This is a genomic window from Methylocystis sp. Sn-Cys, from assembly GCF_016745395.1.
Lineage (GTDB): Bacteria > Pseudomonadota > Alphaproteobacteria > Rhizobiales > Beijerinckiaceae > Methylocystis > Methylocystis iwaonis.
On the sequence record NZ_JAERVJ010000013.1, the window covers coordinates 1 to 41,773 of the forward strand.

A 41,773-nucleotide genomic window follows, 5' to 3' on the forward strand; every position below is an offset into this window, starting at 1 on the left:
GACTTCAATCCGATCGAGAAGGCCTTCTCCAAACTCAAAGCTCTGCTCCGCAAAGCCGCGGAGCGGACCGTCGACGCCCTATGGAACAGGATCGGCGCATTGCTGAAGGAGTTTTCCCCCGCTGAATGCGCAAATTTCTTCCCCGCCGCTGGATATGAGCCGGTTTAAGACGAATCCGCTCTAGCCGCCGCTTCACCCATTAGCGCCGGTGGGTTCGTGTCGATGCCGCCGAAGGTCGCACATTACGTCTTCGCTGATCAAGAGACGATCGTCCAAATTACTGCGCAGGGGCCGTGGGCCATTGATTACCTCGACCCGAAGGATGACCTTCGCCTGAACATAGCTCCCAGAGAAGAGCATGGGTCCGTCCGGCGATAACCAAGGCGGCGAAACACTCCACCGTTATGGGGCGGGCGGTGACCCTAGCGCTGAGTCTGGCCCGCAGCCGCCGTGAGGAGGCCTCTCATGATCCGCAAGGCGAAAGCAGTTTGGCAAGGTGCCGGTCGGGCTGGCAGCGGCAATCTCACAACCGACTCCGGCGCGCTCGCACAAACGCCTTATTCTTTCGGGACTCGCTTCGAGAATGAGAGAGGCGCCAATCCAGAGGAACTGATTGCCGCCGCCCATGCAGGGTGTTTCACAATGGCGCTGGCCTTCCTGTTGCAGAATGCGGGCTTCACGCCCACGGAACTTGCGACCGAGGCCGCAGTGACGCTTGATCCCGAAGGCCAAGGTTTTCGCATTATTAGGCGGTCGGCGCTGACGCTCCGCGCGCAGGTGCCGCAGCTAGACGAAGCAACTTTCGCTCGATTGGCATCCGAGGCCGAGAGGAGTTGCCCGGTGTCCAAAGTCCTAAATGCAGCCATCACGCTGGACGCCAAACTGATTTGACAGCAGCCTAGACGCGAACGCCGCCGTGCACGGCATAGCGCGCGGCGGGGCGAGCGCGAAGGCCGCCTTCGTCCTGGACCGCCTCGCATGCGCCGACAAGACGCCCGGGCTCGCCTAGGCATTTCCCACGCCTATGTATCCCGCCAACTATCTGTCGCGAGGTCCGCATGGCTAGAGGAAGACGAGCGCGGGCGGTTGGCTTCAATCAGTCGCGTTGGAAGTGGGCGACGTGGAGGAAGCATTGGCGTTCTACAGTCGGATTTTCGACTTCGAGCTTCGCGGCAAGAGCGAAGGCATGGCCTTTATCGACCTTGGCGACCAGTTTCTCGCCCTTCAAAAGGGGCGCCGCCAGCCCGCAGACGATAATCGCCATCTGGGTCTCGTCGTCGACGACAAGGAGGCAGTCCGGAAAGCGTTGGCCGAGGCCGGCGTCGAAATATTGCCTGGGCCTTTCTTCGACTTTCTAGATCCTTGGGGCAATCGCATCAAGATTGTCGCCTACGAAAACGTCCAATTCTCCAAGGCGCCAAACGTCTTGCGGGGCATGAATCTGGCGCATTTGTCGAAGAACCCACAGGCGCTCCACGAACTCGCCGAGAAGGGGATGTCGCCATGAAAAACGGCTTGGCCAGCTAGCGGCGGGGTCTGAGCCAGGTGCGTCGGCGCCTCGGCCCATGCCAAGTCGATGGTCGCCTGCCCCCTGATTGCCTTCAGCGGCGGACCGTGTCCCTCAACATGTTGCCGTCGATGTTGCGAGAGAGGTCGAACTGCAATGTGATCAGAGTGAATCCCAGCGTACTCGTCGATGTCAGTTCATTAATGCCAGGGACAGCAGCAAACTGATGCTCTAGCGGCTGCGCGACAGAGGAGGCCATGGTCTCAGGATCTGCGCCCGGCAGGCTGGCGGATACGGAGAGCGTCGGAAACTCCACCTCGGGCATGGCCGCGACCGGCAGAAGATCGTACCCGACCGCACCCGCTGCGAGCAGCGCCACCATAAGAAGAAATGTGGCGACTGGCCGCGCGATAAAAGGCGCCGAGAGATTCATCAACGTTCCGCGGCGGCCTCGACCGGGATGCGCGCCGGCGTCTCGCCGATCGCCTGCGAAACGACCACTTTCACGCCGAGGCCGCCGTCAACAAGTCACTGAACGAGGAAACCGACCGCATCCTGGTGCTGATCGCGCGAGGATCACCCTCTCCGCAGTGACAATGCTAACCGAGAACTCAGCAGCTCAAATCGCGCGTTTGAAGTCTGCCAGTGGCAGAGTAAAGCTAAAGATCGCTCCGCCTTCCGGATTCGTCTCCGCCCATAAGCGGCCGTGGTGGGCTTCGATGATCGATCGGGAAATTGAGAGACCGACCCCCATTCCGTTGCCTTTGTCGTTCTGAAGGGTTCGAACAGAGTTTCTTGGATTTGCGCCGACAGGCCCGATCCTGTGTCGCACACATCTGTTCGGACCATGCTTGCATCTGTCGTTGATATCGCCAGAGTGAGCTTCCGCTTCGGGGGCCTCGCTCATTGCCTCGATCGCGTTGCGAACCAGATTGACTAGAACCTGCTGGATCTGGATTTTATCGGCAAGCACTCGGTCGTCTGGGGCGTCCAGGCGGAAACTGGCTTCGACGCCAGTAAGCCCCGCTGCCGAAACGGCGTCATAAGCGTCTCTAACCAGTTCGTGCATGCTTTGGAGGCTAACGTGCGGTTCGCCACGCATTGCAAAAGCCCTCATGCCACTGACAACCTGCCCCGCGCGCGCCACTTGCTCCGTGGCCTTATCCAAGGCGTCCACGATGTGGGGGCCTTGAAAAGCGATCGTCCTAGAAGCCGCTGCGCTGCGCTGAGATAAGCTGCGATCGCGGTGAGCGGCTGGTTGATTTCATGCGAAAGCGCCGCCGCCATTCCGCCCATTGCATCCAACCGATCGGCACGCAACTTCCGCATTCTTGCCTCCGTTTCCACCTTCTCGGTCAAGTTGTGCACCACAATCACGAAGAGACGCTGGTCGCGGTCAGCGGTTTCCGTTACGGCGTGACGTGCCCCTGAACTTTCATCCAGCAATAATTAGAGTCGGAGCGTTTGATACGCCCGAGGGCGCGGATGTAGCAACAGGCGATCGGCGGAGCTGGTCGGGGTTGCGCAGCCGATCGCCTGTTGCGGCGAGATTGGCCGCATAGTCCGCTGGCGTCGCGTAGCCGAGCGAAGAATGCGGGCGTAAATGATTATAGTCGCTGACCCACGCGCCGATCTTCGCCCGCGCGTGGTCGAGGCCGAAAAATAGCGTTTCATTCAGAAGCTCGTCGCGCATGCGGCCGTTGAAGCTCTCGCAAAAGCCGTTTTGCATCGGCTTGCCCGGCGCGATGTAGCGCCATTCGATCCCGCCTTCGCTTGCCCAGGACAGGATGGCGTTCGAGGTGAACTCCGTCCCGTTGTCGGAAACGATCATGCCCGGCTTGTCGCGCCGCCGGATCCGCGCGGACAGCTCACGGGCGACGCGCTTGCCCGAGATCGACGTATCGGGGATCGCCGCCAGACATTCGCGCGTGACGGTCGTCGACGATGTTGAGGATGCGAAAGCGCCGGCCGCAGGCAAACTGGTCATGCACGAAGTCCAGAGACCAGCGCGCATTCGGCTTCGCCTCGACGAGGATCGGCGCCCGCGTCCGGCGCGGCGTCGGGAGCGGCGCTTGCGCACCGTGAGCCCTTCCTCGCGATAGAGCCTGTAGATGCGGTTCTTGCCGGAGCGCTCGCCTTGCTGACGCAGCAGGACGAACAGCCGCCGGTAGCCGAAGCGGCGGCGCGCGTTGGCGAGTTCTCGAAGCCTTTCGCGCAGAGCCGTATCGGCCTGACGCTTCGGGGCATAGCGGACCTTCGTGCGGTCGACGGCGACGATGCAGCAGGCCCGACGCTCCGACAGGCCCATCACGGCCCGAAGATGCGCGACGGCTTCGCGCCTGACGACGGGCCCTACCATTTTGTTCCCAGAAGCTCCCGGAGCGCCGCCGCCTCGAGCATCTGATCCGCCAGGAGCTTCTTCAGCTTTGCATTCTCCTCCTCCAGCGCCTTCAGCCGTTTCGCTTCCGAAACGTCCATGCCCCCGAATTTTGCCTTCCAATTGTAGAGCGTCGCTTCCGAAACCCCGTGTTTGCGCGCCAGATCCGCGACCTTCGCGCCCGCCTCCTGCTCCCGCCAAATCCCGATAATCTGCTCTTCCGTGAACCGCTTCTTCTTCATCTCGCCCGTCCTGCATTGGGCCGGACTCTAATCCAAGCTGGAGGAGTTTTTCAGGGGCAGGTCAGGCGCACTCGAGAGGAAACACGAGGCCGTCCTTGCGGCGCCCCTGTGTCTCATGGACCACCGCGCCGGCGCCTTGTCCCATGTCCTGCGGACAATCGCCCAGGGGGACGAAACGGCATTGTTGGGGAGACAGAACGCCGACGTTCTCGCCAATGAGATCGAAGGACGCGTAACCAAACATTCGTGTCACAGCGGGATTCACGGAGAGTATGTTTCCCGAAGCGTCCGTCGCGATTATGCCATCGCAGACGCCTCCGATCGTTGCGCGCAGCCGCGCCTCGCTCTCTCGCTGTCCCTGTTCGATCCGCTGCCGAGAAAAGCTTTTCGACGCCTTCCAGCCATCGCCCTCCTTGGTGAGAGCGAAGTCGTGGGTGGCGATGACGTCGAAAATCTCGCTCATGCTCCGTTTCTCGAGCGAGTAGGTGCAAAGGGCGAGGATGCGTTTCGAGCCGACGATGCGATCTATGGCGGCCTCGTAGCGGACGAAGTCCGCCCAATCATCGCGCGCAAGCGAGAAGGTGCTCGCAGTGACGCGCATGCCGTCAAATCCGCGATCGAGCGCTGCAACCAATTTGCCCGCCACTTTTTCCAAGGCCCTATCCCGGTCAAATCGTTCGCCGTACCAATCGCCAAAATCGACGATCTCAATCTGGCCCCTGGCCAAATATCCATCAAGCTGGCACATGCTCGCGCAAGGCGGCCTCTGCCTCGATGGCTCTCAGAGATTCTGACGTGATCCACACGCAAAATTCGTTTGCCGCCAGCCCGTGCGCGAGATAAGGCGCGACTGTCTCCAGAAGCTCGGCGTCAGTGTCGTATAGCAGGCAGAAATGCGTGCCCCACGGCGCCTCCCCTACTGCGCTGAGCCCAGTCTTCCGCGGCAGTTCTTGAACCGCATCCTGAGTCGAGAGGTCATTCATCCGCATAGCTGCGCTTACTCTGAAGCAACGCTCGTTACTCGCCATCCCCTTCGCCCCCGCGAAGAAGAAAGATCGGCGGAAATTAAAATCACTATATTAAATTCCCTTATCAATGCGACAGCCTGACGCGGAGATGGGCCTTTAGCGGGAAGGCAAGTGGCGTCAGAGGGCGTCCCGGAGGCGTAGTATCAATTCCGCTCGCCTCCCAGCAGAAACTTAGCTAGTCCAGACCTCAATTCGTCTGCCTGCGTGGGATTAATGAGGATCATAATCCCCTCGGCCGCCTTGGTGGCGTAAGCGGTAAAAAAATCAGCACACCGGAATGCTCGGCGCGGGACGGCGCGCCTCAAGCGCAAGCTTCGCACCGGTCACCCCCTCATTGCGAGTCGGACAGATTGTCGTCCGCGTCAAGAATGACGTTGCCGTCGGCGCATGGGGCCCAGCTATAGCGCTACAGTGGTTGCACCGTCCTCTTATCTAAGAGTTCAGAGAAAAGGCTTGATCGAGGTGCGCGATTAGATCGTCAACGTGCTCAATTCCGATCGACACGCGGATCAATGAGGGAGTAATGCCGATGTCTTTGCGCCCCTCCGCTGTGAGCCCAGAATGAACAGTTGTCGCAGGGTGACAGATTAAGGATTCAGTTCCCCCGAGGCTAACAGCCAGCTTGAAGAGCTCGAGCCGATTCAGGAAGGCGAATGCCGCATCCTGTCCGCCCGTAATTTCGAACGAGAAGGTCGAGCCGCCCGAACGTGATTGGCGTTCCATCAGAAGCCGAGTCGGGTGATCAGCTGGCAGCAAAGCAGGAAAATGGACGCACTCGACTTTAGGGTGTTCGGAAAGGAACTTGGCGACGACGGCGGCATTGCTTGCCGCCCGCTCCATTCGCAGGGACAGAGTTTCCATGGAGCGCGTCAGCATCCAGCAAGAGTGCGGATCAAGTTGCGTGCCGATCGCGCTGCGCATAGCGCGAATTGGCTTCGGAGAGTCTGTCGTTTTCCTCGCGAAGAGCCTCGCGTGTCGCATGCTCGTTTTCCGTCAGGTTGGAGGGGGTTCCGGTCAGTTTACGCAAGCCGTTCGTCAGCCCGTAGGGAAGATTGACGGCGGCTTCGACCCATTTCCAGCCTTCCTCAGCAATTTCGTCGGCGATGGTCCTGAGCTTTTCGGCGACGAGACGATCGAGGAGGGCGACATCCTGAAGCCATCCGCCGCGATCGTTCTCGAAAAGGTCGCGGAGCATGACGCCGCCAGCGGTCTCATACGCCGCCACGCCGACGAATACAGCGCGCTTGTCCGTGGCGCTCCACGCGGTCTCTGTGAGCGCTCTCCGGATACGCCAGGGCTCGTTCTGATACCCGTTGCGGACAGCGTCCCAGACTTGCTCCTGACGCGTGTGATCCTCGCAAACCGTAAAGGCCATGAGCTGCTCGAGAGTCATCTCGTCCGCCGCATAGATCGAGCCGTGCGTCCTGGTGCGGCTTGTCGCGCGCAATGGCCGTGATGCCCTGCACGAAATCGAAAATCGACTCTGGCGGGCGGCCCTCCTCAGTCAACACGGTGTCGATGATCTTGCTCGTCTCGGCTTTAGAGAAGCCACGCCGCCGCAAAAACTCGTTGCGGTCTTCGTCGGTCTTCGCCACGATACGCTCCCGCGCGGCCTTGACGCCGTTGACGAAAGGCGTCGGGGACGAGTTCGCGAAATTCAGTAGGGCGGGAGCCGCCTCATGCGCGAAACGAGACGCGGCGTATTTGCTATGGCGGATGGTGATTTCCTCGAAATTTTCCACGCCCCAGAGATTGCGATTTTGGCACACCGCCCGAAGATAGAAGCTCGCGATGCCGAGCGTCTTCGCTCCGACTTCCGAGTTCCAGCAATAAAAGCCGCGGAAATAGAGATCCGGCGAGCCGTCTCGCAGCCGGCCTGCTTCAATCGGATTTAAGTCATCCACGAGGAAGAGGAACACGTCGCGATCCGACGCATAGAGCGTCGTGGTGTCTCTCGTGATGTCCACACGCGGATTGTAGACGCCGGTCGACCAATCGAGCACGCCCGGGACTTTCCAGCGCGTGTCCCCCGTGCCATTGCCGGCGATGCGCTGCACCGCTTCGACGAGCTCGTGATCGAAAATGCGGCCATAGTCGGGGCCGGTCACGGCTCGCAGCTCCACGCGGCCATCATCCGTCTCCAGCGTCTTGATCTGCTCCGCGCGATGCGACGTCAGGCCGTATTGCAGATTGATGCCGGCAATCGCGGCGGGGAGCTGGCGCAGATAGGAGGCCGGCGCGCCGACCTGGCTCGCGAGCTGCCCAAAACTCCAATGCGTCGGAGCCACAGGCGCTTCGGCGCCAGGCAGGATGAGAGACAGGCGCTCGGGGTTCCCGCGATCCGCCTCGACATGGATCTGCGCGGTTTCAACAACGCGAGTGCGGCTTCGATCGGCGCGGCCACGCACAGCGCGCGCCAGCTCGCCAAGCGAGAGAAATCGCTCGTCGGCGGGCCGAGAGAACCACTCCGAAGAGACGCGGCCGATGCGCTCCCCGCGAGAAACGTCGACTTTGTAGCCGTTGGAGAATTCACGGTGGGGATCGAGAAGCTGAATGTTCATGGGATTACTCCATGACCGGGCCGCCGAAAGACTCTCTCTCGGCGCTCAACCCGTCACCGCCTCCCCTTCCTCCCTCTCACTCTCCAAAAAACGGTTGAGCCAATCGAACGTCATATCGCCTAGCGCAAGACGCGGCGCTGGCGGAATGTGAGTCGAACTCCAGCCTCGCTAATAGCCCTACGGGCCGCGAGCAGATAAGGAAGACTATGATCCGCCTGCTCCTTCGAGCCAACGCTATGCTTCTCGCCCTCTTCTCCGCCGCCGATGATCTCCGCGACGAACTGTTGAACCTCTTTCCTGGGGAGCCGTTAGCCGAGCTCAGTCGTTAACGTGACAACGCCCGCACGACTGAGGCGGTGCGTCGAGCAATACAACATAGTCAAGGAGCCCTCGCCAAGCGGTATGGCGTCAACCAGAAGACGATCGCCAAGTGGAAGCCGAGCCGACAAGACATCTGGCATCTCGACGAAGTGGTGGTCACGATCAACAGCGAAAAACGCTACCTCTGGCGCGCCGTCGATCAAGACGGATACGTGCTCGACGAAATCGTCCAGATCCGCCGCGATACGCGAGCCTCCAAACGGTTGTTGGAGCGGCTTTTGTGCAAGCAAGGTTATCCGCCCAAGCGCATGATCACCGACAAACTCGGCTCCTACGGAGCCGCCCGGCGCAAGATCATGCCGAAAGTAAAGCACTGCCAACACAAGGGGCTCAACAATCGCGCGGAAAACTCTGCAAATTCCGGATACGCTTCCGTCAAAACGTGAACGCTCTAGCTGTGTGAGTCTGCCTTTCTAGGGGCCGGGGACCGCATGCGTATCAAGTTCCGCTACCGCTTGCTTGACAAATCGGCCGATTGGCGGCGCGCAACCTATGTAGATGATCTTATGAGGGGCATCCGTATGCGCTCCATCAGGCGCATCTGGCGCTAAACTCGACGCTCGCAGAATGAGCAAGAGGACTCGTCACGCTCATCAGTTGGGCCGTGGGTGCGGCGGCGACGTCGTTCTGCCAGCGTTTACCATTGTTGGCCCTTTTTCAACTGTGATCATGCACCGCACTTCGAAGCCATGGCGCGACGGCACATATCCGCTATTGAAGCGTCGATAAATACGCCGCGATGTCGCGCGCTTGCTCCTCTGACACGCCCATATTTGGCATCGCGTTGCCCGGCACAATCGATTGCGGGTCGCGCACCCAGCGTGCAAGGTTCTCGGGCGTCTGGCGCAGCAGCCCGGCGATATAGACGCGCCGTCCCATGTGATCGAGCGGCGGACCGACAAGACCGTTGGCGCCGGCAATGCCGGGGATGAGGTGGCAGGAGCCGCAGCCGATTTTCGTTATGGCCTCCGCGCCTTTTTGCGGATCGCCTGTAGCGCCCGCCGCCCTGGCCGCACGTTCAAGCGCTTTCTCATCATTGCAACCGGAGAGGAGAACGATGCAGGTGGCGGCCGACAGGGCTGCGCCGCGTGCGCCTCGGCCCTGTTCCGCGTGACGGAGCCAAAGAAATAGCAGGCCGAGGATTGCGGCAAGATAGATGAAGCCGGCCGGGATCCACATGACGAGGCCGGCGATCTGCTGGTCCTCCAAGGGGGTTAGTCCATACCGGGCGGTAGCGCCGGCATGGACTGAATAGAGCGGGCGCGGCGCAATTGAAATCAACGCGCCTGGCAGCGCGGAGAGAAGCGCCGCGGTGGAGACAAACATCAGACGCCCTCCTCGAGAGAGCCGCGTCAACTCGCCGAAGGCGACGGCCCAAAACGCGCAGGCGCTAACTAAAAACGTCAGATGTTCGGCGATATGCGCTTCTTCGTGCTGGAGCGCAAAAGCATAGGGTCCCGGCAAATGCCAAAAGGCGAAGAGACCCATGAACCACAGCCAGATCGCCAGCGGTGAAATGAAAAGCGCGGCGAAGGGCGCTTTTCGCGCGCGCCTCCAGATCCGCGCCCATATCCGGCGCCTGCTGGGCGCAAGCGCGCGCATGACGATGATGTTGGGCTTGCCAAGAATGATAAGCGGAGCGCTCACCATCATCAGTGTCAGATGCTGCGTCATATGCGCGGAAAAAAGCGCGTCACTCAGACGATTGAAAGTGGCGCTCAAGGACACGCCCGTGATGGCGAGCGCGGCTAAGCAGGCGCCGACCGCCCGTACATTGAAATCGCGCGCCAGGCTGCGCGCGCTTATGCAAATCGCGCAGATCGACGCGAACGCCAGAACGCTTATCGGTAACCACCCATCCGGCCCCGCTGCTGCGCGGCCATGCGCCAAAGCCGCGTCAGGCGCCCCTGCGGCCAGCGTGACTGCCAGCATCAGCTTCCGCATGCTGGCACCCATATGATCGAGATGGTGGCAAAAAGAATCTGGAGCGCAAACCACACGCCGCCCCACACCCCCCAAATGGCGAGAAATCTTGTGCGACCCTGTCCGACATCGATCACACTTTCATGTCCGCCTTCCGCCTCTCCGCTTGTTCGACGCCAGACAGACAGTGCGACCAAAGACGCCACGACGGCGATCGCGAGGCAGAGGAGATTAAGCGCGATGACGACGGGCTCGACCCACTCCCAGCCCGGCGCCAGCGAGGATCTCGGCCGGTCCGATGGAAAGCAGGCATGACTTGCGAGGCCATAATTGACAAGGAGTTGCACGCTCCAGGCGAGCGGCGAGGCGAGCAAGGCTCCGAACAGCAACGCAAGCGAGGTGCGCGCGCGATGCGGCGCGGGCGGTTCCACGCCATAGATGGAGAGAAGGTCGTCTTTCGCCATCAGTCACTCCCGAGATAGGGCGTGATGTAAAAGGTGAAGAAGATCGTGAGCCAGACAAGATCCACGAAGTGCCAGTAGACAGCCGCGATCGAGATCGTCGCATGACGTTGCGCGTCGAAATAGCCAAGAAACGACCAAAGCAGCCCCGCAGCAAGCATCAGCAGTCCGACAACCACATGCGCCATGTGAAAGCCGGTCGTGACGTAAAAGCTCGACCCGTAGGACGTGTCGTGAATGCCGAAGGGCTTCTGCCGCCATTCGAGAATCTGAATAGCGACGAAAATGACGCCCAGTGTTGCGCCGCCTGCGAGTCCCAGCAACTGGCTGGCGCGCGCGCCGCGTTTGACGCTTTGCTCGGCCCACCAGACGAAGACGCTGCTCGCCAACAGGATGAGGGTGTTGAGACCGGCCAGTGTGACTTTTGGTCGTTCTGGAATCCAGTCCGACCCGTATTGGGCTGCGAAGTAGTAATAGATGAACAGCAAATACGCGAAGAGCGACGCCTCCGTCATAATGACGGTCATCATCCCCCACCAGCCGAAGGTCTTATGGCCAACGCTGCCGACGGGCAGTTTTCGGGCGCCGATGGCGACGTCAGACATGTTTTCTCTCCGCGATTTGGCCGAGTGAGCGCCGCGGCCAAAGCCAATAGAGAAGCAAAAGAAGCAGGACGGCGCCGCCGATGGCGACGATGCCCCAGGAGTGGAGCAGCGCGGCGGCGCCGATCGCGGTAGCCGCAAGCGCCGTCAGCAGCGGCGCGATTGAATCTTCCGGCATCTTCATGATGGCGTCCGGCTCTGCGTCAAGCGCAGTGGTCGTCAACATCTCCTTGCCGTCATCGAGGCGCAGCCCGCGTCCCATTGATGAACTGCCCGACGCTTCGTCAAGATGTTCCTCCCAGAGCGGATGCCGGCTGGCTACAGCCGGCATCACCTCAAAGTCGTAGGACGGCGGCGGCGATGGTACCGACCATTCCAGCGTGGGCCCTCCCCATGGGTCCGGTCCCGCGACAGCGCCGCGACTGCGACTGACGATCACATTGACGAGAAGCAGCAGGATGCCGAGCGCGAGGATAAAGGCGCCGATCGTCGTGACGAGATTGACGGCGCCCCAGCCAAAACCATCCGGGTACGTGTAGATGCGACGTGGCATGCCGGCGAGACCCGTCCAATGCATCGGCAGAAAGGCGATGTTGAAGCCGGCGAAAGTCGTCCAGAAACACCAGCGCCCGAGTCGTTCGTCGAGAAGTCGTCCGGTAATTTTCGGGAACCACACATGGATCCCTCCCATTACCGCCAGCACATTGATGCCGATAAGCACATAATGAATATGGGCAACCACGAAATAGGTGTCCGTAAGCTGCTGATCACTGGGAGCCGCCGCCGTCATGACACCCGAGACGCCGCCAATCACGAATGTGATGATAAAGCCGGCGAAGAAGAGAAACGCTGTCGACACCACTGGCCGCCCCGTCCAGATTGTTGCGATCCAGGCGAAGACCGCAACCGCGCTCGGCACTGTGATGACAAAGGACGCCGCGCTGAAAAACGACAGCGCGAGATAGGGTATGCCCGTCGCGAACATGTGGTGCAGCCAAACGCCAAAGCCCATCACCATAGTCGCGACAGTGGCGAGCACGACCACGGTGTAGCCAACCAGCGGGCGCCGGCAGAAAATCGGCAAGGCGTCGGACACAATGCCCATCGCCGGCAGCACGACCACATAGACCCAGGGATGCGCGAATATCCAAAAGAGATGTTGCCACAAAAGCGGCTGCCCACGCCCGGCCTGGTCGAAGAAATGCGTCTCGAATTGCCGGTCCGTCCAGAGCAGGAAGAACGCCAGACTGACGGCGGGCACTGAAAAGAGAATGCCGAAGGAGGTTGTCAACGTGCCCCAGGCGAGGATTGGGATGCGATTGATCGACATGCCCGGCGCTCGTGCGCGCAGGAAGGTCACGACGAAATTCGTAGCGCCGGCCGTTGAGGATATTCCGAACAGAATCATGCCGAGCGCGTAGAAGTCCATGTTCGGACCGGGATTATACTGCTTCAGCGCATACGGAACGTAATTGAACCAGCCGTCATTTGGACCATAGCCGATCGCAAACCCTGCATAGATGAAAAGGCCAGAGAGCAAATAGATCCAATAGGAGAACGCGTTGAGGCGCGGAAAGGCCATGTCGCGCGTGCCGAGGATGAGTGGAAAGAGAAAGACGCTGAAGCCCGACAGAACCGGCTGCGCATAGAGAAAGATCATGGTCAGGCCATGCATCGAGAAGAGCTGGTTGTATTGCTCGGGCGTAAGCAGCGACTTGTTCGGCCCGGCGAGCTGAATGCGCATGACCAGCGCTTCGATCCCGCCCAGCAACAGGAAAGCGAATGCCGTCACGATGTAGCGTTTGCCATATTCCTTGTGGTCGACCGTCGAGAGCCAGCCGAGCACGCCCGGTTCGCTTCTCCAGATCTCTTCGAGATCGCGCTGCTCCCGCTGATGCCGCGCAACTCCGTGGAGTTGGACGGGACGGTGATAGTCGGTAACCGCCATCGCAGCCCTCCTATTTCAGAGTCTCTAGGTAATCGCGGATGACGGACAGTTCTGGAGCTGAAAGCGCCAGCATTGGCATTTTGGCGCCGGGCTTGATCCTCTGCGGATCGGCGATCCAGCCGGAAAGATTGGCTGGCGTGTTGGGCAGCGTGTTCGCCGCGATTCCAGCGCGGCTCATGAGATGCGTGAGGTCGGGCCCGAGCATGCCCCAGGCGCGCGTTCCACGCACGGTGTGACAGGCGCCGCAACGCGCGACGAACAGCGCTTCGCCTGCGCTGTTCATGCTTGCCGCGGTCTGCAATTGCGCGTCCCGCCAGGAGCGGAATTGCTCAGGAGACTCGGCGACAATGACGATGCCCATATGAGCATGCTGCTTGCCGCAATATTCGGAGCACTGCCCCCGATAGACGCCGGGCGTATTCGCCTCGAACCAGGTCCTGTTGGTCTGGCCGGGAATGACGTCGATCTTGTCGCCGAGCGCGGGCGCCCAGAAGGAGTGAATGACGTCGGTCGATTCAACCTCGACGCGCACCGGCTCTCCGAGCGGGATGTGCGCCTCATTCGCGGTTTGAAAGGATTCGGAGGGAGCTTCAGTCCGATAGCGGTATTCCCACCACCACTGATGCGCAATCACTCGGATCGTCAAAGCCGGATCTCGAGGCGGCTTGTCGATCGCGGCCATGGTGTAGGCGTTCCACACCATGCCGCCGAGCAACGCCAGAGTGGAGATCGACACGCCGATGGTGATCCAGGACAAGTCTCCTGACGGCCGCAAGATCGGCTCGAACCGGGCGCCGGCGGCGTCGACCGTGGTCCTGCGCTTCAAGACGCCGACGACGGTCAGCGCTGTGACGACGACCACAACAACGATCGACAGGATCAGCATCGCCCAGGTCAATGACGCGATGACGCTCGCCTTGTCCCCGAAAGCTTGCAAGAAATTCATCGGCGGCGTCGGCGTATCGGCGGCTTGTGCGGCGAGGCCAATAGAAACGGCGAGAGCTGGGACAAGAGCGGGAAGTCGCGCAAGCATCATCGCCTCCCGCTCGGACTTTGGCCGAAACTGAAGCGCTCGGTATGGCTCCAGGGATTCGGCGACTGCGAGAATTCCGCCGGAAGTTGTTGCACCGTCCAGGCGTCGTGCGAGGCGGTTTTCCCCCATCCCGTCGTCGGCGATTTGCTGATACTCTGAATATAGGCTGTAAGGTCCCAGATGATGTTCTCGGGCAACATCGCGCCCCATGACGGCATGCCGTTGGGGCGTCCCTGATAAATGCTGAGATAGATGTTTGCGGGATCGTCTCCGTAGATGAAAAACCTGTTGCTCAGCGCTGGCCCCATGCCGCCGCCGCCGTTCGGCGCGTGACATCCCGAACAGTTGAATGAATCGAAGTAACTCATGCCGCGCTGGATGGCTTCCGGATCGCCCTCCACGGGATTTCTGACGTTGCCTTCAAGCGCCATCTTTCCAGGAAACAGATTAGATACGGGTGTCTGGCCGATGCCCGGGCCGACCGACGGATAAAGCCTGACGCCGGCATTGCCGCCCGACGCATCTTTCTGAGCAGGGACTGACGACGTTGCCGGCGCGTGGGGCGGACTGGTCTGGCCTTCATCATTCACTGGAGCTTGCTGAGCTGGCGGGGAAGGCTGCGCGTGCGGCTCCTGCGGCGCCGGCGCCCTCTGGTGCGATGTTTTTGGGCGCGCCAGCGCGTCGGGCCAGGCCGAGACAAGCAGGGGCAGGACAAGCAGGCCTATCGCCGCCAATGCCTTCGTCGGAGTCGCGGGCATCTGCCGAACCTCTCAGTCACCATCAACAAGCGGGACGCCATAGCTCTCCAGCAGCGCGTGGATGACGCCGCTCTTTCGACGGATGATGTCGTCGAGGCGGCGCTTCAACTTATCGTCGCCCTTGCGCACGCCCATCGAAATATCGAAGGCGAATTGTAGCGGCGCGTAGTCATCCGTCCTGGCTATCATGTCGATGTGTAGCGGCGCTGATGCGTGCTTCGCCTCATAGCCGGCAAACGGCCCCCAGACAGCCGCGACATCGAGAGTCCCGCTTTCTACAGCTTGGATCGGACGCAGCGCCGGCGAGGGCTCTCTGTAATCGCCAAAGATTGAATAGCCGACGACATTCGAAACCATGCCGCGCGCGCCGAGCACGTGAGCCGGCGGGGTGTTCATGCCGTCATCGCCGACGAGATGCACGCCGATCTTCAGGGTGCGAAGCCGATCATCCGCGAGCGACGTGACATCAAGTTCGCGATCCGCTCGCGAAACGAACACGTAAGCAGAACGGTAATAGCGCAGGGTCGTTTCGACTGCATCGTAATTTGTTGGCACGCCCATGACGAGATCGCAAGCGCCAGCCTTCAGCGTGTTGCGGATGAAGCCGCGTCTTTGCGCCCACCAGGTATAGGATAGAGTCTTGCCGAGTTCGCTTGCGACAAGCTCCGCAAGCTTGTTTTCAAAGCCGGTGCCTTTGGCGTCGGAAAATGGCAAATTATTGGGGTCGGCGCAGACTCGGAGGCTATCCTCGGCCCGCGCGCTGGACGGCGGAGAAGAGAGCGCCCCAATCGTCAGGCAGGTCGCGAGAACGCGAATTGGCTCCTCCTATTGTCGCGGCTGCTCGCCGAGCGAAAAGACCAGCAGTGTGCTTCCGCCAACCGTATACAGCGGCAAATCCTGCGTCGCACCGGTGAAGCCGAGCGCGCCGTTCCTTACCCGGGGGTCGACTTCCGCATTGGCGACGACACCTGGCCAGCCGCCGACGCCAGACATGATCGCGACATATTGAACCCCGTCATTTCCGAGATACGTCACGGGCTGCCCAATGAAGCCGGAGGGCCCCCGCATCTGCCACAGGACCTTCCCCGTTCGCGCGTCCAGCGCCTTGAACATTCGGTCCATGGTTCCATAGAAGACGACATCGCCGGCGGTCGCGAGCGCTCCTGTCCACACCGGGAATGTTTCTGTGATGGACCAGACTTTGCTTCGCTTGGCAGGATCCCACGCCATGAACTCCCCTCTGTACCCGCCGGGGCCTGCATACATGTCGACAATCGCTCCGACGAAGGGCGTCCCCGCGATGTAGCTGACTTCACTCGTCCGGAAGTTGGCGCAAAGATGCTGATGCGGCACGTAAAGCAGCTTCGTCTTCGGCGACCAGGCGGTCGGCTGCCAGTCCTTCGCCCCCGGCGGCGCCGGACAGATGTTCTCCACCGTCTTGCCGAGTGCCGGCTGCTTCGCCTCGACAGGCTTGATGCGTCCCGTATCGAGATCGACGCCCGCATAGACATTGACAGTGTCATAGGCGTCGGCGGAGAGGACTTCTCCAGAAGTGCGGTCAATGACATACATGTAGCCGTTGCGGCCGGGGTGGATCAGCGCCCTGCGTGACGCACTGCCAATATCGAGATCGACCAGCACATTCTCATTGATCTCGTCGTGGTCCCAAAGATCGTGCGGGCTTGCCTGATAAGCCCAGCTCGCCATGCCTGTGTCGGCGTTCCGCGCGAAGATCGTGCTGGTCCAAAGATTATCGCCCTCACGCTGATTGGCGTTCCAAGGCCCGGGATTGCCTGAGCCGTAATAAACGAGATTCAGATCGGGGTCGTATGATAACCATCCCCAGACCGTGCCGCCTCCCATGCGCCAGCGATCCGCAGGCCAGCTCTTCACGCCGAGATCCTTGCCCTTCATCCAGTCGTAAAACGGCTTGAAATCCGCGCCAATCAGCACATCGGCATCCGGCCCGGTCGAAAAGGCGCGCCACGCGATCCTGCCGTCGCTTTGATCGAGCGCCGTCAACCAGCCGCGCACACCCATTTCGCCGCCGCTGTTGCCGGCGAAAACTTTTCCTTTCACGGCGAGCGGAGCCATGGTGATTGTCTCGCCGAGATTGATGTCGCCGATTTTCGTGACCCAAAGCTCTTTGCCGCTCGACGCGTCGATCGCAACCACGTGATCGTCGAGCGTGTTCAGGAATATCTTGCCATTGTCGTAAGCAAGGCCGCGGCTCACCACATCGCAGCACGCAACGCCCTTTGCTGCTGGATCGGGCTTTGGCGCGTAGGACCATTTCAGTTCGCCACTGGTGGCGTCCAGCGCGTAAACCTGATTGGGGTTCGGCCCGTCGTAAGGCGAGACGACATACATCATGCCGTCAATAACGAGCGGCGCGGCCTCCTGGCCGCGATTTGCGCCGACGGAAAAGGACCAGGAAAGTTTAAGCTGCGAGACGTTATCAACCGTGATCTGATCGAGCGCGCTGTAGCGCGTATTCGCGTAATCTCGCGCCGCCATCGGCCAGTTTCTGGCGTCAGTGGCGAGATCGGCAAGCCTTTTGTTCGGCGGCGCCTGCTGCGCCGTCACTTGTGAGGCGCCTGCCGCGACCAGGCAAATAGCAAGCTGGAACGTCATCAAAAGGGATGGTTTTCGCATCCTTCAAACTCGCGCTGGAAACAACAGAGCCTCCTGGAGGGCGACAATCTAGTTAGGGTGGCGGCGCGCGACCAACAACCGTGGCCGAACGGTAAGCGGCGCGATGCAGGATCCGTTCGGCGAAGGTTTGCTTTCGCGCCCATCGAGGACGAGCGCGTTCAATACGGGAATGCCGCCACTCGCCTGAATTTATGCGGGCCCCATATTTCTGCGGCGTCTCGAGGATAAGGGATGAATGGAACGGCTACGCTGATGAAAGACTTTCCGAACATCAGTTATCTTTCGGCGGCGTCCTTCTGATATGGCGTCCGCCGCCAAACGATGCGTGATGGCGTTCTTCGGCGTCGCGTTATCCATAGTGCTCGCCTTTCTTTTGTTCGCCGCGTCTGGGCTCTACGATGTTGCGGCAAGCAGAATGCATTGGAAGTTGACACGCGAATTTTTGGCTTTTGGCCTGCGCAGAGCGGTTGCAACGCATAGTCGCAACATTTCAGCGCCCAAGCTCGACGACATGAACCTGATCGTGCTCGGCGCCGGTCATTTCGAGGATGGCTGCGCGCCCTGCCACGGCGCCCCTGGTCGACCGAGCAATCCAATTGCCGAGCGCATGCTCCCGAACCCTCCCCATCTTGGCGCCGTGGTCTCCAGCTGGAGTCCAGAGGAGCTATTCTGGATCGTGAAGCACGGACTGAAATACACCGGTATGCCGGCTTGGGCTGCGACGGCGCGGGACGATGATGTGTGGTCCGTGGTTGCGTTCCTGCGCAAGCTGCCCGAGACAAGTCCCGACCGATATCGTTTGCTGGCGACCGGCGGAACAGGCAGGTCAGATCAGATCATCGCTCTCGGCGCAGCGAGCCCTAAGAGCGAGGATCTCGCGAACTGCACGGGATGTCATGGGCGCACTGGCCTTGGCAGCGCGCTAGTCCCCCGTCTTGCTGGGCAACCTCAAGGCTATCTAGAGCAATCCCTGCACGACTTCACGTCGGGGCTCCGCCAGAGCGGCGTGATGCAGCCCATCGCGGCGACGCTCGATACCGAGACGCTGAAGGCGATCTGCGCCCACTTTTCGAAGCTTGAGCCGTCGCGCGCAAAGGTGCCGATGGCGGAAGACGGCGCAATCGGCCGGGGGCTCGAAATTGCAACGCGAGGCGTAGCAGAGACGAACGTCCCCGCCTGCCGCATTTGTCACAGTGAGACGGCTTCGCCGAACGTTCCGAGACTCGATGGCCAGTATGCCCTTTACATCGAAGAACAGCTCAAACTTTGGCGGAGGGGATTGCGGCGCCAGTCCGGCAACGCCACTGTCATGCGGATTATCGCCTCACGCTTGAGCGAGGCGCAAGCGAAAGACGTCGCCGCTTATTTCGAGAACGCGACGCGTTTCGAGCCGTCTTCGCCGCTGGCGAAGCGATAGCGACGCGTTGCCTCGAACAATGAGGCAAGCTTTTGGCTTTCGTATTGAGGAACGCGCCGACCCGCCATCCGTTGATCTAAAAGCCGATGCGCGTACTTCGGAGCGCCGCCGTCATGAGCAACACCGTTGGGGACTTCTTCGTCCATCGCCTCTACGAATGGGGAGTGCGGCGGATCTTCGGCTATCCGGGCGACGGCATCAATGGCGTGCTCGGCGCATTGCAACGCTCGTCTGAAAAAATCGAGTTCGTGCAAGTACGTCACGAGGAGATGGCGGCGTTTATGGCGTCCGCACATGCGAAGTTCACGGGGGAACTTGGCGTTTGCCTGTCGACCGGCGGCCCGGGCGCGTCGCATCTGATCACCGGGCTCTATGACGCGAAATGTGACCATATGCCTGTCCTCGCCATCGCCGGCCAGGCGCCGCGTACAGCTCGTGGCGCTCATTATCAGCAGGAGCTCAACCTCGATCGCATGTTCTCGGACGTCGCCGCTTTCGTGCAGGAAGCGGAGACGCCCTCGCAAGTGCGTATGCTCGTCGACCGCGCGATCCGCATCTCCAAGGCGCAGAGCGCCGTGTCGGTTATCGTTCTGCCGGCCGACTTGCAGGATTTCGATTATGAGGAGCCGCCACGCAAGCATGGCTCGGTGAAGACGGGGGTCGGCTATTCGCGTCCGACGATCCTTCCCGGCGACGATGACATCAGGCGCGCCGCCGATGTGCTGAACGCTGGCGACAAAGTGGCGATGCTGGTCGGCGCCGGCGCTCTACATGCGAGAGATGAAGTCTGCGCCGTCGCCGATCGTTTGCAGGCGGGCCTCGCAAAAGCGCTGCTGGGCAAGGCGGTGGCGCCTGACACGCTCCCCTGGGTGACAGGCTCGATCGGACTTCTCGGCACCAAGCCGAGCTACGACATGATGATGGAGTGCGATACCCTGTTGATGGTGGGCTCCGGATTTCCCTACTCGGAATTCCTGCCTCGCGAAGGGCGGGCGCGTGGCGTGCAGATCGATGTCGACGCATCGATGCTCAGCATGCGCTACCCAATGGAGGTGAACCTGCACGGCGACGCCGCCGCGACTCTCCGGGCGCTGATTCCGCATCTCGAGGATAGGAGCGATACGCGCTGGCGCGACAGGATCGCGAGCGGCGTCTCCGACTGGTGGACGCTTCTGGAGCAGCGCGCGTTTGCGCCGGCCAACCCGGTGAACCCGCAACGGGTCGTCTGGGAACTGTCGCCACAGCTTCCTGACGACGCCATCATCACATGCGACTCGGGCTCATGCGCCAACTGGTATGCGCGAGACATGAAAATCAGGGGCAAGATGATGTGTTCGCTATCCGGCGGTCTCGCCTCGATGGGGGCCGCTGTGCCTTACGCGATCGCAGCGAAATTCGCGCATCCCGCGCGGCCGGTCGTAGCGCTCGTCGGCGACGGCGCGATGCAAATGAATAACATGGCTGAGCTGATCACCGTCAGCAAATATTGGCGCGACTGGGCAAGTCCGAAATGGATATGCTGCGTTTTCAACAATGAGGACCTCAATCAGGTCACCTGGGAGCAGCGGGTGATGCAGGGGAATCCGAAATTCGAGGCGACGCAGAATATTCCGGATGTTCCTTATCACCGCTTCGCCGATTTGATCGGGCTGAAAGGGATTTTCGTTGACAACCCCGAATCCCTCGCGGAAGCGTGGCAGGAGGCCTTCTATTCCGAGCGGCCAGTCGTGCTCGAAGTTAAGACCGATCCCGAGGTGCCGCCGCTTCCCGCGCATATCTCCTTCGAGCAGGCGCGCAATTTCGCGGCGACGCTCTTCAAGGGCGATCCTGAGGAGGGCGCGCTCATCGCCGGCGCGGCAAGGCAGGTTCTCGCGCCCATCCTGCCCCGGGAGAAAGAATGAATACCGGACCGGTCGCTGCGTCGCTGGGCGCTCTTGTATTTGGCGCCGTTGGTGGAGTCGCGCTCCGGGTTGTCGCCGAGGCGGGGCGGAACGCCAGGAAATCCGACATCGCGGTCCATCCCGCACGGCTGACCCACAGCTCGGCCGCCCTGCTTGCCGTTTCTGTGCTCTCGGACAGCGCGCTCGGGCATTATCGCGGGAGCTTCGAGAATCCCGGCATGTTCGCGCCGTCGATCAGTTCGACGCTGACGCTCTACGCCGGCGCAGACGGGGCGATGAATGCGTCTGCGGCAAGACGCAGTTTCAGGCGAGGGTCCTTCGCGCTTTCGGTTGGCGTCGGCGTCATGGGGCTTGGATTCCATGTCTATAACGTCTTTCGCAGACCCGGCGGACTCACCTGGCTCAACCTGTTCTACGGAGCTCCTGTGGGGGCGCCGGCCGCGCTGGCCGTCAGCGGACTCGTGGGCCTCGCGGCGGAACGCATTTCCGAACAAAAGGCGCGCGAGCCGACGCTTTTCGGATTGTCCGCCGGGCGCGTTCTCGCGGCGCTAAGCGGTCTCGCCCTGGCGGGGACAGTGGTGGAGGCGGCGCTGTTTCACTTCCGGGGCGCGTTCCAGAACCCCTTCATGTGGGCGCCCGTCACATTGCCGCCCGTTGCGTCCGCTCTCATGGCGAAAGCAACTGTCGAGCGGCCGGCGCTAACGCATAGCTTCACGAGGGCGTGGCTGTGGATGACGGCCGCGCTGGGCTTCATCGGGGTTGGTTTTCACGCTTATGGCGTCTCGCGCGCCATGGGCGGATGGCGCAACTGGAGCCAGAACCTCATTGACGGCCCGCCATTGCCGGCGCCGCCGAGCTTTTCCGCTCTTGCGCTCACAGGGCTTGCGGCGCTGTCGCTGATCGAGACGGAAGCGAATGCCAGAGATCGCCAAACAGCATGATGTCGCATCGCCCTACGCGGGCTATGACGTCCTTGCGAAATGGAACACGCCGTCCTTCGACGATGTGACGCGCGACGCGCTGACTCGCCGACTGAACGAGACGCCGCCCCGACGCTTCTTGTCGCCGAAGGAGTTGTCGCTCCTCGAAGCGGTCGTCGTACGCGTCGCGCCGCCGCTGCCTGGATTAAGCCCTTCACTCATAGCCCTCTGGATCGACGACCGCCTGTCTCGAAATCTTGGCGAGGGCTTTCGCGGCGAGGAAGCGCTCCCTTGGTCGCAGATGTGGCGTTACGGCCTCGCCGCCATCGACGGCGAAGCGAGACGCCTATTTTCCGCGTCCTTCGTCGAACTGGACGGCGGCGGGAGGGACGCGACGCTCCGTGTGGTTCAGGCCGGCAATGTGAACCCTGAGCTTTGGCGCCGTGTTGGCGCTGAGAGCTTTTTTACGGACACGTTGCTGAAGACAGTCGCCGGTCTTGCTTACGCGCATCCTTCCGCCTGGAACGATATCGGCTTCGGCGGTCCGGCGAGCCCGCGTGGATATGTGCGCCTCGGCTTCGGTACGCGCGACCCCTGGGAGGCGAAGGAGCTGCGATGAACGAAGAAGCGCCGCGCGCAAAGCATGGGCGTGCGCCGGACGTTTTCGCACGGAGCGGCTGGATCCCAATGCGCGAATATGCCGAATCCGAGCCGGTCGACTTCGTGATCGTCGGCGCGGGGGCGGGCGGCGCCACGCTCGGCTGCCGTCTTGCTGAGAACGGCTTCTCCGTCGTCATCTTTGAGGCCGGGCCTTTCTGGCGACCGCTCGACGACTTCGTCTCCGACGAACTCTCGCAGCAGAATCTATATTGGGTCGACGATCGCATTACCGCGGGCGACGACCCGATCGCGCTTGGCGGCAATAATTCGGGACGTGGCGTCGGCGGCTCGACGGTTCACTACAGCATGATCGCTCTGCGCTTCCGCCCGGATTGGTTCAAGTCGCGCAGCCGCCTCGGCTATGGCTTCGACTGGCCGATCTCCTATGAAGAGATCGCGCCTTTTTACGAGGAGGCCGAGGAGGCGCTGAAGGTCGCTGGACCGGTGAATTACCCCTGGGGGCCGCCGCGCCGTCGCTATCCCTATCGACCGCATGAGGTGAACGCCGCGGGTCTCGTGCTTGCGCGCGGCGCTGAAAAGCTCGGCGTGCCATGGGCCGCGACTCCGTTGACGACTGTGTCGGCGCCGCGCGGCAAATCTCCGCCCTGTGTCTATCGCGGCTTCTGCAATTATGGCTGCTCCACCAACGCCAAGCAGAGCGCATTGACGGTATGGATTCCACGGGCGTTGAAAGCAGGGGCGGAGGTGCGTGATCTCGCCATGGTCGGGCGCATCGAAGTCGACGCGCACGGCCGGGCCACGGGCGTCACTTATTTTCGCGAAGGCGCGTGGCGTTTCCAGCGTGCGCGCAACGTGGCCGTTGCCGGTTATGCGATCGAAACGCCGCGACTGCTGCTCAATTCCGCTTGTCCGCTTTTCCCTGACGGCCTCGCCAACAGTTCGGGACTCGTCGGCACGCATCTGACCACGCATGCCGGCCCTGGCGCCTGGGCGACTTTCGATGAAGAAATCCGCTGGTACAAGGGGCCGCCCAACATGGCGGTGACGGAGCACTGGAACTATACGGACGACGGAAAGGATTTCGTCGGCGGCTACGCCTTCATGAGTCAGGGCCCGCTACCCATGGCCTGGGCGCAAACGCTCGCGACATCGCGCGGTCTGTGGGGCGAGGCGCTCCGCGACGAAATGCGGAAATACAATCATGTCGCCGGCTTTGTGCCTGTCGGCGAGACGGAGCCACGTCTACAGAACTGCGTTTCGCTCGCGGACGAGACCGACCAGTTTGGATTGAAGATTCCGAAGGTGACCTTCTCTTACTCGGAGAACGACAAGCGCTTGCAGCGGCATGCCGTGCGTTTCATGAGTGAAATGCTTGCCGCCGCTGGCGGTTATGACATCTGGACAAATTACAAGGACACGAGTCATCTGCTCGGCACATGCCGCATGGGCGACGACTCTCGCACAAGTGTTGTGAACAGCGACGGGCGCAGTTGGGACATACCGAATTTGTGGATATGCGACGGTTCGCTGTTTCCGACCTGCGGCGGCGTCAATCCGTCGCTCACCATCCAGGCGCTTGCCTGCCGCGCCGCGGACCGGATTTCACGCCTGGCGCCGTCAGGACAACTCAGCGGGTAAGGAAGTCTGGCCCGAGATCCTTGACCGAACGAGCGCCGAGTAGGCCCAGATCGCGGTCGATTTCCTCGCGAAATATGTCGATCGCTCGCGTCACGCCGTTTTGTCCCGCGGCAGCAAGACCGTAAAGAGTTGCGCGCCCGACGAGGGCCGCGTCGGCGCCGAGCGCGAGCGCCTTCAGCACATCGGTCCCGCGCCGAACGCCGCCATCGACGATAAGCGTGAGCCGTGCGCCAACGCGCCGCCGCGCCTCCTGAAGGACGTCCAACGCGGCGACGGTCCAGTCGAGCTGACGACCGCCGTGGTTCGACAAGATAACGCCGTCGGCCCCAATGGAGACGGCGCGCTGGACATCATCGGGATTGAGCAGTCCCTTAATTAAAAACATTCTCGGCCAAAGGTCCCGCAGCCGAGCGGCCTCGTCCCAGTCGAGGGCGTGGTCCATATTGGCCCTGATCCAGAAGGCGCTTTCGAAAAAGCCTCTGCGGTCCTTCGGTAGAAAGTCGAGCGCGTTGGCGAATGACGGCATGCCGCCAGACAGCGTCGTTGCAGCCCAGAGCGGATGCAAGGCCGCCTCGAGGATCGAGCCGAGCGAAAGGCGGCCGGGGTGGGCAAAGCGTCTCTGTTCCCACTCGCGATCGCCGTAAAACTGCGCGTCAATTGTCAGGACGAGCGCTTCACAATGGGCTCTTTCGGCACGGGCGACGAGCGTGTCGCGGATAGACCGCTCGCCGAACACGTAGAGCTGCCACCAATGTCTGAGATTGGGCACAGCCGCGACATCTTCCATGCGGTCGTTCGACATGGTGCTTTGAATAAAGGGAATACCGGCCTCGGCTGCTGCGCGCGCAAGGAGCACGTCCGCCTTATTCCGAAAAAGACCGTTCAATCCTGTGGGCGCGATAGCGAAAGGAAGCGGCATTGCGCGGTCGAAGAGCGAAATGCTTTGGTCGCGACTCGAAACATCGACAAGCGCGCGCGGCAGAAACCGATAGCTCGCAAAGGCTGCCAAGTTGCGTGCAAGAGTGGCCTCCTCCTCCGCGCCGCCTTCAAGATATTCCACCGCGAACGCCGGAAGGCGTCGATGCGCCATCGCGCGCAGATCGTCGATTGTGCGTGCGCGCTCCAAGCTTGGCCCGGCATAGAACCGGCGCGGTGGCGATCGGCCTTTTTCGGCAGGGGTGCGATCGAGTTTTGCGCCCGTCGAGCCCGCCTCGACCGGAGTTGTATACCCGCGCGAAACTGATGACCGCAAGGGAAACCGCATCGCCGTTATCCATCCGCAAAGAGTTCGGTCGGGAGGCCCCGGAACCCCGGCCGACAGCGAAAGACGCCTCCCGCCTGCGGCTCGGTGACGCCATGCGCAGCCGACGTAATATACAGCGTCGAATAGTCCACATCGCCGAAGGCGCACATGGTCGGCTGGCTGACCGGCAGCCGTATGTCGCGCTCCATCGTTCCGTCCGGCGCGAGGCGCGCGATGCGTCCACCGCCATAGAGCGCGCACCAGTAGAAGCCCTCGGTGTCTACCGCAGCCCCGTCCGGCTTTCCGTCGGAAGATCTGAATTGCGCGAAAATCCGCTGCCTTGAAAGGCCCGCGCTGTCGATGTCGAAATCGAAGACAGAGATCGTTCCTTTCTCGCTGTCGGAAAAATACATCGTGCGCCAATCGGGGCTCCAGGCGAGCCCGTTTGCAATCACCGCGCGCACCTGCTTATCCTGCAAGCCTTCTCCGTGCGAAAATGCGTAGAGCGCCGGGCCCGCGAGATTCGCAGAGTGTCCATCTGGCGCACATAAAGGGTCGTTCATCGCGCCGATCCAGAATCGTCCCCGCGCGTCGCACTTGCCGTCGTTGAAGCGAAGCGCCAGCGGGTTGTAGGGGGCGGAAGACAATGGCTCTAATGCCTGCGACGCTGGGTCGAACCGCGCAAGCCCGGTGCGTAAGGCGACGATGATCGTCCCATTTCGGCAGAGCGCGAAGGCGCCGATTTCCGCCGGCATTTCCCAGACTTCGTCGAAGTTGTCGGCGGGGTTGAAGCGGTGCAGCGCAGGCTCTTCGATATCGATCCAGTAGAGCGCCTGCTCTCTTTCGCACCAGGTTGGGCTTTCGCCTGTGCTGGCCCGCGCGTCGACAGCGAGTTCGACCGGCGGCGTCACATTTTCCTCCTGTCGCGCGATCGCGCACCGTTGCCGCGTCGCGAAGCGCCCCATAGAAGGCCAGCGACAAGCGCCAATCCCGCGAAGGCGGCGCCGCCGCGCAGATAGGCCGGATCGACCGCAACGACGCTATCCTTCGCCCGCCAGGCAAACCGGCCATGCGCGCCGTGGTCGCGATCATCCGGTCCGAGAAGCTCATCGGGATCTCCCGGACGCACTGGATCGCGAGAGATTTGTTTCTCGTATGCGTTATGCGCGAGGTAGCGGTCGAGCAGCCCCGGCGCAACCATGGCGCCGATGATCGACTCGATGGTCGGCGCGCCGAGCCACAATTCACGTCGCGCGCGTCCCGCGTGCACGGCCCCGACAATCTTTTCGGCGATCGCCTCCGGCTCGTAGACCGTGCCGATCGGCTGGTGGCGATAGGCCAGATGCATGTGCGACCAGTCGAACTGAGGCGTATCGACGCCCGGAAGCTGCGCCATTGTCAGACGAATGCCGCTACCGTCGTGGATGAGTTCGGCGCGCAAAGAATCGGTGAAGCCGCGTATTGCAAATTTGGCCGCACAATAGGCCGATTGCAGCGGGATGGCGCGATAGGCCAAAGCCGAGCCGATCTGGACGATGTGCCCCTCGTCGCGCGGGCGCATATGGCGCAACGCGGCGAGCGTGCCATGCACGACGCCGAGATAGGTCACTTCCGTGACGCGTCGGAACTCCTCGGGCGCGATGCTGTCGACGGGGCCGACGACCGTCTCCATCGCGTCATTGACCCACACATGGATGCGGCCCCATCTGGCGGTCACTGCCTCGGCCGCGGCGAAGACCTCGTCCGCTTTCGCCACGTCGGTCACCAATTCGAATGGTTCGCCGCCGGCCTGCTTCACGTCATGGAGCGCCCCATCGAGACCCTCGGGGCTTCTTGCGAGAAGCGCGACACGATAGCCACGCCTTGCGAATGCAACAGCAATGGCGCGTCCAATCCCCGCCGACGCCCCAGTGACGACGGCCACAGGCTTTTGACGCTCGTGCTCGGCTAGGGTCATTCGGCGGTCCCCTTTGCAGGAAAACCACTAAATTGACAACGCGACGGTGTTCGGCAACCGCCGGGAGATCAGCGACTGACCCCTTTTTCAGTTTCGTTCAGTCGCTGTTCCGATGAAGCCGACGGTCGGGCGCATAGGGAGCGAGCGGAACTGTGAGGCAGACGCTCTGCACCGGCAGCACTTCGCGCCCGTCCTTGATCAACTACTTGTATGCCTTGGTCCATCGCTTGAATTGCGAGGTGACTCAAGATTGCGGTCTCGCGACCATCAGCCAGATGGCCTGCTACGGCGAGCGATCGGTCAGAACGGCGCGCCCAAGAAGATCACGATCGACAAGTGCGGCGCCAACACCGCTGCAATCGAGAGCTACAACGCAGAGCACGAGGCGGACATCGAAATCCGGCGAAGGAAATATCTGAACAACATCGTCGAACAGGACCACCGAGCGATCAAGCGGGTGGCGCGGCCGGCGCTCGGGTTCAAATCCTTTCGCTCGGCCGCGGCGACGCTCGCCGGCGTCGAGCCCATGCACATGATCCGAAAGGGGCAGTTGCAAAAGACGGGCAAATTGTGCCCAGCAAAGCAGTTCTACGCACTCGCGGCGTAAGCCTCGAGAGGCCTGCTGCTCGCCGTTACTGCGACAGAACCATAACGGGCCTGGCCTTCCGGCAGGCGAGCGACAAAATGTCTTCAAGCGTTTCAACCGACTGGAAAGGTGCAGGGCTTCAGAGGGTCGCGGCCCCAACCATCCGGCAGTCAACGCGACGGGCGGCGACTTACCTCTTCTGGCGCCTTTAAAGAGCTGAACTGCCACAGCAGAAGCAGATCGTAAGTTATCTTGAGACCGCCGCATATGATGAGAGGAGCGCCAGCCCAAGGCGACGAAAATAGCCCTCCCGCGAGAGCGGGGCTAAGCGACGCCGCAAGGCTGCGGGGGACCGACGTGAAACTTGCCGCTGCGGTTCGTTCGTCTTCGCTGACCACTGCCATCACATATGACGAGCGCGCCGGAACGTCCATTTGCGAGAGCGCCGCCTGCAACAGCAAGAATCCGATCGTGACTCCGAGAGATTGAGACAGAGCCGCGGCGATAAGGCATAGGCTGGCCGGGATATGCGTAAAGACCATTGTGTTCACCAAGCCGAAACGCTTCGCAAGGCGTGACGCCACGGGATAGGAGAGCGAAGACAATATCCCTGACACGAAGAAGAAGGCGCTCGACGCCGAGAGCGACAGCCCCTTGTGAAAGAGCCAGAGCGCGAACAGCGACTGGACCAAGAAGCCTCCGGCAAAGGCGTCGAGGCTGAAAAGCGCAGCCAGCTTGTAGACGATTTTGCGCGATGGGCCGAGAACGGGGGCATGCTCAGCTCGGGGCGTGGACGGAGATAATGGAAGGCGGCTGTAAAGCAAGCCGCCTGCCAGGCCGAGCACGGCATAGGAAACGAACATCGCCCGGAGCCCCTCCAACTGCGACCATCCCATGCGCATCAGCAGATGGGGCGTTGCAGCCGCCAGTGCGCCCGCGGCGCCAGCCAATCCGCCAACGAGACTGTAACGCGCGAAAGCTTGCGTTCGGTCGGCATCCCCTGCTTCGCGTGCGAGAACGGCGTGCTCGACAGGCACGAAGAAACTTGCCGTGCTCGCCGAGGGGTTTACCGAACCCAAGAAGGCGACAAGGAGCAGGACAAGATAGGAGTGCGTCAATGAAAAGGCGACGCCGGTTAAGGTCATCAGCCCGGCGGTGAATATCAGCAGGTTGCGATGTTCATAACGGGCGCCCAGGACGCCGATTGTTAGAGTGAGCAGGGCAGAGCCGAACAGGGCCGTCCCGGCGAGCACGCCAATCTGGGACGAGGAATAGCCCAGCGCCGTCAGGTACACGGGCAGCAACACTGCGAAGAAACCGTCGCCGAAATCGCGGAGCCCGCGCGCCGCGACGAGTGACCGGAGCGGAGCCTTCATCGTCTCCTCGCAATGCTATCGCCATGTTGGCGCTTGCCCCGTATCCTCGAGATCGAAATCTCGCCCGGGAGGCGGGACGTCGGAGAAATAATAGGTCGTGTGCGCTGGGAAGACACGGTCAGCGTCGGGGAACGCCCGGTGGAAGATATCTCGCACTGCCTTGCGTATCGCTTCCTCGTTGGTCCCGTAGTGGAACGACAAGAGACGCAGAAGGTAATCGAAGAAACCGCGCCCCATGAAGCGGTCGTAAATCAAGCTGTAAAACTGGTCGATCGGGTGCACCTTGTCTGGCCGGCTGTCCATGTCGATGAACGGGTTCGGCAACCCCGCATTTTCGCGGGCGGCAAGATCGACCCACACGTCGAAATCGCGGTGAACGATCCGGCGCGGCGCGAGCTTCTCGTCGACTTCGAGCAGAAGATTTTGGGCGTGGGACTGTAGGAGAAGCCCGCACTCGTGCACGACCTTCGACCAGCATTCGATGATCGGCGCGATAATCTCATCGACGACAAAAGACGCGGGGTCGGCTTGATGATGGTCGATGAGCTGCACCAGCAAAGGCGCCTGTCCGGGGTCGCGCCGATCTCCCGCATAGAGCGCGAAGCAGGGTATGAGGAAATGTCCGCCGATCGGCGGGTAGGCCGTTGCTTCCCGTATGAGATAGCCCCACGCTTCTTCTCCGGCGCCAAAAATGACCCCCATGACCTCAGGCAGATAGGCAAACCTCGGCGAGTTTATGAATGCAAGCTCGCGCGTCGCGGCGACCGCGTTGTGGATGTCCTTGCGCCGGAGCTTTCGTTTGAAGCGGGAGATGTAGAAGGGATAATGGAGCTTGATGAAGTGCGCTGGAATGTTCTCGTCAGCATCCAGAACCAACACCGTTCGAGTCGAGGCCGTGGGGGCGACGTGAATCGCAGGCGCCCGCGGCAGGGTACGAATGTCGGCGAGCCCAGGAACCTCATCGCTTCCCCAAGTCTCAGGGTGGATGGGGAAAAGGACGCCTTCCTCTGTGAGATAGCGCCTCGAAAGGCCCGAATGACAATCCGCCTCATAGACCGAGACGCGTTCGGGAGGAACGAACACGACGACGAGATCGAATGAAGCCTGCTCGCTTTCAGGGCGATAGCAGGGCGCGGCTTCGGTTCGCGAGGCGAGGACGCTGTAGGTCTTCGCCCCTTCATCGACATATCTCTCCATGTAGAGGAGAGATCGCTCGCGCTTGACGTCGTCGAGCTTCACGGCAAGCCTCTATTCTGCGCGTCAGCTCCTCGGCGCTACATGCATGATGTCGAGCCCCGCTCTCAAGCCATGGGCCAGTTTCACAGCGTCGTCATTGGCCCAGAAATGGACGAAGAAGAGCCTGGGTTCGTCATCGAGCATATGGTTATGCAGCGCCGTCACCTCGATCCCGTTGGATTGCAGCGCTTTCAGGAGCGGTTCAACCTCCCTACCTTCCGCAACGAAATCCCCGCTGATCGCCGCTTTGCCGTCTCCGGTCGGCTCGAAGTTGATGGCGATAGCTGTCCCCATAGCTGGGTCGACCGCCATGCCGCCTGCCTTTATGCTGTCGGCCCTGGGGATGCTGAATTGATAAATGCCGCCGTTGTTTTTCCCTTGGGCGCCGAGCGCCTCATCCACTTGCGCCGTGTCGAACCCGAGCTTCGGAGGTTCGCCCGCAGGGCTGGCTGAGGGCTCGAAGGGAGTCTTGGTCGCCGCGAGCGCCTCGCGAACGATCCCGGCCAGCTTGGCGGGATCGCCATTCGCGTCGATATGCATGTAGTAGGTGGCGGGGCTCGCGCGCAGCAGGTGGTTATGCACGCCCGTCACTTTGACGTCGTTCGCCAGCAAGGCGCGCATGACCGGCGTCACCTCGGTTTCGGTGAGCACGAGGTCGCCCATCATCATGGTCGTACGGCCCGTGGGTTCGAATGCGATCCATCCGCCAAGCGCGAGGCCGGGTTTGATGACGACGCCATCGAGCGTGACGTGGAGATCGCTGCGCGGCAGGCCGTATTTATGCACCGTGCCGACGACCGCGGCCTTTTTGCCGATTGCAGAGTCGACTTGCGACCAATCCATTTCCGCGGAGAAAGCCGACGCGGGGATGAGTAGGCCGAGCGCCGCGACTGCCGTGAGCGCCTTTTTCATGGGTTTCTCCTTTTCGTTGATTGCCTAGATTGCCCCCGCGAGATACAGCCCCATCCCGCCTAAGCAGCAGGACGCGAGGGTTTGGAGCATTCCGATGCGAAACCGGAAGATCGCTATCGCGGCGCCAACCGAGAGAGCGAAGCTCCATGAATCCACGCTCCTCAGCACGGGCGCCTCAAACGACAGCCCGTAGCCATTCAGGGCGACGGTCCTGCGAAAGACCGTGTGGATCGCGAACCAGATGGCGAGGTTGAGGATAACACCCACCACGGCCGCTGTGATCGCGGCCAAAGCGCCCGAAAGCGCCTTGTTGGCGCGAACTCTTTCGATGTAGGGCGCGCCGAGGAATATCCAGAGGAAACAAGGAGCAAACGTCACCCAAGTGGCGAGCGAGCCGCCGAGTGCGCCGGCGAGCAATGGAGGTAAATCGCCCGGCGCGCGAAACGCCGCCATGAAGCCCACGAACTGCAACACCATGATGAGCGGGCCGGGCGTGGTTTCCGCCATGCCAAGCCCGTCGAGCATCTCCGCGGGCGTCAGCCAGCGATAGCTTTCGACAGCCTGCTGGGCGACATAGGCGAGGACCGCGTAAGCGCCGCCAAAAGTGACCACAGCCATTTTGCTGAAGAACACCGCGATTTGCGAAAAGACGCTTTCAGCGCCGCTGACGAATACGATCGCCGCGACAGGAACGAGCCAAAGCGCCAGCCAAATTGCGCTTACGCGCAGCGCGCGCTTCTTGGACGGCAGCGCGTGAGAGGGCGTGGCGTCGCCCAGAAGGCTTTCGCCATCCTCATGCGCCGAGCCATGCCCAGCGGCAGCGAAAGCAGGATTTCCGCGCGCCGCTTCGATGTAGCCGATCAGCGCCGCGGCAAGGATGATGAGCGGGAACGGCACGGCGAAGAAGAAAATGCCGACGAATGAAGCGGTGGCCAGAAGTCGCATCTGCAAGGTTTTGAGGCCGCGCCTGCCGATCCGAATAACCGCTTCGGCGACGACGGCGAGCACGGCAGCCTTCAACCCGAAGAACAGCCCCGCAACGATCCCGACATTCCCCCAGAGCGCGTAGACGATGCTGAGCGCCATGATCGAGATGACGCCGGGAAGGATGAACAGCCCGCCGGCGATCAAGCCGCCGAGGGTCCGGTGCATGAGCCAGCCGATGTAGGTGGCGAGCTGCTGACCCTCGGGACCAGGCAACAGCATGCAATAGTTGAGCGCGTGCAGGAAGCGGCTTTCCGGCACCCATTTCTTTTCCTCGACGATGATCCGGTGCATCACCGCAATCTGGCCCGCAGGTCCGCCGAAGCTCAGCAAAGCGACGCGCGCCCAAACGCGGAAGGCTTCACCTAGCGAAACGCCATGTTGGCTCGCAACGGTTTGGATATGCAGATTCACGGAGCTCTCCCTGACTTGGTCGCCGGCCAAGTGTGGGGTTCATCCGTCGCGTCTCTGCACCAACGATAAAAAGCGTCGTAAAGGGCCATCCCGGCTTCGAGCTGCTCGAGATCATCCGCGTACATGCGGGAGAGGCCGAGCGACGCCGCCAGCAGCCCTGCCGCCTCTGGGGCGAGACCAAGACGGGCCGTATCCGCGCCGCGAACGATCACGGCCAATCTTTGCAGCGGCTCTATCGCCAAGCCCCATTCCTCGATCATGGTGTCGAACGTGCAACGCTCGCCCCTATGACTCCAAAACACCCCCTCCATATCGAAGGCCGCGCCCCCGAAACGCTCCGCTACTGCCGTCACCTCGGCCGGCGCGACAAACAGAAAGACGGCGTTAGGGTCGACGAAACGGCGGATAAGCCAAGGGCAAGCAATGCGATCGACTTTCGGACGCGAGCGCGTAACCCAGATCGTTCGCCCGAGAGCGTCCCGCTGAGGCAGCTTAGCCGCTTGGATGAGCGGGGCGTTGGCCTTGGCCCACGCCTCATGCCCGCCAGTCAGGATATCGGCGGACGTGGCGCCGGCATGGCGTAGCCAGGCTGCAACGCCTTCGCTGGCGTGCCGGCCCGTGCGATCAATGACGATGACCGCTTGCCCCACGAATTCGGAGGCCCAGTCTGCGACGGATTCCCCATGGCGACGTAACGCGCCCGGAAGGAAGCGGGGGTCGGCCTTGTAGTCCTGATCCGCCCGCACGTCGATGAGCGCGGGACAATGTGCGACTCCGATGAGACGCGCGAGCTTGTCTGGGGAGATCGAGTTGATTGACGACATAGTGCGCCCTTGGTGGAAAACCGGACGCGATTCTTGGGCATGTCGCCTCGTGGGGAGATCGCTTCCCCATGCGGCGACAATTTGCCGTCCCGCTGCTAGAAGTCAAGTCCCTATCGTAATTCAACATCTTCGGCGCCGTCACTGCGACGGCTCTGGCGTCGACCTCCTGCAAGAATGCTGGGCATCGATTTTGCGGCCAAGATAATTGCCCGCGAGTTCGGGGAGCCGAGGCTCTATGTTCTCCACGCAAAGAAGCCCGATCGCACCAAGCAAATTGATCTGCGCCTGATTGTACTGGACCAACGCCGTTGCGTTTCTGAGGCGCGCTTGGTCGGCTGCGCCTTGGGCCTGAAGCACGTCGATCAAAAGGCCTGTGCCAGCCAGGAGATTTTGCTGCGTCAGTCGCAGCGCCTCTTCTGCCGAGCGATAGGCACGGACTTCTTGGCAAGGATGCTCGCTTGATGGGCCATCAGAGCATGAAGCGGACATCGAAATCCAGCCTAACAAATATCTCAATAATATCGTCGAACAGGACCATCGAGCGGTGAAGCGAGCGACGCGGCCGATGTTGGGCTTCAAACATTTCGATCGGCTGCTGCGACACTCTCGGGGATCGAGCTCATGCATATGATCCGAAAGGACCAGTTGCAGACCAGGGGCAAATTGCGTCCTGCGCAGCAGTTCTATGCCCTCGCTGCGCGAGCCACGTCACTCTCACACGCTCATCGCGTCCATAAACAAAGTTTGCGACAAAGCCTCCAACTTTGCTCAACCTACGTCCCAATGGCGCCGCTGGCGAGTGTCAGAAATGGGAGGGCATCTCACCGTTCGTCACGTCAAGCGTCCTCTGGGCGCTCTATAGCTTTCTGCGGTCGCCGGACGATTACTGGGAGACGATCCTGACGGCGATTGCCGTCGGCGGCGAGGTTGACACGACAGCCGCCATGGCGGGCGCGATCGCCGGTGCTCCGCTCGGGCCGGCAGCAATTCCAGCGCAACTCACGCCTCACATCCACGATCGAGGAACTTGGAAGGCCTCCGATACGGCGTGGGCGATGATTTGCTCACGGGCGGTTGGGTCATGCCGGTCTTGTCGGGCCAAAAACGCTACCCAGTCGTTAACGTAACAACGCGCCTCGCTCTAGCTCCCTTAACGATTCCACCAGCCGCCGCCGAGCGCCATGAAGAGCGCCGCAGTGTCGGACAATCTTGTCGCCTCTGCCTGGACACGAGAGAGCGAGGCCAGCAGAAAGGTGCGCTGGGCGTTGAGCACAGCGATCTGCGAAACCTGACCATATCTGAGCTGCATGCGAACGATGTCGAGGCTTCGTTTTGCGGCGTCTTCTGCCTTGCGCGCGGTCGAGACGGCCTTTGCGTCGGATTGCAGCGAGCGCAATGCGTCTGCGACATTCTGGAATGCGTTGATGACCGTGCTGCGATATTGCGCGTCGGTTTGCTCCAACGCGGCCTCTGCGGCCTTCTGCTTGTTTAGCAGCGTCATGCCGTCGAAGATCGGCTGCGAGAGATTTGCCGCCGCCGTGTAGAGACCCGTGCCGGGGGCAAACAATTGTGCAACCTTGAAGGCGCTCGCCCCCACATTCGCGGAGAGAGTGATGTTCGGCAGGCGGTTGGCGGCGGCGACGCCGACCGCCGCCGAGGCAGCATGGAGGTTCGCCTCAGCCGCCATGATGTCGGGGCGCTGCGCGACGAGCTGTGACGGCAGGCTCAAGGGAACAGTTGATGGCAGCGTGAAACGTGCGAGCTCGAATGTCTCGCCGGCCCCCTCGAACGACAGGCGGCCGGCAAGTGCGGTCAGAAGGTTTCGCTGGATGGCGAGCTGCTTCTCAAGCGGCGGGAGCGTCTGCTCGGCCTGCGCGAGCGCCGCCTCCTGGGCGATCACGTCCGCCTTTGCGATCGACCCGAAGGTATATTGCCGGTTCAGGATTTCAAGCGTTTCATGCAGAATCGTGATGATCGTGCGTGTCGCCTCGATCTGACCCCGGATTGCTGCTTCCTGAATCGCCGCCACGACGACGTTGGTCGTCAGCGCGAGATGGGCGGCCTCCAACTGCCAGTTCTGCTGCGCGGTCTGCGCCACGAGGGACTCGACGGCGCGCGCGTTTCCACCCCAGACGTCGGGCGTGAAGCTGACGGTCAGTTGCTTCAGGAACAGGCCGTAGTTTGCGTTCGGCGTACTCTGCGGAATGTTGGGCACGGCCGCGCCAGTTGCGAGATTTGCCGGCGTTGGAAAGGACTGATTGAAGACCGTCTGATTGATGGAGTCTAGAGAGCGGTTATTCGACTGGAGATTGTTGCTGTCATTGGCGTTGAGAAAAACCTGCGGGAAGAAGCCGCCTTTTTGCGCCTCGGCATTGTAATAAGCGACGCGCACGGCCGCCTCGGCGGCCTGTAGCGAGGGATTGTTTTGTAGCGACTCCTTCACCAGCGCGTCGAGCGGCTTGGAGCGAAAGAGCGTCCACCATTGTGCGGGGATGTCCTGGCCCTGCGCGAAACGTTGCCCCTCGCCGGGTGACGCCGCGCGCTCGGGCGTGAAGCCGGGCGCTGCCGGCGCTGGCGGCGGCGCGAAGTCCGGGCCGACCGCGCAGGAGGATAGAGCGAGGCAAGCTGAGGCAAGCAGGCGCGCTCGGCGCACAGTCGGCGAAAATCGACGTGATCTGACGCAATCGCGTGTCATTTCACGCGCTTTCCCGCGCGGCGGCGGCGGAAACTCGCGTCTCCATGAAACGCTCAATCACGAAATAAAGCGTCGGGAGAATGAAGAGCGTCAGCAGCGTTGCGACCAAGAGACCGCCAACGATGACCGTGCCGAGGCCGCGCTGGACGTCGCTGCCGACGCCCGTCGCAAGCGCCGCCGGGAGCATGCCGACGGCGGGGACGGTTGATGTGAGCAGCACCGATCTGAACCGATCGACTGCACCGTCGAGGACGCCGTCGCGCAGCGCTGAAAGCTCGTCACCGGTGACGTCATCGTTCGCCGTGGCGCCGATGCGGCGCGTCCGGACGGAGGAGACATGGACGGCTGTGAGGCGGTTGAGATGCGACACCATGATGACGCCGTTTTGCACGGCAACGCCAAAGAGGGCAAGAAAGCCGACACCCGTGGCCACATTCAGCGTTTCGCCCGTTTCGTGCAGGGCCAGCAGGCCGCCGAGCGCTGCGAGCGGGACGATGCCGAGAATGAGCGCCGCATTGCGGAGCTTTCCAAAGGCGAAATAGAGGATGAGCAACATGAGCACGAGCACGATGCCGACGATCGTCGTCAGGCGAGACTGGGCCCTTTGCGCATTCTCGAACTTGCCGCTCCAGACAACGCTGACGGAAGCGGGATCGTGGCGAACGACTTCGACCATCTTCTTCTGTGCCTCCGCCAGATAGGACGAGAGGTCACGATCGGCATAGTCGACACGCACTGTGAGAACGCGACGCGTCTTCTCATGAGAAATCGCGCTCTCGCCGTTCTGCAAGGAAATCTTCGCGATCTGCGACAGCGGGATTTGCGCGTTGCTCGTTGTCTTGACGAAAAGTTCGCTTAGCGACTCGGGGCTGTTGCGCGACTGCGGCGGGTAGCGCACCGTCACGTCGTAGGTGCGGTCGTTGACGTATATTTGGCCGATGGAAGCGCCGCCCACGCCGACCTGGATCAGGTTGGAGACGTCGGAGACGTTGATGCCATAACGGGCGGCGGCGGCGCGGTCTATGAGAAAGGCGATCTGCGGAATCGGTGGCTCCTGCACGATCGACGACTGCGTGGTTCCGGGAACCTGCCGCAACACCTCGACAATCCCGTTGGCGATGCGGCGCGTCTCCTTCAGATCCTCGCCGAAGACTTTGACGACGAGCGCGCTGTGCGCGCCGCTCACCAGTTCGTTGACATTGTCGATGATCGGCTGGCTGACGCTTATCTCCATGCCCGGCAGTTCGGCGAGCCGCTGGGTCAGGCGCCGGACAAGTTTTTCCTTCGTTTCTCCCGCCGGCCACTGGTCGTAAGGCTTCAACCCGATCGGCGCCTCGATGTGGCTCATGGTCCAGGGATCGGTGCGGTCGTCGTTGCGGCCGATCTGCGTGATCGAATAGGACACCTCGGGAAACTCGAGAACGGCGCGGCGCAAGTCACTCGCCATTTCATTCGCCTTCTCGAAGGAGATGCCGCTCGGCAATTGCACCTGCAACCAGAGCGAACCCTCGTCGAGATTGGGCAGAAAGTCGCGGCCGATGGTCGCCCCGGCCACGACGAAACCGCCGATGGCGACGGCCGTGGCCATATAGACCGCGCGCGGCGTCTCCAGACAAAAATGCAGCGCCTGACGGTAGCTCTCCTCCATTCGCGCTAGCACGACGTTGTGAAAGGGCTTCGAGGGCCTGCGCAGGGCGAGATAGCCGAGGCTCGGAACCAGCATCAGCGTGTAGAGAAGCGCGCCGAACAGCGCATAGACGATCGTATAGGCCACAGGCGAAAAGAGCCGCGCCTCGACGCGCTCTAGGCCGAGAAGCGGCACGTAAGACACGATGATGATGATCGTGGCGAAGAAGATGGGCTTGATGATCTGCCCGACGACGAATTGCACGTCGACGACTTCGAGTTCGCGGCCGGGATTGTGTTCCCGCAGCCGCAGGATGGCTTCCGTCACGATGATGGCGCCGTCGACGATGATGCCGAAATCGATAGAGCCGAGCGACAGCAGATTGGCCGGAAGCCGCGTGAAATTCATGAAGATGAAGGCGATCAAAAGCGAGACGGGGATCGTCAGGGCGACGACGATTGCGCTACGTGGGCTGCCGAGGAAGGCGATCAACACGACGATGACGAGGACAACGCCTTCGACCACCGTGTGCCCAACCTTTGAAACCGTGGCCTCCACAAGCTCGTTGCGGTCCATGTAGGGAATGATCGCGACGCCTTGCGCCGCGAGTTGCGCGTTAAGCTCGTCCACACGGGCGTGGAGCGCTTTCAGCACCTGGGAGGCGTTTTCGCCCTTCAGCATTTGCACGACGCCCTGGATCGCGTCGGGGTTGTGGTCCTTCCCGAGCATCCCCTCGCGTTCCTGGTGGCTGTAGCGCGGAACGCCCACGTCGCGCGTCAGAACGGGAACGCCGCCATGCTCGGCGATGACGATGTTGCCGAGATCCTCCTTGTTGCGAATGAGGCCGATGCTGCGGATGACATAGGACTGCTCGCCGCGGGTAATGCGGCTGCCGCCGGCGCTGGCGCTATTCGCAACAATGGCGCTGGTGATGTCGCCAAGACCAAGGCCGTAGCGCTCTAACCCGACCGGATCAATTTCGAGCTGGAACTGGCGGGTGAGGCCGCCGAAATTGGCGACGCTCGCGACACCCGGCACCTGATTGAGCGCGGGCACGACCATCCAGCGCTGAATCTCGGACAGCTCTTCGAGATTCTTGACGTCCGACTCGAGCGTGTAACGCAGGATTTCGCCGGTGGGTCCGGTTAATGGCCCAAGGACGGGCTGGATATTGGACGGAAGCGAGACCTGGGCGATGCGTTCCAGAACGCGCTGGCGCGCCCAGTAATCCTCGACGCCGTCCTTGAACACCATCGTGACGAGCGACAGGGCGAAGGTGCTGGTCGAGCGGATGGTGAAGAGGCCCGGCGTGCTCGCCAGCGCGCGCTCCAGCGGAATGGTGATCTGCTGCTCGACTTCCTCCGCCGCAAGACCTGTGGCCTTGGATGAGACGATGACCGTGACGTCGCCGATCTCCGGATAGGCTTCGACGTTCAGCCGCGTCCAGGAATAGAGTCCGTAGCCGCAGACGATGATCGTGACGAGCATGACGATCAGGCGGCGCCGGAGGGAGAATTCGACGATACGCTCAATCATTGAGAAGGATGCCGCCACGCACGACGATGCGTTGTCCCGCCTCGAGCCCGCGAACGATCGTCGCGCCCTCGTAATCGGACTCGGTAACGACCGGCTTGCGCTGAAAGGTCCAGGGGGCGGTCTCGACGAAAACGCTCGTCGTGTCGTTGACCATGAACAGCGCAGACGACGGCACGAGAACCTGCTGCGTCGCCGGCGCAAAAAAGCGCACCGTCGCAAACATGTTCAGCTTGAAGATGGCATAGGGGTTTTCGAAGGAGATGCGCACCTTGTTGCGCCGCGTGTCGGCTTCAAGGAGCTGGCTGATGATCTGCACCCGGCCGGAGTACACCTCTCCCGGATAGGCGAGAAGCGAAACCTCCACCCGCTCGTCCTTCTGAACGAACGAGAGATCCTTTTCCTGGACGCTTGCCGTCACCCAGACCTTCGCGAGGTTCGAGACCGTCATCATCGACTCGGTCGCGTTGTCGATGAAGTCGCCGGGCGCGGTTTCGAGCGCCGTGATCGTGCCGTCGATGGGCGCGGTAAGGACGATCTTTCGCTGCCCGGAAACTTGGCCGCTGTCGCCGATCACCTCAAGCCGCGCCTCGGCGCGTTTGAGCTCCGTCGTGGCCTGGCGGTAATCGTTCTGGGCCTGTTCCAGTTCACGCAGCGCGAGGCCGCCCGCCTTGTTCAGGCCGACCGCCCTTTCCATCGCGCTTTTCGTGAGCTTGACCGTCGCCCGCGCTTTTTCCGCATCAGCAACTGCTTGCGCGAGGTCGCCGGAGTCGATCGTGGCGAGCGGCTGACCCTTCTTGACGTTGTCGCCAAGCTCGACGTTGAGCTCGCCCACGCGCCCGGTCACCGGCGCGAGAATCCTCACAGTCCGGGCAGGGTCGGCTTCCACCGTCCCGGTGACCACGCGGCTGCGGCTTATTGTCTTGAGTTCGACGGGAGCGACGGCGATCCGCCCCCTGAGGGGCGAGCCCTCCAGCACAAAGATCGCGCCTCCTCGGCGCACCGTCGGCGCGTGGCTGTCCCGCGCGCTGGGACCAGCTGGCGTCCCGCCACCAGAGAGCGTTCTGGCGCCAAAGAAAGCCCACGCGAGGGCGAGCACAATCCCCGCCGGCAGCAGAAGCCTGCCACGTGGCGATAACTTGAGTTTTTCAGGAAGCGCAATCAATAGCTTTGTCTTGCCGCCAGATATTGTTTCGAGCATCGGGCGCCTGCGCTCGCCTTCGTCAACTGAACCGGTTTCGATCAATCCATTATCCATGACGAGATCATGACATTCCAGTCAGATTTGTTTCTCGATTGTGGCGCGTCGAAGGGGCGGCCTCCTGCGATTCGAATTCATTCTGCATTCTTGGGCTAAGCGCCGAACTCCTACCCAACCTGGCGGCTTAGGAAAAACGGCGATGTCACATCAACTGGACGCGGGCGCGTTGAAACCGATTGGCCTGATTTCAGGCGGCTGTCGTCACGGATTTCCACTCTGCCATCGCCCCGAGGCGATGCAGATGGATGGCGAAGGCAGAACGGCGGAAAGTCGGGACGGGACGAAGAGGTCGCGGAGCGCGGAGAAGACGTCGACGAAACGCAACCCGCGCCACGATGGAAACCCCTGCATTGCTCGCTCCCGCTTTCGCAACGGGACATGAGAATTTTCGGCGCGGTTGTTCAGACCCTTGTGCTATCGATGTTCGACGCTCGGCATGATCTTCCGGCGCGCTGCGGCGTAGGAGCCGAGCTTGTCGGTGACCATGCGGCGAGGGCGGGAGCCCTGTTTATGGAGAAGGCGCTTCAGCAATCGCCCGGCGGCTTTGGTGTCGCGGCGAGACTGGACGATTTCGTCGAGGACGTAGTCGTTCTGATCGGCGGCGCGCCAGAGATAGCGCTTCTCACCGTTGATCGAGACGACCACCTCATCGAGATACCAGACGTCGCGCCGACCCGGCTTTTTGCGCTTCAGGCGGCGGGCATAATCGGGTCCGAATTTCATGGCCCCGCGGCGGATGGTTTCGTAGGAGAGAACGATCCCGCGTTCGAGCAGCATCTCCTCGACAAGACGTAGGCTGAGCGGGAACCGGAAGTAGAGCCAGACGGCGTGGGCGATGATTTGCGGCGGGAAGCGGTGGCGCTTGTAGCTCACGGGCGGTTGGGTCATGCCGGTCTTGTCGGGCCAAAAACGCTACCCAGTCGTTAACGTGACAACGCCCGCGAATGATCTCGGCATAGCCGGCCCTGTCGCCGGCAAGGCCCAGCAGCTCCCCGGCGCGTTCGACATCGTCATGGTCGCCCGTGAACCGCGGCGCCCCGAACAAGCGAAACAGCGCGTGCAGGCGCCCGGCGGGGCTGAGCGCCGCCCCTGGGGCGGCGAGCAGCAGCGCGTCGCGCAAAGCGGCGTCATCCTCGCGCAGACGCGCCGCCG

The 41,773-nt window shown here is 61.8% G+C and carries 36 protein-coding genes and 8 pseudogenes; 12 read left to right on the plus strand and 32 right to left on the minus strand.

Annotated elements, in window-relative coordinates; all coding sequences use genetic code 11:
• The 3 genes and pseudogenes from JJT62_RS18515 to JJT62_RS18525 form a co-directional block, all read left to right on the plus strand.
• Positions 1–168 (plus strand): annotated as a pseudogene (locus tag JJT62_RS18515) (IS630 family transposase); the annotation flags it as partial.
• Positions 169–465: 297 nt separating this feature from the next.
• Positions 466–891, plus strand: coding sequence for an OsmC family protein (locus JJT62_RS18520; protein WP_202074274.1), 426 nt, complete (start codon positions 466–468; stop codon positions 889–891).
• Between the two features lie 241 nt (positions 892–1,132).
• Positions 1,133–1,507 carry a VOC family protein gene (locus JJT62_RS18525; protein ID WP_246744998.1) on the plus strand — a complete coding sequence of 125 codons (375 nt, stop codon included), beginning with the start codon at positions 1,133–1,135 and terminating at the stop codon, positions 1,505–1,507.
• Between the two features lie 124 nt (positions 1,508–1,631).
• On the opposite strand, the pseudogene JJT62_RS18530 reads toward JJT62_RS18525, so the two are convergent.
• The 10 genes and pseudogenes from JJT62_RS18530 to JJT62_RS18570 all read right to left on the minus strand — a co-directional run.
• Positions 1,632–1,940: pseudogene (locus tag JJT62_RS18530) on the minus strand (efflux RND transporter permease subunit); the annotation flags it as partial.
• 186 nt (positions 1,941–2,126) lie between these two features.
• A complete protein-coding gene (locus tag JJT62_RS18535; RefSeq protein ID WP_202074276.1) occupies positions 2,127–2,609 on the minus strand; it encodes an ATP-binding protein in 483 nt (160 codons plus the stop codon).
• An 11-nt stretch (positions 2,610–2,620) separates the two neighbouring features.
• Entirely contained in the window at positions 2,621–2,836 is a 216-nt protein-coding gene (locus JJT62_RS19655) for a histidine kinase dimerization/phospho-acceptor domain-containing protein (protein ID WP_210340725.1), read from the minus strand.
• A gap of 106 nt (positions 2,837–2,942) precedes the next feature.
• Positions 2,943–3,866: an IS3 family transposase gene (locus JJT62_RS18545; RefSeq protein ID WP_246744999.1), complete on the minus strand. Its 924-nt coding sequence runs from the start codon at positions 3,864–3,866 to the stop codon at positions 2,943–2,945.
• A complete protein-coding gene (locus JJT62_RS19280) occupies positions 3,860–4,126 on the minus strand; it encodes a transposase (RefSeq protein ID WP_246745000.1) in 267 nt (88 codons plus the stop codon). The genes JJT62_RS18545 and JJT62_RS19280 overlap by 7 nt, the downstream gene beginning before the upstream one ends.
• Before the next feature lie 61 nt (positions 4,127–4,187).
• The gene (locus JJT62_RS19405) at positions 4,188–4,874 is read right to left on the minus strand and encodes an MEDS domain-containing protein (RefSeq protein ID WP_255537343.1); all 687 of its coding nucleotides are present in this window, start codon (positions 4,872–4,874) and stop codon (positions 4,188–4,190) included.
• Positions 4,861–5,154 carry an MEDS domain-containing protein gene (locus tag JJT62_RS19660; protein WP_370568589.1) on the minus strand — a complete coding sequence of 98 codons (294 nt, stop codon included), beginning with the start codon at positions 5,152–5,154 and terminating at the stop codon, positions 4,861–4,863. Before JJT62_RS19660 ends, JJT62_RS19405 begins: the two co-directional genes overlap by 14 nt.
• A gap of 432 nt (positions 5,155–5,586) precedes the next feature.
• A pseudogene (locus JJT62_RS18560) lies at positions 5,587–6,090 on the minus strand (PLP-dependent transferase); the annotation flags it as partial.
• Positions 6,047–6,349, minus strand: coding sequence for a hypothetical protein (locus JJT62_RS18565; protein WP_202074281.1), 303 nt, complete (start codon positions 6,347–6,349; stop codon positions 6,047–6,049). The gene JJT62_RS18565 and the pseudogene JJT62_RS18560, both read right to left, overlap by 44 nt.
• 16 nt (positions 6,350–6,365) lie before the next feature.
• Positions 6,366–7,715 (minus strand): DUF932 domain-containing protein, encoded by a 1,350-nt coding sequence (locus tag JJT62_RS18570; protein ID WP_246745001.1) that lies wholly within the window; start codon positions 7,713–7,715, stop codon positions 6,366–6,368.
• A 356-nt stretch (positions 7,716–8,071) separates the two neighbouring features.
• On the opposite strand from JJT62_RS18570, the pseudogene JJT62_RS18575 reads away from it, so the two are divergent.
• Positions 8,072–8,449: pseudogene (locus JJT62_RS18575) on the plus strand (DDE-type integrase/transposase/recombinase); the annotation flags it as partial.
• Between the two features lie 358 nt (positions 8,450–8,807).
• Here JJT62_RS18575 and JJT62_RS19295 read toward each other — a convergent pair.
• Genes JJT62_RS19295 through JJT62_RS18620 form a run of 8 tightly spaced genes read right to left on the minus strand, consistent with a single transcriptional unit; the run spans position 8,808 to position 17,476 of the window.
• Positions 8,808–10,052 (minus strand): cytochrome c oxidase assembly protein, encoded by a 1,245-nt coding sequence (locus JJT62_RS19295; protein ID WP_370568590.1) that lies wholly within the window; start codon positions 10,050–10,052, stop codon positions 8,808–8,810.
• Positions 10,028–10,483 carry a hypothetical protein gene (locus JJT62_RS18590; RefSeq protein WP_202074282.1) on the minus strand — a complete coding sequence of 152 codons (456 nt, stop codon included), beginning with the start codon at positions 10,481–10,483 and terminating at the stop codon, positions 10,028–10,030. Before JJT62_RS18590 ends, JJT62_RS19295 begins: the two co-directional genes overlap by 25 nt.
• Complete coding sequence (locus JJT62_RS18595) at positions 10,483–11,085, minus strand: cytochrome c oxidase subunit 3 (RefSeq protein ID WP_202074283.1); 603 nt, start codon at positions 11,083–11,085, stop codon at positions 10,483–10,485. Before JJT62_RS18595 ends, JJT62_RS18590 begins: the two co-directional genes overlap by 1 nt.
• Positions 11,078–13,030 (minus strand): cbb3-type cytochrome c oxidase subunit I, encoded by a 1,953-nt coding sequence (locus JJT62_RS18600; RefSeq protein ID WP_202074284.1) that lies wholly within the window; start codon positions 13,028–13,030, stop codon positions 11,078–11,080. The genes JJT62_RS18595 and JJT62_RS18600 overlap by 8 nt, the downstream gene beginning before the upstream one ends.
• A gap of 10 nt (positions 13,031–13,040) precedes the next feature.
• Positions 13,041–14,066, minus strand: a complete 1,026-nt coding sequence (gene coxB / locus JJT62_RS18605; RefSeq protein WP_246745003.1) for a cytochrome c oxidase subunit II — start codon at positions 14,064–14,066, stop codon at positions 13,041–13,043.
• Entirely contained in the window at positions 14,063–14,821 is a 759-nt protein-coding gene (locus tag JJT62_RS19300) for a c-type cytochrome (protein WP_246745004.1), read from the minus strand. The genes coxB and JJT62_RS19300 overlap by 4 nt, the downstream gene beginning before the upstream one ends.
• A gap of 12 nt (positions 14,822–14,833) precedes the next feature.
• Entirely contained in the window at positions 14,834–15,637 is an 804-nt protein-coding gene (locus JJT62_RS18615; protein ID WP_202074307.1) for a substrate-binding domain-containing protein, read from the minus strand.
• A gap of 9 nt (positions 15,638–15,646) precedes the next feature.
• Complete coding sequence (locus tag JJT62_RS18620; RefSeq protein WP_255537344.1) at positions 15,647–17,476, minus strand: PQQ-dependent dehydrogenase, methanol/ethanol family; 1,830 nt, start codon at positions 17,474–17,476, stop codon at positions 15,647–15,649.
• 328 nt (positions 17,477–17,804) lie between these two features.
• Between JJT62_RS18620 and JJT62_RS18625 the strand changes: the two genes are divergently transcribed.
• The 5 genes from JJT62_RS18625 to JJT62_RS18645 all read left to right on the plus strand — a co-directional run bounded on the left by JJT62_RS18625 (position 17,805) and on the right by JJT62_RS18645 (position 23,973).
• On the plus strand, positions 17,805–18,893 hold the full coding sequence (locus JJT62_RS18625; protein WP_202074285.1) for a c-type cytochrome: 1,089 nt from the start codon (positions 17,805–17,807) through the stop codon (positions 18,891–18,893).
• Positions 18,894–19,006: 113 nt separating this feature from the next.
• Positions 19,007–20,794 (plus strand): thiamine pyrophosphate-requiring protein, encoded by a 1,788-nt coding sequence (locus tag JJT62_RS18630; protein WP_202074286.1) that lies wholly within the window; start codon positions 19,007–19,009, stop codon positions 20,792–20,794.
• Positions 20,791–21,735, plus strand: a complete 945-nt coding sequence (locus tag JJT62_RS18635; protein WP_202074287.1) for a hypothetical protein — start codon at positions 20,791–20,793, stop codon at positions 21,733–21,735. The genes JJT62_RS18630 and JJT62_RS18635 overlap by 4 nt, the downstream gene beginning before the upstream one ends.
• Positions 21,710–22,333, plus strand: a complete 624-nt coding sequence (locus JJT62_RS18640; protein ID WP_202074288.1) for a gluconate 2-dehydrogenase subunit 3 family protein — start codon at positions 21,710–21,712, stop codon at positions 22,331–22,333. Before JJT62_RS18635 ends, JJT62_RS18640 begins: the two co-directional genes overlap by 26 nt.
• Entirely contained in the window at positions 22,330–23,973 is a 1,644-nt protein-coding gene (locus tag JJT62_RS18645; RefSeq protein ID WP_202074289.1) for a GMC family oxidoreductase, read from the plus strand. The genes JJT62_RS18640 and JJT62_RS18645 overlap by 4 nt, the downstream gene beginning before the upstream one ends.
• Here JJT62_RS18645 and JJT62_RS18650 read toward each other — a convergent pair.
• Genes JJT62_RS18650 through JJT62_RS18660 form a run of 3 tightly spaced genes read right to left on the minus strand, consistent with a single transcriptional unit; the run spans position 23,963 to position 27,173 of the window.
• Positions 23,963–25,237, minus strand: a complete 1,275-nt coding sequence (locus tag JJT62_RS18650) for an alpha-hydroxy acid oxidase (protein WP_202074290.1) — start codon at positions 25,235–25,237, stop codon at positions 23,963–23,965. The genes JJT62_RS18645 and JJT62_RS18650 overlap by 11 nt on opposite strands.
• A gap of 5 nt (positions 25,238–25,242) precedes the next feature.
• Positions 25,243–26,127 carry an SMP-30/gluconolactonase/LRE family protein gene (locus tag JJT62_RS18655; protein WP_370568592.1) on the minus strand — a complete coding sequence of 295 codons (885 nt, stop codon included), beginning with the start codon at positions 26,125–26,127 and terminating at the stop codon, positions 25,243–25,245.
• Positions 26,124–27,173, minus strand: a complete 1,050-nt coding sequence (locus JJT62_RS18660) for an SDR family oxidoreductase (protein WP_202074292.1) — start codon at positions 27,171–27,173, stop codon at positions 26,124–26,126. The genes JJT62_RS18655 and JJT62_RS18660 overlap by 4 nt, the downstream gene beginning before the upstream one ends.
• Positions 27,174–27,459: 286 nt before the next feature.
• Here JJT62_RS18660 and JJT62_RS18665 point away from each other — a divergent pair.
• Positions 27,460–27,780, plus strand: a pseudogene (locus JJT62_RS18665) (DDE-type integrase/transposase/recombinase); the annotation flags it as partial.
• Positions 27,781–27,929: 149 nt separating this feature from the next.
• Here the strand turns inward: JJT62_RS18665 and JJT62_RS18670 are convergent.
• The 6 genes from JJT62_RS18670 to JJT62_RS19665 all read right to left on the minus strand — a co-directional run bounded on the left by JJT62_RS18670 (position 27,930) and on the right by JJT62_RS19665 (position 33,994).
• A complete protein-coding gene (locus tag JJT62_RS18670; RefSeq protein ID WP_202074293.1) occupies positions 27,930–29,135 on the minus strand; it encodes an MFS transporter in 1,206 nt (401 codons plus the stop codon).
• A gap of 15 nt (positions 29,136–29,150) precedes the next feature.
• The gene (locus JJT62_RS18675; RefSeq protein WP_202074294.1) at positions 29,151–30,374 is read right to left on the minus strand and encodes an IucA/IucC family protein; all 1,224 of its coding nucleotides are present in this window, start codon (positions 30,372–30,374) and stop codon (positions 29,151–29,153) included.
• A 21-nt stretch (positions 30,375–30,395) separates the two neighbouring features.
• Positions 30,396–31,283: a DUF1259 domain-containing protein gene (locus tag JJT62_RS18680; protein ID WP_202074295.1), complete on the minus strand. Its 888-nt coding sequence runs from the start codon at positions 31,281–31,283 to the stop codon at positions 30,396–30,398.
• A 24-nt stretch (positions 31,284–31,307) separates the two neighbouring features.
• On the minus strand, positions 31,308–32,681 hold the full coding sequence (gene chrA, locus JJT62_RS18685) for a chromate efflux transporter (protein WP_202074296.1): 1,374 nt from the start codon (positions 32,679–32,681) through the stop codon (positions 31,308–31,310).
• Complete coding sequence (locus tag JJT62_RS18690) at positions 32,678–33,505, minus strand: sulfurtransferase/chromate resistance protein (RefSeq protein ID WP_202074297.1); 828 nt, start codon at positions 33,503–33,505, stop codon at positions 32,678–32,680. The genes chrA and JJT62_RS18690 overlap by 4 nt, the downstream gene beginning before the upstream one ends.
• Before the next feature lie 138 nt (positions 33,506–33,643).
• The gene (locus tag JJT62_RS19665; protein ID WP_202074308.1) at positions 33,644–33,994 is read right to left on the minus strand and encodes a TolC family protein; all 351 of its coding nucleotides are present in this window, start codon (positions 33,992–33,994) and stop codon (positions 33,644–33,646) included.
• On the opposite strand from JJT62_RS19665, the pseudogene JJT62_RS18700 reads away from it, so the two are divergent.
• A pseudogene (locus JJT62_RS18700) lies at positions 33,993–34,201 on the plus strand (DDE-type integrase/transposase/recombinase); the annotation flags it as partial. The gene JJT62_RS19665 and the pseudogene JJT62_RS18700 overlap by 2 nt on opposite strands.
• Before the next feature lie 68 nt (positions 34,202–34,269).
• Positions 34,270–34,632, plus strand: a complete 363-nt coding sequence (locus tag JJT62_RS19670; RefSeq protein ID WP_202074298.1) for an ADP-ribosylglycohydrolase family protein — start codon at positions 34,270–34,272, stop codon at positions 34,630–34,632.
• 23 nt (positions 34,633–34,655) lie between these two features.
• Here the strand turns inward: JJT62_RS19670 and JJT62_RS18710 are convergent, their stop codons facing one another.
• From JJT62_RS18710 to JJT62_RS19675, 5 genes and pseudogenes are all read right to left on the minus strand, one after another.
• Positions 34,656–36,200: an efflux transporter outer membrane subunit gene (locus JJT62_RS18710; RefSeq protein WP_202074299.1), complete on the minus strand. Its 1,545-nt coding sequence runs from the start codon at positions 36,198–36,200 to the stop codon at positions 34,656–34,658.
• Between the two features lies 1 nt (position 36,201).
• Entirely contained in the window at positions 36,202–39,363 is a 3,162-nt protein-coding gene (locus JJT62_RS18715; RefSeq protein WP_202074300.1) for an efflux RND transporter permease subunit, read from the minus strand.
• Entirely contained in the window at positions 39,356–40,459 is a 1,104-nt protein-coding gene (locus tag JJT62_RS18720) for an efflux RND transporter periplasmic adaptor subunit (protein WP_370568593.1), read from the minus strand. The genes JJT62_RS18715 and JJT62_RS18720 overlap by 8 nt, the downstream gene beginning before the upstream one ends.
• A 349-nt stretch (positions 40,460–40,808) precedes the next feature.
• Positions 40,809–41,509, minus strand: a pseudogene (locus tag JJT62_RS19310) (IS6 family transposase).
• Between the two features lie 112 nt (positions 41,510–41,621).
• A pseudogene (locus JJT62_RS19675) lies at positions 41,622–41,741 on the minus strand (hypothetical protein); the annotation flags it as partial.
• Between the last annotated feature and the right edge of the window lie 32 nt (positions 41,742–41,773).

Excerpts from the sequence above, each read along its gene's own strand:
- JJT62_RS18520 (WP_202074274.1), top strand. The coding sequence starts at position 466 with ATGATCCGCAAGGCGAAAGCAGTTTGGCAAGGTGCCGGTCGGGCTGGC.
- JJT62_RS18535 (WP_202074276.1), bottom strand. The coding sequence starts at position 2,609 with ATGCGTGGCGAACCGCACGTTAGCCTCCAAAGCATGCACGAACTGGTT.
- JJT62_RS19655 (WP_210340725.1), bottom strand. The coding sequence starts at position 2,836 with ATGCGGAAGTTGCGTGCCGATCGGTTGGATGCAATGGGCGGAATGGCG.
- JJT62_RS18545 (WP_246744999.1), bottom strand. The coding sequence starts at position 3,866 with ATGGTAGGGCCCGTCGTCAGGCGCGAAGCCGTCGCGCATCTTCGGGCC.
- JJT62_RS19280 (WP_246745000.1), bottom strand. The coding sequence starts at position 4,126 with ATGAAGAAGAAGCGGTTCACGGAAGAGCAGATTATCGGGATTTGGCGG.
- JJT62_RS19405 (WP_255537343.1), bottom strand. The coding sequence starts at position 4,874 with ATGTGCCAGCTTGATGGATATTTGGCCAGGGGCCAGATTGAGATCGTC.
- JJT62_RS19660 (WP_370568589.1), bottom strand. The coding sequence starts at position 5,154 with ATGGCGAGTAACGAGCGTTGCTTCAGAGTAAGCGCAGCTATGCGGATG.
- JJT62_RS18565 (WP_202074281.1), bottom strand. The coding sequence starts at position 6,349 with ATGCTCCGCGACCTTTTCGAGAACGATCGCGGCGGATGGCTTCAGGAT.
- JJT62_RS18570 (WP_246745001.1), bottom strand. The coding sequence starts at position 7,715 with ATGAACATTCAGCTTCTCGATCCCCACCGTGAATTCTCCAACGGCTAC.
- JJT62_RS19295 (WP_370568590.1), bottom strand. The coding sequence starts at position 10,052 with ATGGGTGCCAGCATGCGGAAGCTGATGCTGGCAGTCACGCTGGCCGCA.
- JJT62_RS18590 (WP_202074282.1), bottom strand. The coding sequence starts at position 10,483 with ATGGCGAAAGACGACCTTCTCTCCATCTATGGCGTGGAACCGCCCGCG.
- JJT62_RS18595 (WP_202074283.1), bottom strand. The coding sequence starts at position 11,085 with ATGTCTGACGTCGCCATCGGCGCCCGAAAACTGCCCGTCGGCAGCGTT.
- JJT62_RS18600 (WP_202074284.1), bottom strand. The coding sequence starts at position 13,030 with ATGGCGGTTACCGACTATCACCGTCCCGTCCAACTCCACGGAGTTGCG.
- coxB (WP_246745003.1), bottom strand. The coding sequence starts at position 14,066 with ATGATGCTTGCGCGACTTCCCGCTCTTGTCCCAGCTCTCGCCGTTTCT.
- JJT62_RS19300 (WP_246745004.1), bottom strand. The coding sequence starts at position 14,821 with ATGCCCGCGACTCCGACGAAGGCATTGGCGGCGATAGGCCTGCTTGTC.
- JJT62_RS18620 (WP_255537344.1), bottom strand. The coding sequence starts at position 17,476 with ATGCGAAAACCATCCCTTTTGATGACGTTCCAGCTTGCTATTTGCCTG.
- JJT62_RS18625 (WP_202074285.1), top strand. The coding sequence starts at position 17,805 with ATGGCGTTCTTCGGCGTCGCGTTATCCATAGTGCTCGCCTTTCTTTTG.
- JJT62_RS18630 (WP_202074286.1), top strand. The coding sequence starts at position 19,007 with ATGAGCAACACCGTTGGGGACTTCTTCGTCCATCGCCTCTACGAATGG.
- JJT62_RS18635 (WP_202074287.1), top strand. The coding sequence starts at position 20,791 with ATGAATACCGGACCGGTCGCTGCGTCGCTGGGCGCTCTTGTATTTGGC.
- JJT62_RS18640 (WP_202074288.1), top strand. The coding sequence starts at position 21,710 with ATGCCAGAGATCGCCAAACAGCATGATGTCGCATCGCCCTACGCGGGC.
- JJT62_RS18645 (WP_202074289.1), top strand. The coding sequence starts at position 22,330 with ATGAACGAAGAAGCGCCGCGCGCAAAGCATGGGCGTGCGCCGGACGTT.
- JJT62_RS18650 (WP_202074290.1), bottom strand. The coding sequence starts at position 25,237 with ATGCGGTTTCCCTTGCGGTCATCAGTTTCGCGCGGGTATACAACTCCG.
- JJT62_RS18660 (WP_202074292.1), bottom strand. The coding sequence starts at position 27,173 with ATGACCCTAGCCGAGCACGAGCGTCAAAAGCCTGTGGCCGTCGTCACT.
- JJT62_RS18670 (WP_202074293.1), bottom strand. The coding sequence starts at position 29,135 with ATGAAGGCTCCGCTCCGGTCACTCGTCGCGGCGCGCGGGCTCCGCGAT.
- JJT62_RS18680 (WP_202074295.1), bottom strand. The coding sequence starts at position 31,283 with ATGAAAAAGGCGCTCACGGCAGTCGCGGCGCTCGGCCTACTCATCCCC.
- JJT62_RS18690 (WP_202074297.1), bottom strand. The coding sequence starts at position 33,505 with ATGTCGTCAATCAACTCGATCTCCCCAGACAAGCTCGCGCGTCTCATC.
- JJT62_RS19665 (WP_202074308.1), bottom strand. The coding sequence starts at position 33,994 with ATGTCCGCTTCATGCTCTGATGGCCCATCAAGCGAGCATCCTTGCCAA.
- JJT62_RS18710 (WP_202074299.1), bottom strand. The coding sequence starts at position 36,200 with ATGACACGCGATTGCGTCAGATCACGTCGATTTTCGCCGACTGTGCGC.
- JJT62_RS18715 (WP_202074300.1), bottom strand. The coding sequence starts at position 39,363 with ATGATTGAGCGTATCGTCGAATTCTCCCTCCGGCGCCGCCTGATCGTC.